At 32.5% G+C, this 57,671-nt stretch carries 45 protein-coding genes (2 of these 45 cut by a window edge); 16 read left to right on the top strand and 29 right to left on the bottom strand.

Annotation, left to right across the window (positions count from 1 at the left end; all coding sequences use genetic code 11):
* The 9 genes from lepB to udk all read right to left on the bottom strand — a co-directional run.
* A protein-coding gene (gene lepB, locus BFJ87_RS00800) for a signal peptidase I (protein WP_077398675.1) crosses the window boundary here: on the bottom strand, window positions 1-1,409 show its 5' portion. It extends 286 nt beyond the left edge of the window; 1,409 of the gene's 1,695 nt are visible here — the first part of the coding sequence; its start codon is at window positions 1,407-1,409; its stop codon lies beyond the left edge, outside the window.
* A gap of 102 nt (window positions 1,410-1,511) precedes the next feature.
* Entirely contained in the window at window positions 1,512-2,213 is a 702-nt protein-coding gene (dapB, locus tag BFJ87_RS00795; protein WP_077398673.1) for a 4-hydroxy-tetrahydrodipicolinate reductase, read from the bottom strand.
* Window positions 2,214-2,215: 2 nt separating this feature from the next.
* Window positions 2,216-2,863, bottom strand: a complete 648-nt coding sequence (locus BFJ87_RS00790; RefSeq protein ID WP_077398671.1) for a DUF5683 domain-containing protein — start codon at window positions 2,861-2,863, stop codon at window positions 2,216-2,218.
* Window positions 2,856-3,761: a ParB/RepB/Spo0J family partition protein gene (locus tag BFJ87_RS00785; RefSeq protein ID WP_077398669.1), complete on the bottom strand. Its 906-nt coding sequence runs from the start codon at window positions 3,759-3,761 to the stop codon at window positions 2,856-2,858. The genes BFJ87_RS00790 and BFJ87_RS00785 overlap by 8 nt, the downstream gene beginning before the upstream one ends.
* On the bottom strand, window positions 3,761-4,534 hold the full coding sequence (locus BFJ87_RS00780) for a ParA family protein (protein WP_013619830.1): 774 nt from the start codon (window positions 4,532-4,534) through the stop codon (window positions 3,761-3,763). The genes BFJ87_RS00785 and BFJ87_RS00780 overlap by 1 nt, the downstream gene beginning before the upstream one ends.
* A gap of 189 nt (window positions 4,535-4,723) precedes the next feature.
* Window positions 4,724-6,871: a methylmalonyl-CoA mutase gene (gene scpA, locus BFJ87_RS00775; protein WP_077398667.1), complete on the bottom strand. Its 2,148-nt coding sequence runs from the start codon at window positions 6,869-6,871 to the stop codon at window positions 4,724-4,726.
* Window positions 6,864-8,228: a methylmalonyl-CoA mutase subunit beta gene (locus BFJ87_RS00770; RefSeq protein WP_077398665.1), complete on the bottom strand. Its 1,365-nt coding sequence runs from the start codon at window positions 8,226-8,228 to the stop codon at window positions 6,864-6,866. Before BFJ87_RS00770 ends, scpA begins: the two co-directional genes overlap by 8 nt.
* Window positions 8,221-8,553: an FtsB family cell division protein gene (locus BFJ87_RS00765; protein ID WP_077398663.1), complete on the bottom strand. Its 333-nt coding sequence runs from the start codon at window positions 8,551-8,553 to the stop codon at window positions 8,221-8,223. Before BFJ87_RS00765 ends, BFJ87_RS00770 begins: the two co-directional genes overlap by 8 nt.
* Before the next feature lie 7 nt (window positions 8,554-8,560).
* Window positions 8,561-9,169 carry a uridine kinase gene (udk, locus tag BFJ87_RS00760; protein ID WP_077398781.1) on the bottom strand — a complete coding sequence of 203 codons (609 nt, stop codon included), beginning with the start codon at window positions 9,167-9,169 and terminating at the stop codon, window positions 8,561-8,563.
* Between the two features lie 126 nt (window positions 9,170-9,295).
* Here udk and BFJ87_RS00755 point away from each other — a divergent pair, with 126 nt between their 5' ends.
* On the top strand, window positions 9,296-10,537 hold the full coding sequence (locus BFJ87_RS00755) for a multidrug effflux MFS transporter (protein ID WP_262487727.1): 1,242 nt from the start codon (window positions 9,296-9,298) through the stop codon (window positions 10,535-10,537).
* Window positions 10,538-10,540: 3 nt separating this feature from the next.
* Here BFJ87_RS00755 and BFJ87_RS00750 read toward each other — a convergent pair whose 3' ends face one another.
* On the bottom strand, window positions 10,541-11,617 hold the full coding sequence (locus BFJ87_RS00750) for an anhydro-N-acetylmuramic acid kinase (protein WP_077398659.1): 1,077 nt from the start codon (window positions 11,615-11,617) through the stop codon (window positions 10,541-10,543).
* Between the two features lie 3 nt (window positions 11,618-11,620).
* Window positions 11,621-13,360: a glycoside hydrolase family 3 protein gene (locus tag BFJ87_RS00745; protein ID WP_139344192.1), complete on the bottom strand. Its 1,740-nt coding sequence runs from the start codon at window positions 13,358-13,360 to the stop codon at window positions 11,621-11,623.
* Window positions 13,361-13,495: 135 nt separating this feature from the next.
* Between BFJ87_RS00745 and murQ the strand changes: the two genes are divergently transcribed.
* From murQ to trhA, 3 genes are all read left to right on the top strand, one after another.
* Window positions 13,496-14,311: an N-acetylmuramic acid 6-phosphate etherase gene (gene murQ / locus BFJ87_RS00740; protein ID WP_077398657.1), complete on the top strand. Its 816-nt coding sequence runs from the start codon at window positions 13,496-13,498 to the stop codon at window positions 14,309-14,311.
* 454 nt (window positions 14,312-14,765) lie between these two features.
* Window positions 14,766-23,189 carry a T9SS type B sorting domain-containing protein gene (locus tag BFJ87_RS00735; RefSeq protein WP_077398655.1) on the top strand — a complete coding sequence of 2,808 codons (8,424 nt, stop codon included), beginning with the start codon at window positions 14,766-14,768 and terminating at the stop codon, window positions 23,187-23,189.
* 87 nt (window positions 23,190-23,276) lie between these two features.
* A complete protein-coding gene (gene trhA / locus BFJ87_RS00730; protein ID WP_077398653.1) occupies window positions 23,277-23,885 on the top strand; it encodes a PAQR family membrane homeostasis protein TrhA in 609 nt (202 codons plus the stop codon).
* A gap of 6 nt (window positions 23,886-23,891) precedes the next feature.
* On the opposite strand, the gene BFJ87_RS00725 is transcribed toward trhA, so the two are convergent.
* Both BFJ87_RS00725 and BFJ87_RS00720 read right to left on the bottom strand, forming a co-directional pair.
* Window positions 23,892-24,320 carry a DUF4268 domain-containing protein gene (locus tag BFJ87_RS00725; RefSeq protein WP_077398651.1) on the bottom strand — a complete coding sequence of 143 codons (429 nt, stop codon included), beginning with the start codon at window positions 24,318-24,320 and terminating at the stop codon, window positions 23,892-23,894.
* 1 nt (window position 24,321) lies between these two features.
* Window positions 24,322-24,999, bottom strand: a complete 678-nt coding sequence (locus tag BFJ87_RS00720) for a ZIP family metal transporter (RefSeq protein WP_077398649.1) — start codon at window positions 24,997-24,999, stop codon at window positions 24,322-24,324.
* 86 nt (window positions 25,000-25,085) lie between these two features.
* Here BFJ87_RS00720 and BFJ87_RS00715 point away from each other — a divergent pair, with 86 nt between their 5' ends.
* Window positions 25,086-26,249 (top strand): THUMP domain-containing class I SAM-dependent RNA methyltransferase, encoded by a 1,164-nt coding sequence (locus BFJ87_RS00715; protein WP_245799567.1) that lies wholly within the window; start codon window positions 25,086-25,088, stop codon window positions 26,247-26,249.
* 101 nt (window positions 26,250-26,350) lie between these two features.
* On the opposite strand, the gene BFJ87_RS00710 is transcribed toward BFJ87_RS00715, so the two are convergent.
* From BFJ87_RS00710 to rlmD, 3 genes are read right to left on the bottom strand one after another with little or no spacing between them, the layout of a single operon-like run.
* On the bottom strand, window positions 26,351-27,136 hold the full coding sequence (locus BFJ87_RS00710) for a DUF6048 family protein (protein WP_077398646.1): 786 nt from the start codon (window positions 27,134-27,136) through the stop codon (window positions 26,351-26,353).
* Window positions 27,117-27,629 (bottom strand): DUF6452 family protein, encoded by a 513-nt coding sequence (locus BFJ87_RS00705; protein WP_077398644.1) that lies wholly within the window; start codon window positions 27,627-27,629, stop codon window positions 27,117-27,119. The genes BFJ87_RS00710 and BFJ87_RS00705 overlap by 20 nt, the downstream gene beginning before the upstream one ends.
* Window positions 27,630-27,668: 39 nt before the next feature.
* Complete coding sequence (gene rlmD / locus BFJ87_RS00700) at window positions 27,669-29,081, bottom strand: 23S rRNA (uracil(1939)-C(5))-methyltransferase RlmD (protein WP_077398642.1); 1,413 nt, start codon at window positions 29,079-29,081, stop codon at window positions 27,669-27,671.
* A 256-nt stretch (window positions 29,082-29,337) separates the two neighbouring features.
* Here rlmD and rocD point away from each other — a divergent pair, with 256 nt between their 5' ends.
* Window positions 29,338-30,618, top strand: a complete 1,281-nt coding sequence (gene rocD, locus BFJ87_RS00695; protein WP_077398640.1) for an ornithine--oxo-acid transaminase — start codon at window positions 29,338-29,340, stop codon at window positions 30,616-30,618.
* Between the two features lie 28 nt (window positions 30,619-30,646).
* Here the strand turns inward: rocD and BFJ87_RS00690 are convergent, their stop codons facing one another.
* Together BFJ87_RS00690 and BFJ87_RS00685 are read right to left on the bottom strand one after the other, a co-directional pair.
* Window positions 30,647-31,699, bottom strand: coding sequence for a S66 peptidase family protein (locus BFJ87_RS00690; protein WP_077398638.1), 1,053 nt, complete (start codon window positions 31,697-31,699; stop codon window positions 30,647-30,649).
* 39 nt (window positions 31,700-31,738) lie between these two features.
* The gene (locus tag BFJ87_RS00685) at window positions 31,739-33,046 is read right to left on the bottom strand and encodes a carboxypeptidase-like regulatory domain-containing protein (RefSeq protein ID WP_077398636.1); all 1,308 of its coding nucleotides are present in this window, start codon (window positions 33,044-33,046) and stop codon (window positions 31,739-31,741) included.
* Between the two features lie 223 nt (window positions 33,047-33,269).
* Here BFJ87_RS00685 and bshC point away from each other — a divergent pair, with 223 nt between their 5' ends.
* From bshC to BFJ87_RS00660, 5 genes are read left to right on the top strand one after another with little or no spacing between them, the layout of a single operon-like run.
* A complete protein-coding gene (gene bshC / locus BFJ87_RS00680; protein ID WP_077398634.1) occupies window positions 33,270-34,871 on the top strand; it encodes a bacillithiol biosynthesis cysteine-adding enzyme BshC in 1,602 nt (533 codons plus the stop codon).
* A 5-nt stretch (window positions 34,872-34,876) separates the two neighbouring features.
* Complete coding sequence (locus BFJ87_RS00675) at window positions 34,877-36,247, top strand: pyridoxal phosphate-dependent decarboxylase family protein (RefSeq protein ID WP_077398632.1); 1,371 nt, start codon at window positions 34,877-34,879, stop codon at window positions 36,245-36,247.
* A 51-nt stretch (window positions 36,248-36,298) separates the two neighbouring features.
* Window positions 36,299-37,834: a glutamine-hydrolyzing GMP synthase gene (gene guaA, locus BFJ87_RS00670; protein WP_077398630.1), complete on the top strand. Its 1,536-nt coding sequence runs from the start codon at window positions 36,299-36,301 to the stop codon at window positions 37,832-37,834.
* Between the two features lie 2 nt (window positions 37,835-37,836).
* Entirely contained in the window at window positions 37,837-40,254 is a 2,418-nt protein-coding gene (locus tag BFJ87_RS00665) for a LysM peptidoglycan-binding domain-containing protein (protein WP_171974444.1), read from the top strand.
* 3 nt (window positions 40,255-40,257) lie between these two features.
* Window positions 40,258-40,794: a DUF922 domain-containing protein gene (locus tag BFJ87_RS00660; RefSeq protein ID WP_077398626.1), complete on the top strand. Its 537-nt coding sequence runs from the start codon at window positions 40,258-40,260 to the stop codon at window positions 40,792-40,794.
* A 61-nt stretch (window positions 40,795-40,855) separates the two neighbouring features.
* On the opposite strand, the gene BFJ87_RS00655 is transcribed toward BFJ87_RS00660, so the two are convergent.
* Window positions 40,856-41,680 (bottom strand): lipocalin family protein, encoded by an 825-nt coding sequence (locus BFJ87_RS00655; RefSeq protein WP_077398624.1) that lies wholly within the window; start codon window positions 41,678-41,680, stop codon window positions 40,856-40,858.
* A gap of 99 nt (window positions 41,681-41,779) precedes the next feature.
* Here BFJ87_RS00655 and BFJ87_RS00650 point away from each other — a divergent pair, with 99 nt between their 5' ends.
* From BFJ87_RS00650 to BFJ87_RS00630, 5 genes are all read left to right on the top strand, one after another.
* Complete coding sequence (locus tag BFJ87_RS00650; RefSeq protein WP_077398777.1) at window positions 41,780-42,013, top strand: DUF3820 family protein; 234 nt, start codon at window positions 41,780-41,782, stop codon at window positions 42,011-42,013.
* 61 nt (window positions 42,014-42,074) lie between these two features.
* The gene (locus tag BFJ87_RS00645; RefSeq protein ID WP_077398622.1) at window positions 42,075-43,697 is read left to right on the top strand and encodes a CTP synthase; all 1,623 of its coding nucleotides are present in this window, start codon (window positions 42,075-42,077) and stop codon (window positions 43,695-43,697) included.
* Between the two features lie 113 nt (window positions 43,698-43,810).
* Entirely contained in the window at window positions 43,811-45,658 is a 1,848-nt protein-coding gene (yidC, locus tag BFJ87_RS00640; protein WP_077398620.1) for a membrane protein insertase YidC, read from the top strand.
* A 376-nt stretch (window positions 45,659-46,034) separates the two neighbouring features.
* Window positions 46,035-47,225 (top strand): tRNA 2-thiouridine(34) synthase MnmA, encoded by a 1,191-nt coding sequence (gene mnmA / locus BFJ87_RS00635; protein WP_077398618.1) that lies wholly within the window; start codon window positions 46,035-46,037, stop codon window positions 47,223-47,225.
* A gap of 28 nt (window positions 47,226-47,253) precedes the next feature.
* Complete coding sequence (locus BFJ87_RS00630) at window positions 47,254-48,195, top strand: NAD(P)H-dependent flavin oxidoreductase (RefSeq protein ID WP_077398616.1); 942 nt, start codon at window positions 47,254-47,256, stop codon at window positions 48,193-48,195.
* Here the strand turns inward: BFJ87_RS00630 and BFJ87_RS00625 are convergent, their stop codons facing one another.
* From BFJ87_RS00625 to BFJ87_RS00580, 10 genes are all read right to left on the bottom strand, one after another.
* Window positions 48,196-48,981, bottom strand: a complete 786-nt coding sequence (locus tag BFJ87_RS00625; protein ID WP_077398614.1) for an ABC transporter substrate-binding protein — start codon at window positions 48,979-48,981, stop codon at window positions 48,196-48,198.
* A gap of 35 nt (window positions 48,982-49,016) precedes the next feature.
* Window positions 49,017-49,436: a response regulator gene (locus BFJ87_RS00620; RefSeq protein WP_077398613.1), complete on the bottom strand. Its 420-nt coding sequence runs from the start codon at window positions 49,434-49,436 to the stop codon at window positions 49,017-49,019.
* Window positions 49,433-51,049, bottom strand: a complete 1,617-nt coding sequence (locus BFJ87_RS00615) for an ATP-binding protein (RefSeq protein WP_077398611.1) — start codon at window positions 51,047-51,049, stop codon at window positions 49,433-49,435. Before BFJ87_RS00615 ends, BFJ87_RS00620 begins: the two co-directional genes overlap by 4 nt.
* 92 nt (window positions 51,050-51,141) lie before the next feature.
* A complete protein-coding gene (locus BFJ87_RS00610) occupies window positions 51,142-51,372 on the bottom strand; it encodes a putative signal transducing protein (RefSeq protein ID WP_077398609.1) in 231 nt (76 codons plus the stop codon).
* Window positions 51,373-51,579: 207 nt separating this feature from the next.
* Entirely contained in the window at window positions 51,580-52,911 is a 1,332-nt protein-coding gene (locus BFJ87_RS00605; RefSeq protein WP_077398607.1) for a DUF58 domain-containing protein, read from the bottom strand.
* A 6-nt stretch (window positions 52,912-52,917) separates the two neighbouring features.
* On the bottom strand, window positions 52,918-53,904 hold the full coding sequence (locus tag BFJ87_RS00600) for an AAA family ATPase (protein WP_077398605.1): 987 nt from the start codon (window positions 53,902-53,904) through the stop codon (window positions 52,918-52,920).
* Complete coding sequence (locus tag BFJ87_RS00595; RefSeq protein WP_077398603.1) at window positions 53,891-55,102, bottom strand: DUF4350 domain-containing protein; 1,212 nt, start codon at window positions 55,100-55,102, stop codon at window positions 53,891-53,893. The genes BFJ87_RS00600 and BFJ87_RS00595 overlap by 14 nt, the downstream gene beginning before the upstream one ends.
* Entirely contained in the window at window positions 55,099-55,836 is a 738-nt protein-coding gene (locus BFJ87_RS00590) for a DUF4129 domain-containing protein (RefSeq protein WP_077398601.1), read from the bottom strand. Before BFJ87_RS00590 ends, BFJ87_RS00595 begins: the two co-directional genes overlap by 4 nt.
* A gap of 1 nt (window position 55,837) precedes the next feature.
* Window positions 55,838-56,722, bottom strand: coding sequence for a YciC family protein (locus BFJ87_RS00585; RefSeq protein WP_077398599.1), 885 nt, complete (start codon window positions 56,720-56,722; stop codon window positions 55,838-55,840).
* Window positions 56,709-57,671, bottom strand: partial view of a stage II sporulation protein M gene (locus BFJ87_RS00580; protein WP_077398597.1) — the 3' portion only. The gene runs 6 nt beyond the window's last position; 963 of the gene's 969 nt are visible here — the last part of the coding sequence; its start codon lies off the right edge, out of view — the gene reads right to left on this strand; the stop codon is at window positions 56,709-56,711. Before BFJ87_RS00580 ends, BFJ87_RS00585 begins: the two co-directional genes overlap by 14 nt.

Raw genomic sequence — 57,671 nt, 5'->3', positions numbered from 1 at the left:
TTAAAAGTATACTTGTCTGCTACACTACCGTTTATAGTGATTTGGTTGCCAGCTTGTGCAAGAGTATTGCCTTCATACTCAGTTATTATTTTTTTGTAAAGCGGCAAGTTTTTAGCGTTCAAGTTAATTGTGGCACCAGCTTTAGGAATGTAAATAGGGCCTAAGTTATCTTCTGTTCCTGCTAAATTAGCATTTTGAGGAAATATTTTTGTAGACGGTTTTTTAAAGCTAAATTTAGTAACACTTTCTACAGCTGTTAATTTCTGAATCTTTTTAGCTTCTGCCTCAGTAAGGTTAAAAAGGTTCATATTTCTTACGTCTTCAGCTTTTAAATAGTTTTTTATTTTATCACTGGCAAAACTTCCTGTGTAATAAACATAAGCAGAATCTTGTTTTATTTCATCTAAACTAGTGCCTTTTTCCATTAGTTCTGGCACATTGTTTTTTTGTAAAACCTCTTTAGGTATGCGTGTAGTATAGCCAGTAAAGTTTTTTCTTCCTAAAACGTTAAGTACATTATTGTCTAAAGGGTTTTTAGTAGTTACTACGTGAAAAAACATCGGTTTAGCTCTATCTGGTAAAATTGTTTTTTTCTCGTTAATGTGTACATAGCCATCTATAACAGAGATGGTATCACCAGGTACGCCAACACAACGTTTAACGTAGTTAGATTTTTTGTCTATTGGTTTTTTAACGCCTTTTTCTTTTACAAAAAATTGTCTTACTGTATCTGCTGGCCAGCTAAAAACAACAATATCATTTCTTTTTATTTTTTGAAAACCAGGAAGCCTAAAATAAGGTAATTGAGGTTTGTTTAAGTACGATTTTAGTCCTACAACAGGTAATGTATCATGTACCATAGGAGCGGCAACTGTAGTCATAGGTGTGCGTGCTCCGTAATGAAACTTACTTACAAACAGAAAATCACCAACTAAAAGCGTTTTTTCTAATGATGAAGTAGGAATAACATATGGCTGTATAAAGTATGTGTGCACAAAAGTTGCAGCAACAATAGCAAAAACAATAGAACTTACCCATTCTCCCAATCCTGTAGTAGGGTGTAGGCTTCTGTCTTCTATATATTTAACATCTAATGCGTAGTTTACATAATAAATGTAAAACCCAAGTGTTAGTATCACTAACCAAGTGTCTGCTAGGCTGTTTTTACCATAACTTCTTATGGTTTCTACCCATATAACAGGAAACATTAAAAGGTTTATTATAGGTATAAATAAAAGAATTACCCACCATTTTGGTCTTCTAATAATTTGCATTAAAACAATAGCATTGTAAACAGGTACTGCTGCTTCCCAAGCTTTTCTACCAGCTTTTACATATAATTTCCACGTTCCTAAAAAGTGTATTACTTGTATAATTAGGATAAAAATGATCCACTGAGTTATATTCATTTTCTAAATTTATAATTTAAATCTACTGTTGTCTTAAATAGTAATTATTTAAAACTAAATTATTTTTTGCAAAACCCTGTATTTACAGTTGTTTTTTAACTTTTAATTAAGCTCCAGAACATCTTTCATAGAAAAAACACCAGTTTTACCTGCAATCCACTCAGCAGCTATAACTGCACCTAAAGCAAAGCCTTCTCTGTTGTGTGCAGTATGTGTAATGTCTATACTATCTACTTTGCTATTGTAGCTTACAGTATGTGTACCTGGTACTTCTGGTATTCTTTTAGCTACTATAGGTATGTGGTTTTCGTCAGCGTTATTAAGTTGCCAGCCTTTGTATTTAGAGTGTTCTAATACGCCCTCAGCAAGTGTAATTGCCGTTCCGCTAGGGGCATCTAATTTTTTTGTGTGATGAATTTCTTCCATAGTAACATTGTATTGCTCTAAAGACTTCATCATTTTAGCCAAGTAGCTATTTAACTCAAAAAAGATATTAACGCCTAAGCTAAAGTTAGATGCATAAATAAAAGCACCTTGCTTTTGCTTGCATAACGTAACAGCTTCATCGTATCTGTTTAACCAACCAGTAGTGCCAGAAATAATAGGAGTGTTGTTGTGTATACATTTTTCAATATTGCTAAAAGCAGCATCTGGTAAGCTAAAGTCTATAGCAACATCTATATTAGAAAAGTCTATTTCTGTAGTGTCTGCATCAATTTTAGCAACAATAGTATGGTTTCTGTTAATGGCTATTTGTTCTATCATTTTGCCCATTCTTCCGTAACCGAACAAAGCTATATTCATACTTAAAATTTTATTTGTAGTGCAAAACCATAATTAGGATCTGCTGTAATAGTGTTGTATTCTAAATAAGGTTTAATGTTAAAGCTAAGGTTGTCATCAACATTAAATTGTCTTAAATGAGCTTTTACATTGGCTTCAATAATATTTAAAGCATAAAGTCCAATTGTAATTAGTAGTGATAAATCTCTGTCTTCTTGGTAGCGTTCTTGTGCTCTTTGTAAGTCATCATCATCTAATCTAGGGTTTCCAGGATCTATTTCTTGTCCATTAAAGGCATAAAACTCATCATCCATAAAACCAGCTTTTCTTCTTTTAAAGGCATCTCTTGTTCTATTGTATTGCTTATTGTTAAAACTGTATGCATATACACCAGTACCTATTGCAGCGTAGACCAAAGGAACTTTCCAAACGTCTCCGTTATAAACTTGTCCTAAACCTGGTAATACTGCAGAATAAAAAGCTGCTTTACTTGGTTCTAAAGGGTCTATTCTTTCGTTTTTACTAATAAAAGCATCGTTTACAAGTACACCTTTTCCTTTTAAGTCTTCAGCAATAGAATCTTTTTCTTGTTTAGGCTTTTCTAGTTCTTGAGACCAGCATAAAGCAACAAAAAAACCAAAAAATAGTATAGTAGTTAGGTTTTTAAGCACCAGTAATTAATTTTTTTAGTCTGTCAAAATCCTCTGCAGAAGTAAACGAAATTGTAATTTTTCCTTTTCCTTTTTCTGAAGCTGTAACCGCTACTTTAGCAGCCAAATGCTTTTCTATTTTGGCAGAACCTTCTTTTACAAAATCTGGAGATTTAGCAGCTTTTTTTGCCGTAGGTTTTGCAGGCTTACCACCTTCTTGGTGCTCTTTTACAGCTTTTTCAGTTTCTCTTACAGATAAATTATTAGCTACAATTTTCTCGTACAAATCTATCTGATCAGATTTTTTTTCAATATTTATTAATGCTCTACCGTGCCCCATACTAACAAAACCGTCTCTAATACCAGTTTGTATAATAGGATCTAATTTTAAAAGACGTAAATAGTTTGTTATGGTAGATCTTTTTTTACCAACACGCTCGCTCATTTTTTCTTGAGTAAGTTGTATTTCGTCTATTAATCTTTGGTAGGATAATGCTATTTCTATAGGATCTAAGTCTTGCCTTTGGATGTTTTCTACCAAAGCCATTTCTAAAGACTCTTGGTCGTTAGCAATTCTTATGTATGCAGGTATAGTTTCTAAGCCCAGTAATTTAGATGCTCTAAATCTACGTTCTCCAGAAACAAGTTGGTACTTGTTAAATTCTAATTTACGTACAGTAATAGGCTGTATAACACCTAGTTCTTTTATAGATGTAGAAAGTTCTACTAAAGCTTCTTCGTTAAAATGAGATCTTGGCTGAAAAGGGTTAACTTCTATTAGATCTAAATCTAATTCAATTATATTACCAACAACCTTGTCTGCATTTTTATCATCAGCAGAATTAATATCATTTTCAGGATCTTTAAGTAAGGCAGATAAACCTCTACCAAGAGCCTGTTTTTTTGTTGCTTTCGCCATTATACTTTCTCCTTATTTTTTTTCATTATTTCGTTCGCCAAATTTAAGTAATTGGCAGCACCTTTACTACTGGCATCGTACTTAATAATGCTTTCTCCGTAACTAGGAGCTTCGCTTAGTCTAACGTTTCGTTGTATAATAGTATCAAAAACCATTTCCGAAAAATGTTTTTTAACTTCTTCTACTACTTGGTTAGATAGTCTTAATCTAGAATCAAACATAGTAAGTAATAAGCCTTCAATGTCTAACTCTGGATTATGAATTTTCTGTACACTTTTAATTGTGTTTAACAATTTGCCAAGTCCTTCTAACGCAAAATATTCGCATTGTATAGGTATTACAACAGAGTCTGATGCTGTTAGGGCATTTAGTGTTAAAAGTCCTAAGGAAGGAGCACAATCTATAAGAATATAGTCGTACTTATCTTTAAGTTCACCAATTGCTTTACGCATCATATACTCCCGTTGTTCCTTGTCTACCAATTCTATCTCAATTGCAACTAAGTCAATATGAGACGGAATTAAATCTACATTTGGAGAAGTGGTAGACATAATTGTTTCAGAAGCAGATTTGGTGTGCTCTAACAATTCATACGTACCAACTTCAACACTCTCAACATCTATACCTAAGCCAGAAGTTGCGTTTGCTTGGGGGTCTGCATCTATAAGCAATACTTTTTTCTCTAGTACGCCTAAAGAAGCTGCAAGATTAACAGAGGTGGTTGTTTTTCCAACTCCACCTTTTTGGTTAGCTATGGCTATTATTTTGCCCATTGTCATAGTAAGTTTAGTGAGGCTAAAAATACACTTTTTTACGACTATATAAAACCGAAGTTGTTAATAGTTTGTAAATAAAAAGCAGCTGTGGGCAGCTGCTTTTGTTTTTATAGTGCCAAAATTACAGTTAAATTTTAATTTTTTAACTCATTTTCAGCACATTTTATTTTAAATGTATTGTAAAATTTATGCCATTAAAATTTCTAAAATTTGAATAGCTGCATCACTAATTTTTGTTCCAGGTCCAAAAACTGCAACTGCACCAGCGTCAAACAAAAATTGATAGTCCTGTTTAGGCACTACACCACCAACAATTACCATTATATCTTCTCTACCGTGTTTTTTGAGCTCTTTAATTACAGCAGGTACAAGAGTTTTATGACCAGCAGCTAATGAGGAAACACCTAATATATGTACATCATTTTCTACGGCTTGTTTGGCAGCTTCTTCTGGTGTTTGAAAAAGTGGACCTATATCTACATCAAAACCTAAGTCTGCGTAACCAGTTGCAACTACTTTTGCACCACGATCATGACCATCTTGTCCCATTTTAGCAACCATTATTCTTGGTCTTCTTCCTTCGGTTTCTGCAAACGCATCTGCCATTGCTAAAGCTTTTTTAAAGCTTTCATCATTTTTAATTTCTTTAGAGTACACGCCTGTAAATGATTGTATTTTTGCTTTATGTCTGCCAAAAACAGTTTCTAAAGCGTCACTAATTTCGCCTAATGTAGCTCTGTGTTTGGCAGCTTCTACAGCTAAAGCTAATAAATTTTTAGAAGCATTGTTATTTTCGCTGTTATTTTTACTCTCCTGCGCTGCTTTTGTTAAGTTGGCTAATGCAGTATTAACTAACTTAGTATTTCTAGTGGCTTTAATATGCTCAAGCCTTTCTACTTGTTGTTTGCGTACTTGCTCATTGTCAACCTCTAAAATATGTAAGTCATCTTCATTCTCTAGTTGGTATTTATTTACACCAACAATTACATCTTCATTACTATCTATACGAGCTTGTTTTTTTGCAGCGGCTTCTTCTATTCTCATTTTTGGTATACCAGCTTCAATAGCCTTGGTCATACCACCTAATTCTTCTACTTCTTCAATTAATTTCCAAGCTTTTTGCGCTATTTCTTCGGTTAATTTTTCTACATAATAGCTACCCGCCCAAGGATCTACCGTTTTTGTAATCTTGGTTTCTTCTTGCAAATAAATTTGTGTATTACGGGCAATTCTTGCCGAAAAATCTGTTGGTAACGCAATTGCTTCGTCTAATGCATTGGTATGTAAACTTTGTGTGCCACCAAATGCAGCAGCAGCTGCTTCTATTGTGGTTCGGGCTACATTGTTAAACGGGTCTTGTTCTGTTAAGCTCCAACCACTAGTTTGGCAATGTGTACGCAGGGCTAAAGATTTTGCATTTTTAGGATTAAATTGTTTTACCAATTTGGCCCATAACATACGACCAGCACGTAGTTTTGCAATTTCCATAAAATGGTTCATGCCAATAGCCCAGAAAAAAGATAGGCGAGGAGCAAAACTATCTATATCCATCCCAGTTTTTAGTCCGGTTTTTATATATTCTAAACCATCTGCTAAGGTATAAGCTAGCTCTATATCTGCTGTTGCGCCAGCTTCTTGCATATGGTAACCAGATATACTTATGCTATTAAATTTTGGCATAAACTTACTGGTATACTCAAAAATATCTGCTATAATTTGCATAGATGGTGTAGGCGGGTAAATATATGTATTACGCACCATAAACTCTTTTAAGATATCGTTTTGGATAGTACCAGCCAACTGCTCTAGACCAACACCTTGCTCCTGAGCCGCAACAATATAAAACGCTAAAATGGGTAAAACAGCACCATTCATAGTCATAGAAACCGACATTTTATCTAGCGGAATACCACCAAATAAAATTTTCATATCCTCAACAGAGTCAATTGCAACACCAGCTTTACCAACATCTCCAACAACACGTTTATGGTCACTGTCATACCCTCTGTGTGTAGGTAAATCAAAAGCTACAGACAATCCTTTTTGTCCTGCAGCTAAATTACGCCTGTAAAAAGCATTACTTTCTTCTGCAGTAGAAAAACCAGCATATTGTCTTATTGTCCATGGTCTGCGCACGTACATAGTAGAGTATGGACCGCGTAAGTTTGGAGCCAAACCAGCAGCAAAGTTTACATGTTCTACATCATCTATATCTTGTTTAGTATATGTTTTTTTTACAGGAATACCTTCTGCAGTGTTAAAAATAGAAGTATCAGATTTTTTAGCACTGTCATCTGTATTTAGTTTTAAGTGTTGTAAATCTTTTCTACTCATCTTTTAATCTGTTTTGTTCTAAGGTTTCTGCCAATCTTTTTTCAATAATTGGCTCTATAAGTGTTTTACGGGCATTTGTTTTTACAAAAGGGTATAACTCTAAGTCTTCCTTAATTTTATCTTCTTTGTTCTGATATTTGTTTGTGCCAACCAAAACTTCTTTTTCTTCATTAAAAAGTGCTTGTTCTTTAGCTGCACTTTCTTTTATTTTTTTCTGTATTTGATGAGATTTTAAATTTGATAAAAACCCGCCTGTTGTTTCTATAGATTTAAAAAGTTCTAATGCCTTTTCTGCTAATTGTTGGGTAATAGACTCTATATAGTACGCACCATCTGCTGGGTTATTTACCACATCTAAATAGCTTTCTTTTTTTAAAATAAGTAATTGATTGCGTGCAATACGCTCTCCAAACTCATTGTCTTTATGGTAAATAGCATCATAAGCTAAGTTGTAAATTGTATTTGCACCTCCTATACTGGCAGCCATACATTCTGTAGTTGTACGTAGCATATTAACGTTATAGTCGTACAAAGTTTTATTACGTTTACTTGGTACTGCTAAAATAGTACAGTCTGTATTTGTGTTGTATTCTGCAGCTAATGTTTTCCATAATAAACGTAAAGCTCTAAGCTTTGCAATTTCAAAAAAGTAGTTACCAGAAATACTTACGGTAAATGTAAAGTTAGGAATGGTGCAACTTTTAAAATGATTTAAATACTCATTAGCATGTGCTATAGCGTAAGCTAACTGTTGTACCATTGTTGCACCTGCATTTTGGTATGTGCTAACGTTTACACCTATAGTATTTTTGGCATTGGTGATTTCTGTAATTTTGTCTAATTCTTGGTGGTCTGCTGCAAGATTATGATACCAATTACCAGAACTTACTAAGTTACCAATTATGTCTACATTATAATGTACGTTAACTGTTTTGTCTTTGGTAAAATCTTCAACTTGTTTAATATATTCTGAAGATAAAAACTGAAAGAAAAAATAAACTGTTTTATTCTCAAGATTGATGTTTTTTAAAAGTAAGTCAATCTTAATTTTATCATTTGGAATTGTAAAAATTAAATCTTCTGCACCTCTTTCTAAAGCATTTAATGCTTTCTGGTTAGAAGCAATTTCGTTTTGCACAAATATAGCCTGACCAATATTCCAGTCCGGACTTGCGATATTTATGGTTTTTCTATCTAAATCATCAGTGTTGTAAAATGGTTTAACCTTTATATTTTCTGGAGACTCCCAAACTAATGTGTCATTATAATCTGCACCCTTTAAATCTACCTGAATTTTTTGTTTCCATTCTTTGGTAGTCACTTCAGAAAAATCATTAAATAATTTAGTTTTACTCATCTTCTTTAGTTTTTAGGCTGTCTTGGTATTCTATTAAATAAATTTCTTCGTCTTTCTTTTTAAGAAAGTATTGTTCACGTGCAAATTTTTCTAACTCTTTGGGGTCGCTTAGCTTTTCAATAATTTTTTTGTCTCTAGCTATCTCATCTTTTAAGTATTCTTTTTGCTTTTCTAAACTTTCAATTTGGTTTTGCAATTCGTTGTGAATAAAGAGCGAGTTTGTATCAAAAAAAATCATCCAAATAACAAAAACGGTGAGTACTAGCACATACATATTTGTAGCTATACCAAACCATTTTTTATTTCTAAGCTTTTTAAATATCATCTAAAAGTTACACTAATTTTTCGTTTATAATGGTACGTACAATATCTATAGCTACTGTATTGTGCTTGTTGTTAGGTATAATAATATCTGCATACTCTTTACTAGGTTCTATAAACTCTGCATGCATTGGTTTAATAGTGCTTTGGTATTTTTCTAGGGTTTCATCTAAATTCCAACCACGCTCGTTAACATCTCTTTTTATACGTCTAATTAAGCGTTCATCAGAATCTGCGTGTACAAAAATTTTAATATCCATCATTTTTCTAATTTCAGGATCTGTCATAATTAGAATACCTTCTACAATTACCACTTTTCTTGGTTCTGTAGGTACGGTTTCATCTGTTCTGTTACACTCTAAAAAAGAATATACAGGTTGTTGTATTGTGTTTCCCTTTTTTAATTCTTCTAAATGCTGCTTTAGCAATTTAAAATCAATAGAAAGAGGGTGGTCAAAATTTGTTTTTCTTCTTTCTTCTAAAGGTAAATGAGAAAGATCATTGTAGTAAGAGTCTTGAGAAATTACGCATACTTCATCATCTGGTAATTCATTAATAATCTGGTTTACAACAGTTGTTTTTCCGCAACCAGTACCACCAGCTATCCCAATTATTAACATAAATTTAATTTTTTTTGTCAAAAATACAATTTTGCTATTATATATTTTTGATTATTACGTTTAGTGTTGATTTTATTACGTTAAATGCACTTACTTTAACTTAAAATTAAATGCTCTTAGCCTGTTATTTTAAAGCAAGTAAGTTACTTTTGCAGGATGCAAAAAAACTCTTCAAAAAAACAATTTGAATTTGTAGCCCTTATGGCATCTTTAATGTCTATAGTTGCTTTAACAATAGATGCTTTATTGCCTGCAATTTCTCATATAGGAGAAGCTATAAATAGTGTAGATCCAACAAAAAATCAGATGTTAATTACAATGATATTTTTAGGGTTGGGAGTAGGGCAATTGTTTTTTGGACCATTATCAGACAGTTACGGTAGAAAACCAATTGTGTATACCGGTTTTGCAATTTTTACTTTAGCTAGTATTGTTTGTGTAAATGCAACTTCTTTAGAGGTAATGGTTGTTGGTCGTATTTTTCAGGGTATTGGGTTGTCTGCACCCAGAACCATTACCATTTCTATAATTAGAGATATGTATAAAGGAGATTATATGGCAAAAATTATGTCTTTTGTAACCGCCTTTTTTATTTTGGTACCTGTTATAGCTCCAGCGGTTGGTAAAACCGTATTAAATATGTACAATTGGCAAGCTATATTTTATGTGCAATTATTTTTTGCTTTAGTAGTGTCTATTTGGTTTTGGAAACGACAAAAAGAAACATTAAAACCGGAGTTTAAAATTCCTTTTAAGGCTTCTATATTTTTAGACGGATTAAAAGAGTTTGTTAAGCATAAAGAAACGATAGCCTTTACCTTAATATCTGGTTTAATTACAGGTGCATTTTTAGTTTATTTAAGTGCAGCACAACATATTTTTGAAGATCAGTTTAATTTGGTAAATGAGTTTCCATACATTTTTGCAGGTTTGGCGGTATCTATAGGTTCTGCAACTTTTTTAAACGGAACATTGGTTTTGCGTTTTGGTATGCGTAAACTAATATTTATAGCACTAAGTTTATTTTGTGCAATTAGTATAACATATTCACTCTTATTTTTTGGAAGTGCAAATCCACCTTTACCCGTTTTAATAGGTTTTTTAGCCATACAATTCTTTTGCTTAGGTTTTATTTGGGGTAATTCTAGATCTGTAGCTATGGAGCCCATTGGCCATATTGCTGGTGTTGGTGCTGCAATTAATGGTTTTGTGTCTACGGTAATATCTATACCAATTGCAACATTAATTGGTAGTTATGTAAATGATACAGTACTCCCATTATTTATAGGCTTAGCCGTTTGTGGTAGCTTGTCTCTTTTTATATTTATGTTAATTAAAAAAACGAGAACAGCAGCTTTGTCTAAATAAGTTTTATTGTGGAATGTAAATTACACCGCAACTAGAATCCTTTTTTGCACCAGTAACTGATGCCAATACATTAGGTTGTTCTAAGTGACGTAGTACACCCATAAATGCAAATATTAATGCTTCTTTAAATTCTATAACTGTTTTAGATGTGGTATCTATTGTAAAACTAGTACCTAACTTACTTGTTAAAGTACTCATTAAAAAGCCATTTAAAGCGCCTCCACCAGTAACTAAGAGTATGTTTTCTGCTTTATTTGATGCATTTAATAAATCATTAGAAATAGTATCGCAAATATGAACTGCAGAAGTATGTAAAATGTTCTCAATAGTATCTGCTGTCTTTTCTATAATTGGAATAATTTCTTTTTTAAACCATTCATAGCCTGTGGATTTTGGATAGGGGAGTTTGTAATATTCTAAACTGTTTAATTTATGAAGTAATTCTTTGTTTAAAACACCACTTTTAGCTAGCTCTCCGTTTTTATCGTACGCTAAATTAATGGTGTTAGTTACATAGTTTAGCAGCATATTAGCTATGCCTATATCATAAGCTACTCTTTTGTTGTTTTGTTTAAAAGATACATTACTTATACCGCCAAGATTTAGGCAAAAATCGTATTCAGAAAACAAATGCATATCACCAATTGGCACTAACGGAGCACCTTGTCCGCCAAGGGCAACATCATTACTTCTAAAATCGCAAATAGTTTGTATGCCACTAGCGTTAGCTAAATGTTGTCCAGAACCAATTTGTAAAGTGAAGCCTTTTTCTGGTTTATGGTGTGTAGTATGTCCGTGACTGGCAATAAAATTAACCCTTAAGTTATGCTCATTTACAAACAGCTTTACTTGTTCTCCTAACCAAGTCCCGTAGGAATTATGCAGCTCTGTAAACTCTGGGACAGCTAAATTTATAGCATTTTTTAGTTGAGCTTTAAATTGAGGCGTATAATCTACACTTTTTGTGTTTAGTATTTTAAAATCCCAAGTCTCATTTTTTCTTGTGAACTGACAATACGCAAGATCTAAACCATCTAAAGATGTACCAGACATTAACCCTATTACGTTGTATGTTTGCATATGTTAATTTATTGAAACTGATAATTTACCTTTAGCATCTACCTTATTTAAAAAGTGTTCTGCAGCATTTTCCTGAAAAACAGGAAAGTTTTGGTATGCTACAATTACATTTTTAGCATTACTGGTGTCTAATTTTGTTAATACATATGGGTTACCAAACACATATAATATTACATTTTTAGTAGTCATTAAATTGGTTAATAATTCTAATTCATTATTAGAAATACCAAAGTTATTTTTTGGTTTTATACTTGGCGGATATAAAGCTATAACCACATTTTCTTCAGTCTTTACAGCTTCTTTTATTTTAGATATTGTAGTTTTAGTTGTGTTGTAACTTGTAAATTTTAATTCTTCTTTTACCGTATAAAAAAAAGGATTCTCTTTATTATTGGTTATTTCAATACCAACAAACCCATCAGACTTAAAATTAGAAATGGTATTGTTATTACCTTTAACAACGGTTAAACTTTCTGTGGCTAATTTTGTGTTTAAGCTTTTTGCAGTGTAATAGCTTTTAGACGGGCTAATAACAATATTCATTGCTTTTTCTTTAAGTTGCCAAACTCGTTTAAAACTTTCTTCAATTTGTTGCTTTGTAGCATTTTTTAAAATAGTAGCTATACCTTCTTTAGGGTTTTCTGCAAAACATAATACATCATTACCAGCATCAAAAGCAATCCACTCTAACTCTCCTTTAACAGGGTATAACTTAGAAACACTTTTCATATTTAAGGCATCAGAAATAACAACATTATTAAAATTCATTTCACCTCTTAAAAGTCCTTTTATTGTTTTTTTAGATAGGGTAGTGGGTGTGTTTTTTTCTTCGGTTAGCGCAGGTACAGCCAAATGACCTATCATAACACTTTCTACTCCGTTATTTATAAGTTGCTGAAAAGGGTATAACTCATTTGCTAATAAAGCTTCTTTGGATTTATTTATTACAGGTAAGCCAATGTGCGAGTCAGTAGCTGTGTCTCCGTGACCCGGAAAATGTTTAAGACAACTAATTATTCCTTGATTTTGCATACCGTTAACAAAAGCAATGGCATTTTTAGTTACAAGTTCTTTGTTTTCTCCATAAGACCTATAACCAATAACAGGATTATTTGGGTTGTTGTTAATATCTACAACCGGAGCCAAGTTCCAATGTATACCTGCTTCTCTACAATCCTTAGCAATGTTTTTACCAACTTCATAAATAAGAGCATCTTTATTCTGCATTGCACCAAGTGTAATAGCATAAGGGTATTGCGGAGTGTTGTCTACACGCATTGCTAATCCCCATTCTGCATCAATAGCAATTAACAGTGGATATTTTGCAGCCTTTTGGTATCTTTTAATTAAAGATTTTAGTTTACTTAAACTAAGTGTGTCGTTTTTATTTTTTGCGTCATAATTAGCAGCTGCACTAATCCTGCTTTTAAAAAAGCAAAGTGCACCAATGTTTTGTTCTCTTATAAGTTGTTCTAGCTTAACAATTTCTTCTTCAGTATCATTTATATATGCAGCAGGCATAAATAGCTGACCAATTTTTTCTGTCGTACTTAATTTTTGTGTAGCCTCTGCGTAAGAGCTTATTTTATTTAAATTTTTTGGTTTGGCCTCTTTTGTAGTAGCTGTTTTAATATTAGCAACTTCCTTAGGCTTGTTATGGCAGCTGGCACATACAATTGCCATAACAATAAGTATTATATATAATGGGCTAAAAGAAGCTCTTAATTTAGTACAAGTTTGCATATCTAATTTAAATAAGTTGTTGTGCTAAAATAGGTTTTTTATTGCGTGATTTAGAATGGTGTACTTAAAAAAAAGATACTCAAAGAAGATTAAAAAACTTAAATTTGATTAATTTTTGATAAAACACTTCTATAAATGTTAGACTATACTAAAGTTACCGAATCCTCATCAAACTATACAGATTTAGAATTAATGAATACTAGTACTATTTTAACTAGTATGAATAATGAAGATAAAAAAATTGCAGATGCAGTTGCATTATGTATTCCTGAGATTACAAAATTGGTTGATGCTTTAACAGAACGCTTTAACAAAGGAGGAAGATTGTTTTATGTAGGTGCGGGTACAAGTGGCAGATTAGGTATTTTAGATGCTTCTGAAATACCGCCTACTTTTGGCTTGCCGCATACTAAAGTTATTGGTATTATAGCCGGTGGCGATACAGCAATAAGGTTACCCGTAGAAAATGCTGAGGATAATAAAGAACAAGCTTGGAAAGATTTAGAAGCTTATGATATTAACCAGAATGATACTGTTGTTGGTATAGCTGCATCTGGTACAACACCTTATGTAATAGGAGGGGTAACAAAGGCTAAGAAAAACGGATTGCTAACAGCTTGTATTACTAATAATCCCGGTTCACCATTAACTAAAGCAGTAGAAATTGCAATTGCAGTTTTAGTAGGCCCTGAGTTTGTAACAGGTAGTACACGTATGAAAAGTGGAACATCACAAAAATTAGTGCTTAATATGATTTCTACAGCACTAATGATAAAAATTGGTAGAGTTAAAGGAAACAAAATGGTAAATATGCAGCTTAGTAATGATAAGTTGGTAGACCGTGGAGCACGTTATGTGGTTGAAGAGTTAAATATTCCTTATTCAGAAGCTGAAGCTTTATTAATTAAACACGGATCTGTAAAAAAAGCGGTAGAATCTTATAAAAAATAATTTTTAAAAGTATTTTATAGAGATTTAAATGTGTTATGTATAGTAAGCTCGATTTCCTTTTTTGATAACATATTATTTTTGACACATAAAGTTTAAAAACACGGTAATTTATATATTTTTAATGGGTTACTGTGTTTTTTATTACAACATAGTTATAAATGTAACTTTAAATTATGCGTGACGTTCATCGAATTTTAAGTGATGATGTTAAAAATAGTTGTTATTTTTGTAGTAAAATACGCACTATGTAAAGTTGTTAAATGTGGCGTTAACTGTTGTATAATGTACTTTTATAGATTAAATACATAAGTACAGACACTATTTTACATTTTTTGACGTTTATATAGACCTAAGAGTTATAATAATTAAAAAAATAAAGTTTTTATAAAATTACTCTAAGAGTTTATTGCAATTCCCCAAGTTGCCATACTCTTTACAAAAATTGACTTAACCTATGCAACCAAGTAAAAGAAAACTTGCGTTATGTGCTATGCTATTAGTTTTTGGCTCTATAGTATGCACTACCGCTATTGCTAACCCTAAAGTATACGGCTTTTTAACAGACGTAATTACTTTTGATGATGCTTTATTTAAAGCATTAACATTGGAGGAGAAAAAAGAAGCTCCTACCAAAGAAAAAGTTAACTTTCTAAAAACATCAAGGAAAAAAACGGAAAGGACTAGCACTTTGGCTGCTCCGGTAATGTTTGCAACCATTATAAATGGAGCAAACGAAGAAAGTACTTGTCCGGATGATGGTAGTACTTTAGCTAAATTTTTCTTGTGTGGTACTGGTGATGATAGAACGGTGTCTTTAAGCACATCTGGTAGTTCATATGTCTGGCAAAAATTGGGGGCTGGTTGTTCTTTTGTTGGTTCAGATGATTGCCCTACATACAATAGTGCTTGTAGCGGAGATTGGGTAACAGTGGGTAACGATCCTACTTTTTTGTTAGATGCTAGCAACTCTAATGTAGAGGGTGAATATAGAGTACGGGTAGATTCTGGTGTTTACTATCATTTTAGAGTGTCATCAAACCCTTTGGATCCTCAAATTACATCAAAAAATATTATTTGTGGTAACCCAGGTAATATAGAAGTTACTAACGTGCCAGCTGGCTATGAGTATAGTTTAAATTCTGCTTCAGGGCCTTTTCAAGATAGTCCTTCTTTTGATATTACAACACCTGGTAACTACCAAGTGTTTGCGCAGTTAAAAAATGCACCAGCTACTTCTTGTATTTTTCCATCAGAAATAGTAACAATTTCAGAAGAGTCTATGACTGTAGATGTTACAAAAACAGATATAGTTTGTAGCGGTGAAAAAGGGAATGTAGGAGTATCTGTTTCTGGAGCAACAGGTTTTTATAGTTATAGACTTTTAAAAAATGGTGTAACATTAGATACCTTTGGCCCTAGTGCAAATACAAATCATACGTTTAATAATTTAGGCCCTGGTACATACTCTGTACAAGTAGAAACTAATGATTGTGATGTTACAGTTACAGAAATTGCAGGAGATCCAATTACAATTGGTAATGGTTTAGCACCTATAGATGCAACTGCTTTTGCAACAGATAGTTTTGGTTGTGGCGCAACAAGTGTAGATGTAACTTTAGAGGTGTCTGGAGGAACGTCACCTTACCGTTATAGTTTAGATGCAGGAGCAACCTACAGTTCTACTTTTGCAAGTTCGATTGTTTTTGCTGTTAGCTCTGCAGGAACATATAATATTTTAGTTGAAGATGTAAACGGTTGTACAAAACAAGCGGCCGTTGAAGTACAAAATATACCACCTCCAGTTTTTAATATAACTGCAGAAGATGCCAATTGTGGTGGGGCTAATAATGGTAGGTTAACGGTTAATGTAACAAACAGTAATGGTTATGCTTTAGAATATAGTAATGATAATGGTGTAACTTTTCAAAATAGTAATGTATTTTCTAGTTTAGCACCTGGTGCATACGATGTTGTTGTAAGGTACCAACAAGATACTTTTGTTTGTACAACTACACCAGTATCAGAAAGCATAGGAACTCCTTCTTCAATATCATCATCGGCATCTGCTACAGCAGACCCAAGCTGTACTAATGAAAACGGAGGAGAAATAACCTTTACACCAGCAAGTGGAGGTACAGGTCCTTATGAATATAGTATAGGCTCTGGTTTTGTAACTGGTACTACAGTTTTTCCTGGTTTATCACAAGGAAGTACTTATACACCACAAATTAGAGATGCTAATGGTTGTGTAGAGACCTTGCCAGATATAACTTTTGCTTCTTTAAATAAACCAACTGATATAGATTTTACTGTTTCTAGTATTGATTGTGTAACAGGTACAGCTACTGTAACTTTAGCTGTTACTGGCGGAGGAACAATAGCTAATTATGACATTGTTGCTCCAAGTCCAGTTTCTAACGGAACAAGTAATATTTTTACAGGCTTAGGCATAGGAAGTTACACGTTTAGAGTAACAGATGATGGCGGATGTTCTTACACAGAAAGTTTTGCAATAAATGATATAAGCTCAATAAAAGTTACTGCGCAATTACAAGACAATGTAACTTGTGTTGGAGATACAGATGGGCGTGGCCGTTTTGTTGTAGATGGGTTTGCATCTACATATGCGTACCAAATAGATTCAAATCCTACAGTAACAGGTCATTCAGATAATTTTATTAATGTTAGTGGATTAGGGGCAGGTAGTTATACAATAACAGTTACTGATGAGGATACTAATTGTGTAGAAACGGCAACATTAACTATTAACGAACCAACGTCTGCATTAACAATGGCACCAACTCTAACACCAATGAGTTGTGCTAATAATAACAGAGGTTCTATTACAGCAAATGCTTCCGGTGGTTGGGGAGGCTATAGTTATACTCTAGAAAGACCAGGTACTTTATCTGATATTGGTCCAAGGAGTAACTCTAACTTTACAGGCTTAAGTTACCCAGGAGATTATGTTTTAATAGTAGAAGATAGTGAAGGCTGTTCAACAAGTTTTAATTTTACACTTACGCCGTTAAGTTCGCCAACATTAGTTATAAACAATGGCGCATCAGATTTTTGTTTTGATAGTACAGATGCGGCAACAATAAATGTAACAGCTTCAGGTGGTGATGGCAATTATGAATATAGGGTAAATGGTGGTGCTTGGTTTGCAGGAACAGCAAATGAATCTATTGCTGCACCTGGTCCTGGTAGTTACCAAATACAGGTTAGAGACGGTAATGGTTGTACAGACACTGTAGGTAGAAATATTAGACCAGAAATGACAACTACAGTGGCTATACAAAAAGAGTTAACGTGTAGTTTAGTTCCAGGAGATGGAGATGCAGAGATAAGAGTAAATGTATCTAGCGGAAACACACCATATCAAACTTATGAGGTAAGCTTTAATGGATCAGCATATAGTCCTTCTGTAGGCTTTACAGGCTCTTCATTTGTATATACTACAGCTCTAGATGGTACATATCAATTTAGAATAACAGATAATGAAACGTGTACTGTAGAAACCAATGTTATTACACTAAGTCCAACAGAGACCATAGCAGCAACTGCTAATGTTACAGATCCTACTTGTGGAGATGATACAACTGGTAGTGTAGAGTTAGTTCCAGATACCACTGTTGGTGTGCCTCCATATCAGTATAGTTCAGACAATGTAACCTATACAAATCAGCCTGTATTTAGTAATTTATCTCCAGGTAATTATACTTATTTTGTTAGAGATAGCAGAGGTTGTGATGTTGCAGTTCCTTTTACTGTTGGCCCTGCGGCACCTGGTGTAGATGCTACCGTAGATTTTGTAGGTCCTACTTGCGGTGTAACACCAGCAGACGGACAAATAAATGTAACAGCAGTGTCTAACGGTACAGCTCCTTACACTTATACTTTATTAGACACAGCAGGTAATGTTATAGCAACGGTTGGCCCTACAGCAGCAACAACAGCTAATTTTCCTGGTTTAGCAGAGGGAGATTATGTTGTAGAAACTACAGATGCTAGTACTTGTGAAGACAGAGATGTAATTAATTTAAGACAAAATAACTTAACAATAACTCCAGTTCCAACACCTGGCCCAGATTGTTCTACGGCTTTTACTTTTCTTGTAGATATTGCAGGGGGTACAGCACCTTATTTAATTGGTTTGGTAGGAGAAACGTTAGTATCACCAAATGTAGACGCAGATACACACGATTTTACGGGACAAGTGGAGTACGGAATAACTTATTTTGTTGAGGTTTTAGATGCAGCTGGTTGTACTTATATTCAGCAAATAGATCCAATTCCTACATTAAATCCATTAACTGTAGACGCAACATCTTCAGCAGCTTCTTGTGCTACTCCAGATGATGCCGATATAGATTACACAGTAGACGGTTTACCTAATGGTTCTGATATTATTATCTCTTTAACAGATACAGATACGGGCGCAATAATAAGTGGTCCAACTACAGTTACCAATGTAACCTTTCCTTACACAGGTTCTTTTACAAACTTACCAATAGGAAATTACCAGGTAATAGTTACAGAAGATACTGGGGCAGCAAATTATTGTAATGCAAGTGATTTAGTCTCTATTACCAATGATAATCCAAGACCTGTGGTAGAGCGTAATACAAATGCCAACTGTTTAAATCCAAACGGACAATTAGTATTGCGTGGCGTGGGTGGTTCACCAGCATATACCTTTGGTGTAGTACCTACAGGAGATCCAGCACCAGCATTAACAAGCAATAATATATACGATTTGTCTCCTGGCACATACGATGTGTATATAGAAGATAGCAAAGGCTGTTCTTCTTTATTAACCGGTGTGGTAATAGATATGGATCCTACCTTAGCAAGTCCAACAGTAGATGTAACTAACCAATGTTTTGCGGTTGCCAATTATACTATAGATGTGACTTCTCCAATTTCAACAGGTAGTGCTCCAGAAACTACTTTTCAGTATGATATTGGTAATGGTTTTCAGGACAGTCCAAACTTTACTGTACCAAATGCAGGTACATATACTGTAACGGTTCGTGATGGTAATGGTTGTACAAGTAGTACGGTTGTAGAAGTATTTGATTTCTTTTCTATATCTGCAAGTGCATCATCACAACCATCTTGTAATAATGCAGACGGTATTGTAGAAGTAGAAACTACAGGTGGTAGTGGGAGGTTTAGATATGAACTAGATGATGGCACAACAGTAATTACACACGAGCCAACAGATACAGATCCAGAAATTTTTACAGGTTTGGCTCCTGGTAGCTATACCATAACAGTAACAGATTTAGATTCTAATACAAGTCCGTTATGTTCAGATATAACTACTGTAGACATAATTACAGTAAATACACCAGTAATTGATAATACTGTTGTAGAAAATGTTTCTTGTAACGGAGCAGACGATGGTAGTATAACTGTAGAGCTAGACCCAGCTTCTGCTACAGATGCACCATTTACATATAATATTTATGTAGGTACTAGCACAACACCTTTACAATCTATTGAAGATGCAACTTTTGAAAATTTAGCACCTGGAACTTACCAAGTTGAGGTAGTTTCGGATAGAGGTTGTGCTGTTAGATCTGGAAATATTAATGTTATAGAGCCAACCATATTAGAGGTTACTCCTGTAGCACCAGATTTTACTTGTAACCCTTCTGCTAACTCATTTAGTACAACAACTATTACTATTTATACAGATGATAACGGAGATGGTACAGGTACAAATACGGGTAATGGTAATTACAGCTACAGCTTAAATGATGGAACTCCTTTTTATGATGGTACTAACTTTCAAACCTCTAATACGTTTGAAATTATAGATAGAGGAGTAGACCAAACTATAGATGTTATTGTAAGAGACGATAAAGGTTGTGAAACAACAGAAACAATTACCATACTAACACCAACAGATTTAACTTTTAATTTTAATATGTTAAATCCTATTACTTGTGATGCCACAGGTTCTGGAGCATCGGCAGGTCAATTAGAAATTATTGTAGACCAAGGTCCAGGTAATTATGAAGTACAAGTATTACCACTTGGGTCGCAACCAGCTCAGCTTTCTGGAGGATCGGATCGTGTTGTTTGGGATGTTACTGTACCAGGAGATTATATTTTTGCAGTAAGAGATATAGATAGTGGTACCTGTTTGTTTGTAACACCAACAGCTACAGTTCCTGATTTTAACGTTATAAATGCCGTAATTAATGAAGTAAAACCTGTTTCTTGCTTTGGAGCAAGCGATGGTGAAATAAGTATAGAGGTAAACGATTATAATGGAGCTTATAATTATGAGGTGTTTTTAGTAGATAATACAGGAACCGAGATTACAACTGGTGTTACAGGATCTTTTGATACTACAGCGCCAATTGCAACCCCAGAAATTATTACAGGCTTGCCAGCGGGTAACTTAATAGTTAGGGTAGAGGCTTTAGCATCACCGTTTTGTGATACAACAAGTAATACAGCCCCAGTTAGGTCTCCAGACAGAGCGTTAACTACCTTAGCAGAACAAACAGCTTATGTTACGTGCCAGGTTCCAGGATTAGGAGAAATTACAGCAACATCAGACGGTGGTTGGGGTACTTATGAGTATCAGTTAGAAAAAGAAACAGCAACAACAGGTACGTATACAGTAGAGGTTGCTTATGGGGCTTCTCCAATATTTAGTGACTTATCTGAAGGGAACTACAGAGTAAGTAGCAGAGATGCTGGTGGATGTATTGTTTTTGATGATATAACACTTAGTTTACCAGTTGCTATTAATGCAGATATAGAAATTGTACAACCATTACTTTGTCCTGGAGCAAATGATGGTGTTATTAGAGCATTTAATGTAACAGGTGGTGAAGATTTAGATGGAAATGGAGAAGAGTATTTATTCCAGTTAAACAGATTAGATGCTTCTGGTGCAATTACAAACACCAGTGGATTACAAGAATCTGCTACTTTCCCTAATTTACCTTCTGGGTATTATACAATTACTGTTTTTGATGGTTGGGATTGTAGCTTTACTACACCACAAATATATATTGTAGATCCAGAACCTGTAGAGGCAGAATTAGTAGAAATTACACCTCCTGGTTGTGGAGATTTAGGAAGAATTGGCCTTAGTGTTACAAACCCAGTGGCTGGTATGGAATATTTTTACAGAAGATCAGGAACAACAGATGCTTTTGTGAGCTTTGGAGGACCAGATGTAACTTCTGTTACTATTACTATTCCAGACATTGATGCAGACCCAGGACCATTTCAATATGATGTTCAAAACGGTAATGGTTGTCCAGAGCAACAATCTAATGAGGTTGGTTTAGATAAAGCACTTCCTTTAGTTGTGGCATTAGATTTAGTAGATGCAGAAATTAAATGTCAGGGTGAAGCAACTGCCATAGTAAGGTCAGAAGCATTTGGAGGAATAGGAAATTACAGGTACACATTAGTGAATAATAATTTAGGAGGTGTACCAACGGCTCCTACTGCAGCAGATATAGTAAGACCAGAGCAGGCTTCAGGTGTATTTAGAAACTTAAGCCCAGGAACATATTATGTATATGCAACCAGTGGAGGATGTTCTGCAATATCTGATATTATTGAAATTGAACCAAAAGTACCACTAGAGGTTGTTATGTCTGAGGCAAACCCAGTAAGTTGTACAGGAGATTTTGATGGTAGTATTAGAATTGAAGCAAGAGGAGGTACAGGCCAAATTAAGTTCTCTATATCAGATACGTTAAGTGAGTTTTTTGTAGGTGACGAAAATCCAAACACAATTACTTTTGAAGATTTAGCACCAGGTACATACTCTGTATTAATACAGGATGAGGTTGGTTGTAGTATTTTAAGAGAAATTACAGTTACAGAACCAGAAGTGTTAGTTGTTGCAGATGTAGATACCACACCGGAGTTGTGTATTAATGCAGCAGATGGTACAGCTACACTGTCTATAACAGGTGGTACACCTTTTGTAGATCCAGTTACTGGAGATGAGTATTATGAGACTAGTTTAAATTCCTCAGACCCTGCAGATTTTGTTAGAAATGATGATCTATTCTTTGATAATTTAGCAGGTGGAGAAACTTATGTTGTATTTATTAGAGATGCTAATTTATGTGATACTAACGCTATTATTAATGTAGATTATGGAGTAGATTTATCTGCAACACCAATAATAGAATATGGATGTAGAGGTATATTCCCTTTTAGTACCGTAACTATAGATATGACAGATAGTAGTTTAATGTCTGACCTTATGTTTTCTTTAGACGTAGATGATATTAATGTGGCTACAACACAACATGTTTTTGGAGATTTAGAGCCAGATACAATGCATACGGTGTACATATACCATAGTAACGGATGTTCTACTTCTGTAGATTTTACATTAGATGCTTATGATCCGTTAACTCTTTCAGCAATAAAAACAGGACCTAATGAAATAACTGCTTTAGCGCAAGGAGGATATGGAGGTTATACTTACTTTTTTCAAGGAAACTCACAAGGTAGTAATACAATTTTTGAGTTAAATGAAGATGAAACAGTTACCGTGCGTGTAGAAGACGCACAAGGTTGTGTTGCTGAGGTTAAATTAGAATTTGAATTTACAGGTAAAATAGATATTCCTAATTTCTTTACTCCTAACGGAGATAATGAAAATGATAGATGGGCACCTAAAAACAGAGAGTTTTTCCCAGACATAGAGATTATTATTTATGATAGATATGGTAGAGTAGTAGCACGATTAGATGATGTTACCTCTTGGGATGGTACTTATGAAGGTAACGAAGTGCCTACTGGAGATTATTGGTATGTAGTTAATGCTAATGATAAAGAGAAACAACGATACGTTGGTCACTTTACGTTGTACAGATAATTAAAAATTAAAAAGGCGCTTTTAGCGCCTTTTTTAGTTAAAAGAGTCAAAAGTATTGGGTAATTTTGTGCCAAAGCTATTATTGCTATGAATGAGGAAAGATTAAATACAGCATCGCACGCTATTGGATCTGTTTTAGGAGTAGTCGGATTTTTTGTATTAGTCTATTTTAATACCAATAAAACATCTTTTGCACTATTTAGTTTGGTTGTTTATGCAGCTTCAATAATAATGTTATACACGGCATCTACCTTATATCATGCAGCTACAACAAAAGTTTTAAAAGAAAAATATAGGATATTAGACCACAGTAGTATCTATGTTCTAATAGCAGGTACTTATACACCAGTGGCACTAATAACGTTAGAAAATGGTAATGGTTGGCTTATTTTTTGGGTGGTTTGGGGTATAGCCATTGTGGGTATTATTCTAAAACTGTTTTTTACAGGTAGATTTGAGGCTTTGTCATTATTACTTTACTTAGTAATGGGTTGGCTTATTGTTTTAGATTATTCTAGTTTAGTTGCAAACGTAAGTCCCACGGCATTAAACCTATTGTTTTTAGGTGGTGCATTTTATACTGTAGGCATTGTATTTTACGCAATACGCAAAATACCTTACAACCATTTTATTTGGCACTTGTTTGTTTTGGCGGGTAGTGTAGCACACTTTTTCTTTATACTAATGTTAATATAAATAGCATTAAGATTTAATTATATCACTATAATCTTCAAAAAAGGCTTCAAACTTTTGCATATTTTCATTTAAAAAAACCATAGTTTCTTGCCAAGTGTTTTTATTGTGTATGCTAACATTTTCTTTAATCACATAAATTCTAGAAATTTCTTTTTTGTTATCTAAAATGTAAGCGTCAGTAAAAATAGCATCTGGCAAAAAATCTGTAGTAATAATAGATTTTAGGGAAGATAATTTTTCCCAAGTATCTATTTGCTTTTCTAAGTCATTATGCTCTAAATCTAAAGTTACCATTGCAGTTTTTTTATCAAAATAAAACTTAAAAGATAAATTTTTAATTCCTGTATTGTAAAGTATCCACTTTCTTGGAAACGATTTTCCAAAAGAAATCCAGAACTCTTCACGCAATTTTTTAGATTCTTCTTTACTAAACATATTATATAAAGTAAGCTATAATTATACCTAAAGTAATAACTAGTAATTTTCTTAAGTTAAATTTATGCCCTTCAGAACTTTCAAACAAAATAACTGTAGAAATATGTAGCAAAACTCCAATTACCAATGCTGTAATTTGTATATGGTACGTTTTTAAAAAAGTTAAATTGGAACTTAATAAACTACCTAATGGTGTCATAAAAGCAAATAGCGTAATAAATAATACTGCTTGTGTTAGTTTAATTTTAGAGTTAAGTAAAAAAATACTTAAAATTATAGCAATAGGAATTTTATGAACCAATATACCATAAACAAAATTGTGGTTGTGTTGGTGAGCAAGTGGCATACCTTCTAATAAAGAGTGTACAGACAAGCTTATAAAAAGCATTACAGGTAAATTAACACTATCTGCGCTAATATGCACGTGGCCGTGTTCTGCTCCTTTAGAGAAAAATTCTAAAAATATTTGTAGCAAAATACCCAACATTATAAACACGCCAACTTGTTTTGGGTCTCCGTGTTCATAAACTTCCGGAAAAAGTTCAAAAAAAGTAATGGCCAATAAAAAAGCACCACTAAAAGCTAATAGTAGTTTAAATATTTCTTTATTTTTTGGTTTGGTAACGTAAACAAAAATAAAACTAAGTAATACCCCAAGAATAGGTAATATATAAATCATAAATAAAATTGGTGTTACACAATTTTGCAGACAAAATGCAATAAGGGGCAAAATTAATGTATTTTTGCGTATTCTTTAAGATACCTATGGATAATTATAAAATGATAGCCAAAACCTTATTTGGTTTTGAAGAGATTTTAGCAAAAGAATTGCGCAATTTAGGCGCGGTAAATGTAAAAGAAGGCGTGCGTTGTGTCTTTTTTGAAGGAGATAAAGGTTTTATGTACAAAGCAAATTTATGCCTGCGTACAGCTATTAAAATTATAAAACCTGTAACTTCTTTTAAGGTGTATAATGAGCAAGATTTATACAGGAAAATGTATGCTATAGATTGGGGAGAATTTTTAACTACAGATACTACTTTTGCTATAGATACTACTATTAAGTCTGATATGTTTACGCACTCTTTATATGTGTCGCAAAAAGTAAAAGATGCTATTGTAGATAAATTTAGGGATACTGAAGGTGAAAGACCTAATGTAGATGTTAAATTCCCAGATGTGCGTTTTAATATACACATACAAAATGATACTTGTAATGTTGCGTTAGATTCCTCTGGTAGATCTTTACACCAACGTGGTTACAGAACAGCAACCAATATTGCACCAATAAATGAGGTATTAGCAGCTGGTTGTTTGTTATTAAGTGGTTGGGATGGTCAGTGCGATTTTATTGACCCTATGTGTGGTAGTGGTACATTTTTAACCGAGGCAGCTATGATTGCGTGTAATATACCAGCTAACATAAATAGAAAAGAGTTTGCTTTTGAGAAATGGGCAGATTTTGATGAAGATTTATTTGACAAAATTGTAGACAGTAGTTTAAATAAAACCAGGGATTTTAAATTTAAAATAAAAGGTTTTGATAAAGCACCTTCTGCTGTACGTAAAGCTCAAGATAACGTAGAAAATGCTAATTTAGATGATTATATAACTGTTGAGCGTAAAAACTTTTTTGATACAGAAAAAGAGGTAGATGGTCATTTACATATGGTGTTTAACCCGCCATACGGTGAACGATTAAATATTGAAATGGAAGAATTTTATGCTAGTATAGGAGATACATTAAAGCAAAAATACCCAGGAACAGATGCTTGGTTTATAACATCTAACTTAGAGGCATTAAAACACGTAGGTTTACGTCCGTCTAGGAAAATAAAAGTATTTAACAGTCATTTAGAGTCTAGGCTTGTGAAATATGTAATGTATGAAGGGAGTAAAAAAGCTAAGTTTAATAAAGATAGAGAGTAAACTACTAAAAAATATTAGTAGTAAAAAGGGGCAATAAACAGTGTTTATTGCCCCTTTTTCTATTTAAAAGCTCACTTTAATTAGTGTTTTATTGTGTATTATTATCTTTTGGGTCTTGAGCCTTCTTCAGGTTTAGGCTTTTCCTGCTCCTCTATAGGTTCTTTTTTCTTCTTTTTAGCTCTTTTGTATAAAGGTACTAAATAACTTAAGCTGTAATTATAACCTGTTCCAAAATTACTGCCTTCGGTAGTTTTATTAAAGCCAGGAATCCAAATATTAGCAAAGCCATCATCAGCTTTATTACTAATTAAGTAACCCAAACGTACGCTGGCACCTAAATATAAGTTTTTAAATATTTCTACTTTTGTGCCTAAAACAAACTCTAGCCAAGATGCATTTAAACCATCAAACTCAGATAAATTTTCTGTGCCAGGTAAAAAATCATCTTGCCAATACCTATTACTATCATAAATTTGGTAACTGTTTATTTTGTGTTTAAATGTGCTATAAGCATATCTACCTCCAATATAAATAGAGTTGTTCATACCATACCAATTGTCATATACATTTAAATCTACACCTAATTTTAAGTAGCTTCCTGTAGTTGTAAAATTAAAAGTATCTTCATCTCTAGTATTTTCTTCGTTGCCAAGTTCTGCTGCAACGTATAGGTTTTGTGATAGTCTATAATCTCCTGTAATTTCTAAACCTTTGTAATCTTCTCTGTAGAAATTTTGGGCAAGCCTATTTATGTCAACACCCAAACGTATACCGTATGGTTGCTCATAAACAAGCGTATCCTTTTTGTTTAAGTCAATGGTTTTACTCTGCGCAAAGCCATTAAAAACAAAACTAAAAATACAAATACTAGTGATAAATTTTAACATGTGTTACGGCTATGTTTTCTACTGTGGTTTCTACTACTTCTACGTTTTTAATCCAATTTTCTGCATCTTCATTAAGTGTGCTAGCTAATTCATTGTAATGAATAACATAACCGCAGGCTCTAGAAATATAAACTTCATTGGTTGCATAATTAAATGTTACGGTATCTGTATTACCAGTTTCGTCTCCATCTTCATTATCAGCAGAGTTAGAGATTAAATTATAGGTTGTAGAGGTTTCATTTGCACGCAAAGGAATACTAATGGTTGTTAAATCGGTCCTGTCTATATTGTCTTCATTATCAAAAGGAGAATCTTGTGCCTCACCAACAACTCTAAGTTTAGTTACTGCTTTTTCAGTTTCTTCTTCAGCTTCAAAATCATAAAAATTTACAATTAACAAAGCGGTATCACCATCTACGCAAATATCATCTTTTTCACAAGAGGTAAAGCCAGTAAACAATAAAATTGCGGCTAATATTCCTATTTTTTTCATCAATATATAGTTTGATTTCTTTTTAATTTGGAACAATTATTATGCCCTCTTTTTCAAAAGTACAACATTTTCTACGTGATGCGTTTGCGGAAACATATCTACAGCTTGCAGTCTTGTAATCTCATACATATCATTCATTAACTCCAAATCTCTTGCTTGCGTAGCACTGTTGCAACTTACGTAAACCACTTTGTTGGGAGCAATAGCTAAAATTTGCTCAACTACATCTTTGTGCATACCTTCTCTTGGTGGATCTGTAATAATTACATCTGGTGTACCGTTTTGAGCAATAAACTCAGTATTAAAAATCTTTTTCATATCACCTGCATAAAAAACAGTATTATCTATTTTATTGTGCTTAGCATTGGCTTTAGCATCTTCAATAGCTTCTGGTACAGCTTCTATACCAACAACTTTTTTAGCTTTTTTAGATACAAACTGAGCAATAGTTCCTGTACCTGTATATAAATCATATACAAGTTCATCTCCGCTAAGCTCTGCAAAGTCTCTAGTAATTTTATACAACTCATATGCTTGTTCTGAGTTAGTTTGATAAAAAGACTTTGGGTTTATTTTAAATTGAAGACCTTCCATTTCTTCAAAAATATGATCTCTACCAGCAAAACAAACAATGTCTTGATCGTAAATGGTATCATTTTGTTTTTGATTAATTACATACAATAAAGCAGTAATTTCTGGGAACGTAGTAGCTAAGTGGTTTAAAAGTGCTTCTCTATTTTCTTTATGATCATCAAAAAACTGAATAAGTACCATAATTTCTCCCGTAGAAGAAGTACGTATCATTAAGGTACGTAATTCACCAGTGTGGTGTCTAGGGTTAAAAAATGTCATATTATTTTTGGTAGCAAATTCCTTAGTTTCTAACCTAATTGCGTTAGATGGGTCTGCTTGTAAATGACATTTTTTAATGTCTAAAATTTTATCCCACATTCCAGGAATATGAAACCCTAAAGCATTACGATCTTCAATTTCCTTATCTGATTTTACTTCATCTAATGTTAACCATCTGCTATCAGAAAAAGAAAACTCCATTTTATTGCGATAAAAATATTGTTTTTCTGACCCTAAAATAGGAGTAATGGCAGGTAATTGTAAGTGTCCAATTCTGGTTAAATTATTTTCTACCTCTTTTTGCTTGTAAAACAATTGATGCTCATAGCCCATATGTTGCCACTTGCAACCACCACAAACGCCAAAATGTTCGCACTGTGGTTCTGTTCTTTTATCAGATAAGGTATGGTAATTTATGGCAGTACCTTCAAAATAAGCCTTTCTTTTTTTTGTGGTTTGTACATCTACAACATCACCAGGCACGGCGTTGTTTAAAAAAATTACACGTCCGTCAGGAGCTTTTCCTATAGTTTTTCCTTTTGCACCAGCATCTACTACTTCTACATTCTCAAAAACTACTCTTTTTGTTTTTCTTCGCATAGCGCAAAAATAGTAGAATTATTTGTTATCTAAATACTTGCTTATTATTAATTATGAATAAAATTGAGGCTAAATTTAGTTTGATAATTTTAATGTTATTTTGATAAATTATAAATTATAGAGGAATTAATTATTAATGTCTTAAATTTTTTATGCTCCAATAGCAATTTGTAATTTGCAAAATATTAAAAAATAAGGTTGATTTCTCTCCTTTAAGCAGGAATCGTTTAAGTTTTATATTTAAAAGAATTAGATTATGTCAATTATTCAAGGATCGGCATCTGCAGACGCAATTGCATTAGAAGAAAAGCACGGAGCACACAATTACCACCCACTACCAGTTGTATTAAACAAAGGAGAAGGTGTATATGTGTGGGATGTAGAAGGTAAAAAGTATTATGATTTTTTATCTGCTTATTCTGCAGTAAATCAAGGCCATTGTCACCCAAAAATTGTAGGTGCAATGGTAAACCAAGCACAAACATTAACACTTACCTCTAGAGCATTTTATAATGATATGCTAGGTAAGTTTGAAAAGTTTGCTACAGAAACTTTTAACTACGATAAGTTATTACCTATGAATACAGGTGCAGAGGCTGTGGAAACTGCGCTAAAATTATGTAGAAAATGGGCATATGAAGTAAAAGGTATTCCTGAAAATGAAGCAGAAATTATTGTTTGTGAAAACAACTTTCACGGACGTACAACCACTATAATTTCATTTTCTAACGACCCTGTTGCTCGTAAAAACTTTGGACCATACACTAGTGGTTTTATTAAAATTGAATATGATAATTTAGTTGCTCTTGAGGCTGCTCTAGAAAACAACAAAAACGTTGCAGGCTTTTTGGTAGAACCAATACAGGGCGAAGCTGGAGTTTATGTACCAAGTGAAGGGTATTTAGCAGCTGCTAAAGCTTTGTGTAATAAGCATAATGTTTTATTTATAGCAGACGAAGTACAAACGGGTATTGCACGTACAGGACGTTTATTAGCTACATGTGGTAACTGTACTTGTGCAGATAAAAATTGCTCTGGAACACCAGAGGTTAAAGCAGATATTTTAATATTGGGGAAAGCATTGTCTGGTGGTTCTTATCCTGTTTCTGGCGTTTTAGCTAATGATGATATTATGAATGTTATAGCGCCTGGTAACCACGGTAGTACATTTGGTGGTAACCCTGTAGCAGCTGCAATTGGTATTGCTGCTTTAGAGGTTGTTAGAGATGAAAAACTGGCAGAAAACGCTCAGGTTTTAGGAGAGCTTTTTAGAGAAGAGTTAGGGAAGTTTATAGAGACTAGCGATTTAGTTACTTTGGTAAGAGGTAAAGGGTTGTTAAATGCTATTATAATTAACGATACAGAAGATAGCTCTACAGCTTGGGATATTTGTATGGCATTAAAAGAAAATGGTTTACTAGCTAAGCCAACACACGGTAACATTATTAGGTTTGCACCACCATTGGTAATGACTAAAGAACAATTGCTAGAGTGTGTTGCTATTATTAAAAAGACTTTAACCGAGTTTAAAAAGTAATAATTATTTTGTATTAATAAAACAAGAATTAAAGCACGGCTTTTTCTAGGATGGTTAACGTCATAGAGGCCGTGTTTAATTTTGCTTTAATTCCAATAGGGAACGTAAAATTTTCAGGTATATGTCCAAAAGACATTCCGTATACTGTAGGTATATTTAAGCCTTGTAGCCTCTCTGTTATTACTTCTTTTAATGTAAATGTTTTTGTTTTGTTTGTTGTTTCACAGCCAGCAAAAACGCCTAGTGCCAATCCTGCAGCATTTTTAAAAGTTTTGCCTTCTATAAGCTGTGTTAACATACGATCTATGCGGTAAGGAGATTCTTCCACATCTTCAATACACACAATTTTATTAGTAAAATCTATTTCATGTGGTGTACCAATTAAAGCATTAATTAATGTTAAGCTACCACCAACCAAAACACCTTTAGCATTGCCTGGTGTAATAACATATCTATTGTATTCTGTATTTTCTTTTTGTTCTTCAGTTAAGTCAGAATTATGAATTACAACACTTTCTTTAGGGTTAATAACCAGTTGTTTTAGCATAGAAATTCCGTATTCATTGTCTAGTGTAGTGCCAACAGGTCCGTGAAAGCTAACCAAGCCAGTTTCTGTATAAAAACCGTTTAATAGGGTTGTAATATCGCTAAAACCAATAAAAACCTTAGGGTTATTTTTAATTATTTCATAATCTATCAATTGCATAATGCGTGTGCATCCATAACCGCCACGAGCGCATAATATACCATCTACATTTGGGTTTGCAAACATATGATTAAGGTCTGCGGCTCTTTCGGCATCTGTGTTACTAAAATATCCGTAATTACCAATAATACGTTCTGTGTGGTATGGTATAAACCCTATTTTACGTAGTGTTACTTTAATTTGTTCTAATGCTTCTAAAGAAACGGCATACCCAGGAGCAACCAAACCAATAGTATCTCCTTGTTTTAATTGCCTACCTTTTAGCAATGTATGTTTTTTAGTACTGCAACTTATAGTATTACTAAGGGTAATTGGTAAAAAACTAGCTGCTGTTGTGCTTAATGTATTTTTTATAAATTTTCTTCTTTTAAGCATAGTAATACAAAGTAATAGAACATCTAAAATATGACGACATTAAGGATTAACGGCAGAGCCATTACCTTTTGTTCTTTTTAACTGGCGTTTAATTTTTTTAATTGCAGACTCAATAGATTTTTCTGGTTCAATAATATTGTACTCGCCCCAAAAGTTTGGGTCTGAAAAGCCTACGGCTTCATCTCCTAAAATAATAGACATTTTTACTTTATCTTTTCCTTTAGGTAAAACTTGGTTTTCATTTTTTTCCCAATCTGTAATAGCCATTTCACAACTCATACTATAAACCGAGTTAAATAAGCGACTGTCCCAATCAATTTTAAATTCTAATATAGCACTACTGTAACTATAATACCATTTGTTGTTTTTTTCTCTGTAATCTACACGGTAAGCTACATCTGTAGGCCAAACATTAGCTTTGTTTGGTTTTTTACGCACAAAAAGCTTAGCTGCTTTTTGTTTATCTATAATATTTAAAGAGTAAATGGCACTAGTAAGTATTTTTTTGTCTGCATCTATATATAGTTTACCCTTGTAGAGTGGCTGTTCAGTTTTATTGTTTTGTTTAAAACTAATAACATAAATTAATTTATTGTTGATGCGCGTAGAGTGGTCAAAACTAAATTCATAAAAAGGTAAAACATCTAAACCAAAAATGTATTGTGGATATTTCATAACATCTACATACAAAGCATTAAATGGGCCGCCTTGTAGTTTTAGAGCAAGAGTATCCATTTTAGAGTAGTTGGTGCTTTTTCTTGTTTTATAAAGTTCAACCACATCTTTACGTGAGTTAGAGTATGGAGCTTTGTAAATGTTAACTACAGCTTCGGATAGTGATATGTTTTTTCTTCTTTTTTTTATGCTTTCTCTATAAAAAGCGGTCATTAATGTTGGGTCTTCAAAATAATTGTCACCTCTTTTTTTAAGCGTTTCTAAAACTAATGCTTTTGGGTCCTTTGGAGCAGAAATATTTATTTCACTTAGAGCGGTAACAGTTATATCTAAATATATTTTATTGTTCCCAGATTTTTTTAATGATTCTAGTGCTACTTTTTTTGTTTTATATCCTAAAAAAGACACAACCAAATCTCCTGTAGATACCTCATTAGGCACTTTTAAAGAAAACTTACCTTCTGCATTACTAATGCTGCTAATATTAGATCCGGCAATAGATAATGTAGCAAAAACAAGAGGTTTTTTAGAATCACTATCTAATATTTCTCCTTTAAATTGATGAAATTCTTGTGCACTGGCAGTTGTTGTTCCAAAAAATAATAAAATGAAACTGAAAAGAAAAGAGTGTAATACCGACAATTGTTGAGGTTTAGTTTGTGAGAGTATCATAGCAAATTTATTTAAGTGTGTTAGTTATATACAAGCCGAGCCTTTTAAAGATACGTTTTTTTAACATATATTAAGGTTTTTTTAGCAATGATTTATAATAATCTAAGTCTTAATTTAGAGGTAAACTTACAAATGAATGCTTAGTTTTATAGTTTTTTTACACAGTTTTTATTTAGAATAGATTGGTAAAGAATTTTATCTTTGCCTTTATATAATCGTATTTATGAAAGTCAGCAATATTCCGTACCACAAAACAGGTTACTTCTCTAGTTTAATGTGCGATTATTTAGAAGAGAAGAAAGAATTACAATCTTTTTACAACAGATTTCCCAACTTAAATAATTTTAAATTACAGATAGTAGAAAAGACTAAAAATTTTCCTGTAGAAAACAGGTTAGTATTAGCTAATGCTTTGGTAAACCAATATGCAAGCATTACAGCATCAGAAAAAACTAAAACAAATATATCTTTATTAAAAGAACCCAATACATTTACCGTAGTAACTGGTCACCAGCTTAATTTGTTTACTGGTCCCTTGTATTTTTTATATAAAATAATATCTACTATTAATTTAACAGAGGAGTTAAAAAGGACCTATCCAGAGCAAAATTTTATTCCTATTTATTGGATGGCTACGGAGGATCATGATTTTGATGAAATTAATTATTTTAATTTTAAAGGGAAAAAAATACAGTGGAATAAAAATGCATCTGGCGGAGTAGGTAGGTTAAATACAGAAGGTCTGGGCCAAGTGTTTAATGCTTTTTCTAGCACTATTGGTGGAGGTAAAACAGCAGAGGAATTAAAAACTTTATTTACACAGGCTTATTTAGAGCATTCAAATTTAACAGCAGCAACACGGTATTTAGCAAATGAACTTTTTACTAACTACGGTTTAGTTATTGTAGATGGAGATGACAAAGAGTTAAAGAAATTACAAATTCCGTATGTAAAAGAAGATCTATTAAACCATACAGGATTTTCTAAGGTAGAAGAAACAAATGTAAAACTTAGTGCTGTTTCTGATGGCTATAAAATACAGGTAAACCCAAGAGAAATTAATTATTTTTATTTGGTTGATGGTGTAAGAGAACGAATTATTAAAAAAGATGATTTATACCTTATTAATAATACAGAAATAACATTTACTGAAGAAGCTATTTTAAAAGAGCTTAATGAGTTTCCGGAGCGTTTTTCTCCAAATGTTGTTGGCAGGCCACTTTACCAAGAAATTATATTACCAAACCTTTGTTACATAGGTGGTGGCGGTGAATTGGCATATTGGTTAGAACTTAAATCATATTTTGAGAGTCAAAATGTAACTTTTCCAATGTTATTACTACGCAATTCTGCGTTGCTAATAACCGAAAAACAATCGGAAAAATTAAAGAAACTAAACGTAAGTATTGAAGACTTGTTTTTAAAACAAAATAGTTTAGTAAATAAAAAAATAAGAGAAATATCTAACATAGATATAGATTTTACGCCTCAAAAAAAACACTTAGAAGAGCAATTTAAAAATCTGTATACATTAGCAGAACAAACAGATAAAACTTTTTTAGGAGCAGTAAAAGCACAAGAGGTAAAACAAAAAAAAGGACTACAAGCATTAGAAGATAGGTTGTTGCAAGCACAAAAGCGCAAGTTAAAAGACCACGTTATACGCTTAACAGAAATACAAAACCAACTTTTTCCTAACAAGTCTTTGCAAGAAAGAAATCAAAATTTTTCTGAACCATACTTAGAGTTTGGTCCAAGTTTAATTCCTAATTTAATTGCAAGTTTAAAGCCTTTAGACGGCAATTTTTTAATACTAGAATTATAATTTAAATGCATAAAATAGATTTAGGTTTAGTAGAAATGACAATGGATGTTATGAAATATGCCATTGATAGAATATCTGCTACTGAAAGAGAAATAGGAAAACCAATTAAAGCCGAAGAATTGAAGAATTTAGTTGGAGAAACTATAACCAATAAAGGAATTGGAGGAGAAAATGCATTTAATTTATGGAAGAAACATTTGGCTAATGCAAATGTGCAAATAGACCATCCAAGGCATTTAGCATTTGTACCAGCTTCACCAACTAGAGCTGCCATTATGTTTGATTTAGTTACCTCTGCATCTAGCATACACGGAGCTTATTGGATGGAAGGTGCAGGTGGTATTTTTTGTGAAAACGAAGCAATGAAATGGATTGTTTCTTTAACAGGATTACCTAAAGGTGCTTTTGGTGTTTTTACTAGCGGTGGTACTGCAGCTAACTTATCTGCATTGGTTACAGCAAGAGAACACTTTAGAGAAAAAGAAGAAAACAGAGGGAAAAAAGGCTTAATTATAGCATCAATTGGTGCGCATTCTTCTGTAAAGGCAATGGCCAAAGTTATAGATGTAGATATTCTTTTAGTAGATTCAGAAGAGAGTTTGCATCAATCAGAATTAGAAGAAACAATTGCTAGTTTATCTTTAGAACAGCGTAACAGACTATTTGCAGTAGTTGCAACTGGTGGCACAACAAATGCGGGTATTATAGATGATTTAAACGGTATTGCTGCGGTATGTAAGCAACAAAATTTATGGTTTCATGTAGATGCAGCATACGGCGGAGGTGCTTTAGTTGCAGATTCTGTTAGGCACTTGTTCAATGGTATAGAGCAAGCAGATAGTATTACTATAGATCCTCATAAATGGATGTTTTCTCCGTATGATTGTGGAGCGGTACTTTATAAGGATATGCAATTGGCAAAAAACGCACACTCCCAACAGGGATCTTACTTAGATATTTTTAAGGATGAAGGTGCACATGGGTTTAATCCAACAGACTACCAAATACAGTTAACACGTAGAGTAAGAGGACTTCCTTTGTGGTTTTCATTAGCAATGCACGGAACAGATAGGTATAAAGAAGCTGTAGAACGCGGATTGGAACTTGCGCAAATTGCGGGTAAAATGATAGAAGAACATCCAAATTTAGAGTTGGTAAGAGAGCCAAGCTTGTCTTGTGTGTTGTATAGGAGAAAAGGTTGGAAACCAGAAGATTATACACATTGGACTTATGAGAATCATAAAAAAGGATTTGCTTTGGTAACACCAACCAAATACAAATTAGGTAATACTTATGAAACTGTTTCTAGGTTTTGTTTTATTAATCCGGATACTACAGAAAAAGATATTGAGCAAATATTGAAAACAATGGAGTAAAATTTCAATACTTTCGTTTAGCTTTTTTATAATTAAATATTACTTTTGCGCATGCAACATGACAAGGTATTAATTTTAGACTTCGGATCGCAGTACACACAACTTATTGCGCGTAGAGTTAGAGAGCTTAACATCTATTCCGAGATTCATCCATTCAACAAAATTCCAACAAACTTAGAAGAGTACAAGGCAGTTATCTTATCAGGTAGCCCAATGTCTGTACGTTCAGATGATGCTTTTCATCCTGATTTAAAAGGTATTAGAGGAGAAAAACCAATGCTAGCCGTATGTTATGGCGCACAGTATTTGGCACACTTTTCTGGCGGTGAGGTAGCCCCTTCTAATACCAGAGAGTACGGTAGAGCAAACTTAAGTTATGTAAAAGAAAATGAAACTTTTCTTAAAAACATAAGTGCAGGTAGCCAAGTTTGGATGAGTCATAGTGATACTATAAAGTCATTACCAACTAACGGAACTTTACTTGCAAGTACACATGATGTACAAAATGCAGCATATAAAATAGAAGGTGAAACAACATATGCAATACAATTTCACCCAGAGGTTTACCACTCTACAGATGGTAAACAATTATTAGAAAACTTTTTAGTAGATATAGCCAATGTAAATCCAGATTGGACGCCTAATGCATTTGTAGAAGAAACTGTAGAAGCATTAAAACAAAAAATTGGTAATGATAAAGTTGTTTTAGGTTTATCTGGAGGAGTAGATTCATCGGTAGCAGCAATGTTATTGCATAAAGCCATAGGAGAAAACTTATACTGTATATTTGTAAATAACGGTTTATTACGTAAAAATGAATTTACAGATGTGCTAGAGCAATACAAAGGTATGGGCTTAAACGTTAAAGGTGTAGATGCTTCGGCACGCTTTTTGGACGCATTAGCTGGGTTAAGTGATCCAGAACAAAAGCGTAAAGCCATTGGTCGTGTATTTATAGAGGTTTTTGATGATGAAGCTCATCAAATACAAGGAGTAAGCTGGTTAGCACAAGGTACAATTTATCCAGATGTTATAGAAAGTGTTTCTGCAACAGGAGGGCCAAGTGCAACAATAAAAAGTCACCATAATGTAGGAGGCTTGCCAGATTTTATGAAATTAAAAATAGTAGAGCCATTAAAAGCTTTATTTAAAGACGAAGTTAGGCGTGTAGGAGCCTCTATGGGTATGGCAAAAGACCTTTTAGGGCGCCATCCTTTTCCAGGACCTGGACTTGCAATACGTATTTTGGGAGATATTACACCAGAAAAAGTAGCTATTTTACAAGAAGTAGATGCTGTATTTATAGGAGAACTAAAAAAAAGTGGCTTATATGATAAGGTTTGGCAGGCCGGAGCCATACTTTTACCCGTAAATAGTGTAGGTGTAATGGGGGATGAACGTACGTACGAGAAATGTGTAGCTTTACGTGCAGTAGAAAGCACAGACGGAATGACAGCAGATTGGGTAAACTTACCATACGAGTTTTTACAAAAGGTGTCTAATAATATTATAAATAAAGTAAAAGGCGTTAATAGAGTAGTTTACGATATTAGTTCTAAACCGCCTGCAACAATAGAATGGGAATAATTATGAATAGTAAATTTTTTAAAACAGTTCTTTCTTTTTTGTTAATTCTTTTGGTTACAGCCAACTCTTATGCACAAAAGTATAAGACACACCCTGTAAAAAGAGGAGAGTCCTTAGAGAGTATTTCTAAAACATATAATGTATCTATAGAGGATATTTTAGTTTACAATAAGGAGATTAAGAAAGGCCAAAAACTGACTCCAAATACTATCTTGATTGTTCCGTTGGATAAAAAAATGGCAGCTGTAACGGCTTCCTTGGCAGGCGATAAGCCTGTAAAGGTTACTCAGGTTAAGCAAGAGAAGCCAATTCGTTTTATAGAGCATAAAGCAAAAAAAAGAGAAACCTTATACAGTCTTGCTAAACAATACAATGTTACAGAAGATGATATTAAAAGATACAATACACAATTGTATGCAGAGCAATTAAAAAAGGGAACTGTTTTAAAAATTCCTGTTTATAAAAAAGTAGTTATAGATACTTCTGAGGCTCCAGCTTCTACTACCAATAACAATGTTTCTGTTAGTTATGAAGATACACCATATAAATTTACAAACTATAAGGTTAAAAAAAGAGAAACACTTTATGGTATTTCTAAGCAGTTTAAAGTTTCTCAGGATCAAATAAAAAAATACAATACAATTTTGTATTCTGATGATGTAAAGAAAGGAATGATATTAAGAATTCCTCACTTTAAAAAAGTTGAAGTAAAAGAGGTTGTTTTAAAATCTTATATTGTAAAGGCAAAAGAAACACGCTGGAGTATAGCAAACAAATATGGCATTACTGTAGATAGTTTACTTCTTTTAAATCCAGATTTGCCAAAATCTTCTAATTATTTGGCAGAAGGTCAGGAACTTAAAATACCAGAACGTAATATACTAGTTAGAGATAGCTTGGTTAAAACTGGTTCAGAAAAAGTGCCAAATTTTATAACTTATACTGTACCTGCAAAAATGACTTTTTATAGGTTAGAAAAGGCATATGGAGTTTCTGAAGAGCAAATAAAACAGGCAAATCCTTTAGTTAAAGAAAAAGGACTACAAGAAGGAATGAATATAAAAATTCCTACTTTAAAAGGTCAGTCTGCGTCAGATGCACAGGTAGTAAATTCAGAAAACTATATATTTTATGTAGTTCGTCAGGGGCAAGGAGAAATGTCTTTGTCTAGAGATTTGGGGGTGTCATTTGCAGAGTTAACAGCATTTAATCCTGCTTTAAAAGAAGGTATTAAAGCTGGAATGGTTTTAAAATTACCAAAAGCTAGAAGCAGTAATTTTACCGTTAAAAACTCATTAATTCTTCCAAAAATTAATTTAGTAGATAGCGTAAATGTTGCAATTAGACCAAAAGTAATGGTGTTATTACCGTTTAGGTTAGATAAAATTGATATTAATAATACATCTGAAGCTAAAAGGGATATAGAAAAAAGACTGGATACAAAAATTAGTTTAGGTTTTTATTCTGGTATGCAATTAGCGTTAGACGCTATTAAGAAAAAAGGTGTTTCTGTAGATGTAACAGCTTATGATACACAGTCTACAAAAAGTGTTGAAAAGGTAAAGGAGATTTTAGAAAAAGAAAATATTGGTGATTATAGAGCAATTATTGGTCCTTTAGATCCACAATCTATACAAGAAGTAGCTAAAAAAACTGCAGGACTTCAAATACCTGTTATTTCTCCTAACTTAACAGAGCAAGAAATAGGTTTTGGTAATACATTTTACTCATTACCATCTAATGAGGTTTTAAGAACAAAAATATTAGATTACGTTTCTAGTATTTATACAAATCAAAATATTGTAATTATTGCAGACTCTAAGCATAAGGCAGAGTCTGATGCTATAACAGAAAGGTTTCCTAAAGCTAAAAAGGTTAGTTTAATTAAAGATTTAACAATAAATATTAATAAACTAAAATATTTATTGTCAAGAAACGTAGATAATTTTGTTTTTGTAGAGACAAGTAATTTGGCTTTGTCTAAGCATGCAACATCTGTTGTAAACTCTTTAAATGCCAAGGATACAAAAATTAGAATGTTTACAACAGACCTTAATAAAGCTTTTGATAGAGATGAAGTAGATAATATGCTTTTATCTAATTTAAACTTTACATATCCATCAGTAAATAAAGAAATTACAGATGAAGGCTTTAATAAATTGTATAGATCAAAATTTGGTGCTAACCCAGATAAATACGCAGCTAGAGGTTTTGATATTATGTATGACATATTATTAAAACTAGCTTATAAAAACGATTTATTTGAAGTTTCTAAAATAGTAGGAGAAACAGAATACACTGCTAATAAATTTAACTACGTTAATAAGCAAAATGCCGGATTTACTAATACTGCAGTTTACATTATGCAATATAATGATATGAAAATAGAAGAAGTGGAGAAGGTGGTACCTAAAAAATAAGGTATGCTAATCTTTAAAAAAACGTTTTTTTTATTGTCTGTATTGCTTGTTATAAGTAGTAATGCGCAAACAGAAGAAACAATTGTATGGAAGCCCAATTTAGTTTTAAATTGGGCTAATTTTAAGGGTAAAACACCAAAAAATAATAGAGCTGCAGCTGTAACAGCTAGTGGTATAACATATAAGTATACTACTTATTTTAACAGGGAAAAGGGCAATAAATTCACTTATGAAGTTATTGCTCTTTTTTATCCTAATAAATCATGGTATAGGCCTAGTATATCTACAAATGTTACATTAGCTCATGAACAATTACATTTTGATATAGCTGAAATTTATGCACGAAAAATGAGAAATCGTTTAAGTAAAATTAAGCCTTCAAAAAATACTAGAAAAGAAGTTAAAGAAATTTATAGCGCCATAAATAAAGAGTTAAATGCGTATCAAGATTTGTATGACGCAGAAACAAATTACTCTAGAAATTTAGAAAAGCAGCTTTTATGGCAAACCAAGGTTAAAAAACAACTAAAATTAAAATAATTGTATAGGTTAAAAAAAGCGACATCAAGTGTCGCTTTTTTTAACTTCAATTTTATTTATCTTATTCTTTATTTAGTGTAATTACTAACGTTCCTTTTGTGTCTAAATCTACACCTCCTGTAGTTACAATTCTATTTACTTCAGTTTGCAAAACAAGTGTTTCATCAGTTAAGCTAATTACTTTGTATGTACCATTAACGGTATCATTAGCGTCAAGTTTTAGTGTGTCATTATCTAATGACCAATCACCAGAACTCAGCGGACTTTCAGATGTTATGGTTTCTGTATAATCAGTTCCTAAAAACGAGAAATTAATTACAGTGATATATTCTCCTGTGCTAATAATTTTATTAGGGTTTTCAGTAAATGTAGCAGTAGAGTTTTCGTTTGTAGAATTTGCTGTATATTCTAACGGATAGGTTTGGTTGTTAACTACAGTAGTAGCTGTTCCATTATCTATTTTAGCACTAACTAATGCCCATGTCCCAAGCAAAGGAGATTTTACTTCTACTTCATCTGCAATTAATGGGTTTGTACCAGCATTTACTTCATCAATATTAATTATCCCGTCAGCATCACAATCTAAATTTTTCCAAGTAGCATTTGTGCTTACTGTTTGGCTGTCTAATTTAAAAGAACAGTTTTTTAGAGGGTCTGTATTGTCTTCAATTTCTTTTCCATCTATAACACCATCACCGTCTGTGTCCTCATTATTTGGATCTGTACCATTTTCTATTTCTTCTTCATCAGTAATTCCGTCGTTATCTGTATCTAAAGTTATATTATCTTCAGCTTGTTCTACTAGTTTATAAAGTTGTTCACTATCATTGTTATTACAAGCTATAAGCATTACTAAAAAAACACAAAAGACAAATACTTTTTTCATAGTTTTACGGCATTAAAGTTGTTTTATAATCTAAAAAAGGATGTATGTAGTTGTTACTGTTCTATTTACGGTGTAAAGTTACTTTTAGACTTTTTAATTATGTTAAAAAACGATAACCAAAAACTTATAGAATTGGCTCATTACAGAATGCCATTTGGTAAATACAAAGGAAGGTATTTGGTAAACCTACCAGAACCATATTTGGTATGGTTTAATCAAAAGGGTTTTCCTGAGGGTAAACTAGGTGTTTTGTTAAAATCTATGTTAGAAATTAAAATAAACGGATTGGAAGATATCATTCTAAAAATTCAGAAAGATTTTCCTAAAGAATAGACTGCTTTTGTAATAGCAATTTGCTATTTTTGCTTGCGTTAAGAAAACAACCTAACGCTACATGGCAAACACTAAGTACATATTTGTAACCGGAGGGGTTACATCATCTCTAGGAAAAGGAATTATAGCTGCATCTTTGGCTAAACTATTACAAGCTAGAGGTTACAGAACTACCATTCAAAAATTGGATCCTTATATTAATGTAGATCCAGGAACATTAAACCCTTATGAACACGGAGAATGCTACGTTACTGACGATGGTGCAGAAACGGATTTAGACCTTGGGCATTATGAGCGTTTTTTAAACGTAAGAACTTCGCAAGCTAATAATGTTACTACAGGTAGAATTTACCAAAGTGTTATAGAAAAAGAACGTAGAGGAGAGTTTTTAGGAAAAACAGTACAAGTAGTCCCTCATATTACCAATGAAATTAAAGAACGTATACAAATACTTGGAAAAAGTGGTGATTATGATATTGTAATTACAGAAATTGGTGGTACTGTTGGTGATATAGAATCTTTACCATATATAGAAGCAGTTAGGCAGTTATTATGGGAGTTAGGAGATAACAATGGTATTGTTATACACTTAACTCTAGTACCTTATTTGTCTGCTGCTGGGGAGTTAAAAACAAAACCAACTCAGCACTCTGTTAAAACATTAATGGAAAGTGGTATTAAGGCAGATATTTTAGTTTGTAGAACAGAACACCAAATCTCTGATGAAATAAAGCATAAGTTAGCATTGTTTTGTAACGTAAAAAGAGAAGCAGTAATACAATCTATAGATGCATCTACAATTTATGATGTTCCTTTATTAATGCAACAAGAAGGTTTAGATACTGTTGTTTTAGAAAGGTTGGCTTTGTCTGATACTGAGAAACCAGATTTAACCACGTGGAATCAATTTCTAGAACGTCATAAAAACCCTAAAAATCAAGTTACAATTGGTTTAATTGGTAAGTATGTAGAATTGCAAGATTCTTATAAATCTATTTTAGAAGCCTTTATACATGCAGGAGCAGAAAACGAGGTAAAAGTTGAAGTAAAATCTATACACTCTGAACATATTTTGGGTAAAAGTATGGCAGAAGAATTAAAAGGATTAGACGGTATACTTGTTGCTCCTGGTTTTGGAGAAAGAGGTATTGAAGGTAAAATTAAAGCTGTGCAATACGCTAGAGAAAATAATATACCATTTTTGGGTATATGTCTAGGTATGCAAATGGCAGTTATAGAGTTTTCTAGAAATGTTTTAGGTTTAGCAAATGCAAACTCTAAAGAAATGGACGAGGAAACTCCTAATCCTGTTATTAATTTAATGGAAGAACAAAAAACTGTAGTAAACAAAGGTGGTACTATGCGTTTAGGTACTTGGGCCTGTCATTTAGAAGATAACAGTTTAGTTAAAGATGTTTACAACGGAAAATCAGATATATCTGAACGCCATAGGCATAGGTACGAGTTTAATAACAAGTACAAAGAACAAATTACGGCTGCAGGTTTACAAGCCTCTGGTATTAATAAAGATACAGGTTTGGTAGAGATTGTAGAATTGCCAAAAGAAGTACATCCTTGGTTTATAGGTGTGCAATATCACCCAGAATATAAAAGTACAGTAGCTAATCCACACCCACTATTTGTAGGATTTGTAAAAGCAGCTCTAGAACATAAAAAACAATAAAAAAGTGCCAGTTTGGCATAAAGTGTACATTTGGGCATATATTTGCAAACTGTAATTTATTATTAACATAAATAGATTTATAGTGGTTACTATAAAATCTTTGACATATTAGAATGGAAGAAAAGAAATTTGATGCAAAAACCTTAATTGGGTTTTTACTAATTTTTGGATTGTTTGTTTTATGGTTTAATACCACACAACCAACTGCCGAGGAACTTGAAGCACAGAAAAAAGAAAAACAAAAAACTGAAGCTGCGGCAGCAGATAACAAACAAGAGAAAGAGACTATTTCTCAAGAACCAGTTTTAAATTTATCAGACTCTACTGCGGTTGCTAATTACAAAAGTAAAATTGGTGCTTTCGGTTACACGCCAGCATCAGACGGAACTACAGTTTTAGAAAATAACGTACTATATTTAAGAGTTAGTAACAAAGGTGGGCAAATTGTAGAAGCAAAAATGAAGAATTTTGTTACCTATGATTCTCTTCCTGTACATTTGGTAAAAGACAATAATGCTAGTTTTGGTTTAACTTTTACCACATCAGATAATAGAGTTTTAGATACTAAAAATTTATATTTTGAGCCAACAGTCTCTAAAAATGGTAAAAACACAGTGCTTTCTATGAAAGCTAAAGTTTCTGCTACAGACTTTTTAGAATACAGATATGAGATTAAACCAGATGAATATTTATTGGACTTTAATATTCGCTCACAAGGCTTAAATGGAGTAATAAATAGTGCTGCACCAATTGCTTTGGTTTGGAAGCAAAAAGGAATTAGGCACAGTAAAAGTGCTACCTATGAAAATAGATACACACGTTTAACATACAATCATGATGATGGTAATATTAGTAAGTTATCTGAGGGAAGTGATGATGAAGAGGAAGAGGAAGATGTTAAATGGTTATCATACAGACAACATTTCTTTAGCTCTATTTTGGCAACAGATAAGCATTTTAAAACTGCTAAATTAAGTTCTGTAAATTTGGTAGAGGATGATACACCAGAAACAAAGTTTACAAAAGAAAATACAGCTGTTTTACCTTTACAAACAGAAGCGGGTGAGTTAGCCTATAATATGAATCTTTATTATGGACCAACAGATATTAAAGAGCTATCTAAATATGAAGATTTAGGTCTAGAAGACTCTATACCTTATGGTTGGGGAATATTTGGTTTTATAAATAGATATGTTTTTACACCAGCTTATACATTTTTAAGTAGCTTTTTACCATATGGTATAGCTATTATTGTAATGACAATTTTGGTACGTTTATTAATGTCGCCGGTAACTTATAAGTCATACTTATCACAAGCAAAAATGAAGGTTTTAAAGCCAGAAATTGCTGAAATAGGGGAGAAGTATAAGGACAACCCAATGAAAAAACAGCAAGAAACTATGAAGCTTTATAATAAAGCAGGAGCAAGCCCAATGAGTGGTTGTTTGCCAGCTTTATTACAATTGCCAGTTTTTTATGCATTGTTTATGTTTTTTCCAACGTCTTTTGCGTTGCGTCAAAAACCATTTTTATGGGCAGACGATTTATCGTCTTATGATATTATAGCAGAATTACCTTTTCATATTCCATTGTACGGAGATCACGTTAGTTTATTTCCAATATTAGCTTCTATTGCTATTTTCTTTTATATGATGATGACATCTGGTCAAAATATGCAACAGCAACCAGGAATGCCTAATATGAAGTTTATACTTTACCTATCTCCATTAATGATGTTGGTATTCTTTAATAGTTACGCTAGTGGACTTAGTTTGTACTACTTTGTATCTAACTTAATTACAATATTTATAATGTTGGCAATTAAGAAGTTTATTATTGATGAAGATAAAATACACGCTAAAATTCAGGAAAATAAAAAGAAACCTAAGAAGGAAAACAAGTTTCAGAAGAAGATGCGTGAAATGATGGAGCAAGCAGAAGAGCATAAAAAGAATAGATAATTATCTTTTTAATAGATTATAAAAAAATCCTGCTTCTTGTATATGAAGCAGGATTTTTTTTATTACGGCACAAAAAAAAAGCTCCTATTTCTAGGAGCTTTAAGCACTAAGTAGGTTAAGCTTAGTAACATTTGGGACTCCAAAGATGCAACCTATTAAGAGGTTAAAAAATGTTTAGTTGTAAAAGTCCCTATTTTGTATGTTAAGCAGAGTCATTTTGTTGTTTAATTTTCGACTAAGATTTTAGTCTGTTTTTAATCGATTTTAAATATCGATAAACGGTGCGTTTTTTTATAAAAAATTGAAGATTTATGGGTAATAATAGAAATACAAAGCATTTTAGATTTTTGTATTTTTGCAATTCAGATTTTAAAAAATGAAAAAAGTAGTAGTAGGACTTTCAGGTGGTGTAGATTCTAGCGTTACAGCCTATCTTTTAAAAGAGCAAGGTTATGATGTAATTGGGCTTTTTATGAAAAATTGGCACGATGATTCTGTTACCATTTCTAATGAATGTCCGTGGTTAGAAGATAGTAATGATGCACTAATAGTTGCTGAGAAATTAGGTATTCCTTTTCAAACAGTAGATTTAAGCGTAGAATATAAAGAACGCATTGTAGACTATATGTTTAATGAGTATGAAAAAGGTAGAACACCTAACCCAGATGTACTTTGTAACAGAGAAATTAAGTTTGATGTGTTTATGAAGATTGCAATGCAATTAGGAGCAGACTTTGTAGCAACAGGTCATTACTGCAGAAAAACATCTTTTATAAATGAAGAAGGTAAAGAAATACACCAACTTTTGGCTGGTAAAGATGGTAATAAAGATCAATCTTATTTTTTATGTCAACTTTCACAAGAGCAGTTATCCAAAACATTGTTCCCTATAGGTAATTTGTTAAAACCAGAAGTACGTAAAATTGCTGCAGAAAATGATTTAATTACTGCAGATAAAAAAGATTCTCAAGGTCTATGTTTTATAGGTAAAGTTCGCTTGCCAGATTTTCTTCAGCAAAAATTGAAACCAAAACAAGGTGTAATTGTAGAGGTTTCTTCTAACTTAGAACAATACAACACTATAATACCAAAGTTTGCTACCAAGGAAGAAGAGCTGTCTTACAATGCTGCAAAACCTGTTTATAATTTAAATGATGGTAAAGTTGTAGGAGAACACCAAGGAGCTCATTATTTTACAAAGGGACAGCGTAAAGGTTTAGCTGTTGGTGGTACTAAAGAACCGCTGTTTGTTATAGAGACAGATGTTAATGAGAATGTAATATACACTGGTCAAGGTAAAAATCACCCAGGTTTATACCGTAAAACACTATTTGTGGCTAACGATGAGTTACATTGGGTGCGTACAGATATGGCTTTAAAGGTTGATGAAACAATGGAAGTTATGGCACGTATACGCTACAGGCAGGCTTTACAAAAAGCTACATTATACAAGGTTGATGCTGGTTTGTATGTAGATTTTGAAGAAGAACAATCTGCAATGACAGAAGGGCAATTTGTTGCTTGGTATATTGGAGATGAGCTTATAGGTTCTGGAGTTATATCATAATAATTTTTAAGTTTGATAAAATAAAAATATGCAAAATAGAATAACATCATTATTTAATATTGAATATCCAATTATACAAGCCGGAATGATCTGGGCTAGTGGCTGGAAGCTAGCGTCTGCTGTTTCTAATGCAGGCGGATTAGGAATAATTGGTGCTGGATCTATGTATCCGGATGTTTTAAAAGAGCATATTTTAAAATGCCAGAAAGCTACAGATAAACCTTTTGCAGTTAATGTACCAATGTTGTACCCTAATGTAGAAGAAATAATGAAAATTATTGTAGACTTAGGCGTTAAAATTGTATTTACATCTGCAGGTAATCCAAAAACTTGGACTAGTTATTTAAAAGAAAACGGAATTACAGTAGTGCACGTTGTTAGTAGTTTAAAATTTGCATTAAAGTCTGAGACAGCTGGTGTAGATGCTGTTGTTGCTGAAGGTTTTGAAGCTGGCGGGCATAACGGACGTGATGAAACTACTACTTTAACTCTTATACCAGCCGTTAAAGAGCAATTAAAAATACCATTAATTGCAGCAGGCGGTATTGCAACAGGTAAAGCTATGTTGGCTGTTATGATTTTAGGTGCAGATGCTGTGCAAATTGGTAGTAGGTTTGTTGCAAGTGAAGAAGCTTCTTCACATCAGTTATTTAAAGAAAAAGTAATAGAGGCTAAAGAAGGAGACACGCAATTAACGCTTAAAGAACTAGCACCAGTACGTTTATTAAAAAACAAATTTTACAACCAAGTGCAAGATGCTTATGCAAAAGGTGCAACACCTGAAGATTTGAAGTTATTACTTGGTAGAGCACGTGCAAAACGTGGTATGTTTGAAGGAGATATGGAAGACGGTGAGCTAGAAATTGGACAAGTAGCAGCTATTATACACAAAATTATGCCTGCAGCAGATATTGTTAAAGAAATAGTAACTGAATTTGAGTTGGCAAAAAATGCAGCCACCAATTTATAATTAATAGTGTAGAGATTTAAAATAGATAAAAGCATCTAACAGTCTACTACCATACCAAGAAAAATATTCGCCATCTACGAGCTCAACAGTTGTAGATGGCATTATTTTTTTAATTTCATCTATATGTGTTCTTTTAAACGGGTATGGTTCTGAAGATAATAATATGCAATCTGGCTTTAATTTTTGTATTGCCTTTAAAGTTGTCTCTGGGTAGCGTAAATAATCAGCAAAAACATTAGTATAATTATTAAGTGTTAGCATATGGTTTATAAAAGTATCACGACCAACAGTCATATATGGGTCTTTCCATATTAAATAAACTACCTTCTTATTTGCTTTGTTTTTTATAAAATCTTTAAATGCATTAGCTTCATTCCTTATGGTGTTAACAATTTTGGTGGCGCTAAACATTTTATTAAAAATAGAACCATATTGCATTATCAGCTCTAAAGAGTCCTCTAAATCATTAATATTAGATACGTGTACAGGGTAAAGTTTTTCTAGCGTATCTACAATTTCTTTTGTGTTTTCTTCTTTATTACACAAAATTATGTCTGGTTTAGCAGCTTCAATTTTGGCTAATGAAATTTTTTTTGTCCCGCCAACTACTTTTTTAGACATGCGTAAGTGTTTAGGGTGTACACAAAATTTAGTTACCCCAACAATATATTCTTCTAATCCTAGGTCTACTAATAATTCTGTTTGCGAAGGAACTAAAGAAATAATACGTAATGGTTTTTTAGGGCATTTAATTTGCCTTCCCATTTGGTCTATAATTTGCTGCATAAAAGCAAATATACCTTAAATATTAGCGCATAACATTAAATGTTATCCGGAAACAAGAAAAAGCTTTTTAATATATCTTTTAATCCATCTGGAGTTAGTGGTTTACTCTTAAAATCGTTAATTTGAGTAAAGCTTAAAGCACGTTCTTTATCATCTGGGTTTAAAGATGTTGTTAGCATAACTATAACTGTTTCTGCCATTTGATTTTTTTCAAGCTTTTTGTACTCTTGTAAAAACTCCCAACCGTTCATTATAGGCATATTTATGTCTAATAAAATTAGGCTTGGTTGTGGGTACTTACCATTAGACTCAGTTTTAAGATAATTTATTGCTTCTTCTCCGTTGGTTTTAACAATTACATTATCTGTACAGTTAACCTTTTTAATGACCATTTTGTGCAAAAAATTTGTTGCATCATCATCATCTATTAACAATATACTTTTTAGCTTGTTCATTTTTGTTTTTTAATAGTAAATTTAAATTCGGTTCCCTTGTCTGGTTCAGATATTACCCATATTCTTCCTTCATGCATTAATACAATTTTTAAGCAATGGGTTAGTCCTATTCCTATACCATCATAAACGTCTTTAGAATGTAAGCGTTGAAACATAGAAAATATTTTATCTTGGTGCTTTTTTTCTATACCAATACCGTTATCTTTTACGCTAAACTCCCAGTAATCGCCTGTATCTTTACCTTTAATTTCTACTATTGGAGTATTTCCTTTTTTTTGAAATTTAATTGCGTTTGCTATTAAATTTTGGAAAAGAATACGTAATTCTGTTTTTTGACCATATATTTTTGGTAGTTTTTTATATTCTATAATGGCGTTTGTATCTTTTAAATGAGGCTGCATTTCTGCAACTATGTTTTTTAAAAGTTTATTGGTTTTAACTTTTACAATTTCATTTTTTGCTCCAATTCTAGAGTAATCAAAAACAGCTTTAATAAGCAAACTCATTCTTGTTGTTGCTTGTTTAATAAAACTAAGATAGGTTTTGCCATTTTCATCTAGCTTGTCTCCATATTCTTCTTTAAACAATTGGGTAAAGTTTAAAAGTGTACGTAAGGGCTCTTGTAGGTCATGAGATGCTATAAAAGCAAATTGCTCTAGTTCTTTATTTTTTTGACTAACTACATAATGAGCATTTTTTAGAGCTTTTACTCTTATTTGCTCTTTTTTATGAGCAGAGATATAGTCTAGTATAATGCCAATAAAAGGTATGGTGTAAGATATTGCTTTTAAAACGTGTGCTATGTTAAAATTAGAGTCGTGTAAATTTTCTGATCCAAAAGCCATATACATTTGTGTTGCAATGGCGGGTATCATACTCCATAATAGTGTGTTAGAGAATACATTATTCTCTTTTTTAATAAGTTTTGGAAATAAGTATATTGCCATAAGTAAGAACAGTACAAGTGATATTAAATCATAAGGTCTTGTTACAATACTATTATGGAACGTTGTTGTAGGTAAAGTTGGGCTTAAGGCAGATAGGTATACAGTTGAAAGAACTATTACTGCAAAAATTAGGGTAACAATTAAAACTAAACGCCTACCGTTTTTTGGTAACATTCGTTTTTTCTGCAATAAAATTATACTTACCCCTAATATTAAAATTACGCTATTAAATATTCTTGATAATGCCCAAGTAAAGGGTAAAAAATTTTCATTGTCTGTTGCAGGATTAATTATTTTTATTGCTGCTAGAGCATGAAATCCGTCTATAAAGCCAGCACATAGCAATGCACCTCCAATAATTGGTGTGGTAGGGTTATTTGTAATTCTATATTGTATAAAGGCTAATACTGCAGTAGCAATAGCGATACAAATAGCTGTCCATTCTAAAATTAGGTGAGTAAATGTACCTCTTAAATGCGTAAAGGCTAAATCTTGCGTAGTATGGTTTAGGTTAACCATATCTCCGTTAGCATTTAAAATTACGTTTACACTTCCAAAGTTAACTCCTGCTAACTGAAGAAGAAAAGGAGAAATACATATAACCAGTAAAGTAACAACTAAAGTTTTAGATAACTGTAGTTCTTTTGTTAAGGGGGGAGTTTTCATATGTAAATAAATACCTACTTTAAAAATAAGTAATTTTTGTAAGGTATTAAGTATTTTATCAACTTATTTTAGTTAAAAAATAAGTGTAGCGGTTATAATTCTTTAAAATGGTTGTTTACTATTTCTAAAGCTTTTTTTACTTCATCATTATGTACATACAAATCTTGTTCCCCAGGAATGGCAGATGCAAAACCAGCTAGTCTTCCAGACTCGGACTCGTCTTTTACAACGCCTTCTATATTAATTTGTAATAACTTTTCTAAAATAGACTTTACATTAAATTGGTTTCCGCTATATATTTTTTGGTAGTTAGTTTGTAGCATAAATTTTAATTCAGGTTTAAAATATATAATATACGGAAAAATAAAGAATTTTTATTTTAAAACCTGTTTTTGTAGTATTTTTTTTAACACAAACATGTAAGTGGTTCTTTTACAGTAACTCTATATTGCATTTTAAATATAAGTAGACTTTAATTAAGTAAAATTTGACTGTTTTTTTAACCAGAAAAAATAATATTCGCTAGTTTTTTACAACAAACCTCTTGCCTTAATTTCTAAATATTTATTTATAGTATTAATTGTTAGTTCTTCCGGCTTGGTAAGTATAGTTTGTATACCGTATTGCTGCAGTTCTTTTTGCATTAATTTTTTATCCATACTAAATTTTTCTGCAATAGTTTTGTGGTAAATACCTTGTAAGTCATTGGCACTAGTATTTATGAGTTCTTCTAGCTCAGTATTTTCAAAAAACACAACAACTAAAACGTGCTTTTTGGCAATGGCAAGTAAAAAAGGTAGTTGCCTACGCATAGCTGTAATGTGCTCAAAATTTGTGTATAGCAGTAATAAACTTCTGTGATTTACTTTTCTTTTAATATGCGCGTAAAGCAATCCAAAATCTGAGTCTGTGTACTCTGTAGAAATATTGTAAAGCTTTTCTAGGATAGAGTTTAAATAAGTTGGTTTTTGTACAGCAGGTAAAAAAGTCTCTATGTTTTTAGAGAATGATATCATCCCGGTTTTATCATTTTTTTTTAGCGCTACATTAGAAAATGCAAGTGTGCTATTTATTGCATAATCTAACAGTTTTAGACCATTAAAAGGCATTTTCATTACCCTACCAGTATCTATAACAGAATAAATAGGTTGCGATTTTTCATCTTGGTATTGGTTTACCATTAATTGGTTGCTTTTGGCAGTTGCTTTCCAATTTATTGTTCTAAAATCGTCTCCTGCAACGTACTCTTTAATTTGCTCAAACTCTTGAGTATGACCAATGCGTCTAATTTTTTTCATTCCAAATTCAGATAATTTATTGCTAATAGCTAAAAAATCATATTTCTGCATTTGTATAATAGACGGGTAAACAGGTACCACTTGGTTCTTTAAATACAAGAACCTACGTTTTACTATGCGTAGGGGAGAAGAGGCATAAATATTTAAATTACCAAAGTAATATTCTCCACGTTCTACGGGTCTAACTGTATACTCAAAAATTTTAGGTTCCTTTTTAGTAAGTATGGTGTTGTATTTAAAATCTCTTTTTTGAAATTGAATAGGTAATTCCTCTACTACAGTAATACCCGTTTTAAAATCGTATGTGCTAATAAATTCCATAACAATAGGGTTATGGTCACTGTTTGATAATTTTTGAGGTAAGCTTCTGCTTGCCTTTACACTGTTTTTTGTGGCGTAAAGTAAAACAACATCAAACAAAAACATTGCTAATAAAACCATAGTACAAATCCACGCAATAGGGTATAGCCATTTGTACCAGTATGATGTCATAAACATTGCTGATAGTATGGCTAGGTACCAGAAAAAGGTATTGTGTATGTAAAACGATTTTAAAAAGCGCATGTAGTATTATCTAGGTATTTCTACAGATTCAATTATCATATGCACAACACTTTCTGTTGTCATACCTTCCATTTCGCGTTCTGGAGTTAAAATTACTCTGTGGTTTAGCACAGGCTCTAACGCCTTTTTTACATCTTCTGGAGTAACAAAATCTCTACCATTAATAGCAGCAAAAGCCTTAGCGGCGTTTAAGGTAGCTAAAGAGGCTCTAGGAGAACCACCAAGGTATAAGTGTGGATGATTACGAGTTTTAGATATTATTTCTGCTATGTAACGTAAAATTTTAGCTTCTACAATTACATCTTGTATATTTTTTTTATACTCTTTTAATTTAGCTGGTGAGAGTATATCATTAATTAATGTTTGTGGTTTAGCTCCTTTACGTTCATGATGAGTTGTAATTATTTTTATTTCTTCTTCTAAGGTTGGGTACTCTACTTTTATTTTAAATAAAAAACGGTCTAATTGTGCCTCTGGTAATGCGTATGTGCCTTCTTGTTCTATAGGGTTTTGGGTGGCTAAAACCATAAACGGAGCTTCCATTTTGTATGTTTTGCCATCCATAGTAACTTGTGTTTCTTCCATAATTTCAAACAAAGCGGCTTGTGTTTTAGCAGGAGCTCTGTTTATTTCATCAATTAAAATAATGTTAGAGAAAATGGGCCCTTTTTTAAATTCAAACTCAGAAGATTTAACGTTAAAAATAGAAGTACCCAAAATATCACTAGGCATAAGATCTGGAGTAAACTGTATGCGACTAAAATCGGTTTTTAAAGTTTTAGCAAATAATTTAGCAGTAACGGTTTTTGCAATTCCAGGAACACCTTCAATTAACACGTGGCCATCTACTAAAAGCGAAACAATTAATAACTCTACAAAACGGTCTTGACCAATAATTACTTTAGCCAGCTCTTGTTTAATACCTGTTACAGCATTTTTTAAATCCTCTAGAGGTATTCTATTATCAAAATTGATATCGTTATTTGCTTCCATTTGCTTTGTCTTTAAATTGTTCTATTTTTTTATCTAATGCTAACAGCTCGTCATTAGTTATGCTGTGTTTATTCATAAGATTATCTAAAAAAAGAAATAAATTTTTAATTTCTTCTTTTGTATGAAAACTTCTTGCGGAGACTGTATTGTAAAAATCATCATTCTTTTCTAAAGTATTTACATGAAATTTAGATCGTACAAAATCCATAAAAAAGTTAATCTTATGTTCTGCAATTTCTTTTTGCCTGTTTTTTTGATAATACATATCTGCTATGGTACGTGTAAATGCCAAAGTCTGATTTTTTAAAGGGGTAACCACAGGTATAGCTCGTTGTTTTCTTTTTCCTTCAAAAAACACATAAAATAAAGCACCAATTAGGGCTATGTAATAGGCCCATTTTAATTCTTTAGCACTTAAAAATATGCGCATTGGTGAAGTGTAAAATGTTTTGCCTGTTTTATGATGATTATCTATATACACATTTTTAGTAGTATCTATATAAGCCAATAAAGAAGATGTAAAATCTGTATTATTTTTATTTTCTAAAATAAAATAATTGGTAAATGCATAAGGGAAATGATTTAAAATAATAGTTCCGTCTCCGTAATTCTGTTTTATAATATTTGCATTTTTTATAGATATGGTTTCAAAATTATCTATAACTCCTAATACTTTGGTATTTAATGTATCTATTTTAGAAAAATAAGTTACATCAGATTTTTTACTAAACACTATAGGTTTACCACTTTTTAAAAAAGGATTAACCAACTGCATATAAAAGTGATGATTTATATCATTTGTATAAAGTGTTTTTGTGCTAAAATTAAGCTCATCTTTTAAAGCTTGACTAAAACTAGAGCCAGCTAAGTATAGTGTATTTCCTTTGGCGGTCCACTCTAAAAGTTTTTTAACTTCACTTTTGTCTATATCTAGGGTATTGTTTATTAAAACATAAGTGCCAGAAATATTGTTGTTTTTATTTAAAAAAATATAAGGAGGTTCTTGTACTGCGGTTATTTTATCACCTAATCTTTTTTCTAAAATATCATTAAAAACCTTTGTTCCAAATGGTATTTTATGGTGTGTAGTAAAAGAGGGGAACCAATTAACTTCTTTTGGTTTGTTGTATTCCAAAGCTAAGTAAGCAACAAATGTTACTACTAAAATTATTATGTATGATTTTCCTTTTTTTATCACTTTTTGGTAATACTATTTTGTAGTTTAATAAACTCCGCAGCTGCTTTATTGTATTTTGGTTCGTCTATGGCAAAATCTCCATACCAAATATAATCATATAACCTAGTTATAGTTACAAAAGGTTTGGCGTAAGTAGAGTTGCTTAATTCTTTTTGGTAATCATCATTAGTTTTTTGTAATTGCCAGTCTATAAGATCTTTTTCACTCATTATTTTTAAAATATACAAGTAGTAATATCTAATGGCTAACCTGTAGTTTTTATCTTCTAATGCATTTTTTATTAACTGCTGAATATCTTCATTTTTTATAATGTTTTCTTCTTCAGATAATGTAACGGCACTCTTGTTCTTTTTAGATAAGCTTATGCTGTTCATATTTGTTTTTAAAAAGAAGAGTACAGCAACTACAATTAAAATAACCAGCAGCAAATATGGTAATAGTCCTAAAAAAACAGACAAATAGCCAACAGCTTTTTCACCTCCAAATAGCCATTGAAAAAAGCGCAACCAGTAAGAGTATAACCAAGTTTTAAATTTTTCCCACCAAGAGTTATCTGCTTTTTCTAAGGTGTAATTATAACTAGAGTCATCTTTATAGGATTGTAAATCTTCTTCTGTAATTTTCTGTACAGGGATAGAAGCATCATCATAATCTACCTTGGTAGAGTCTTGAAAACTGTACGCAGATAAGGAAAACGTAATGCAAATAAGTAAAGAAAAAAGAAGCTTTTGCATATTAAAGATTGGTAGAATTACCCAAATTTTGAATACGCTCCATAGTACCCGTTAAATTTTTTCTTTCGTTTAAATCAAAATATATAAAAGCGCCAGCAACAACAGTTATAATACTTAATAGATATTGAAATAAAGCCGTTATAGTATTTATTGCTATTCCTATTGGGTCTAATAAAGTGCCTCCCATATTACTAGGGTCTATTTCTGCAGAAAATACGCCCATTTTTGCATACATATAAATTGCAGAAGGTACACTAAATGCGTAACCTGCTACGGCAACAACAATACCAACAACAAGCATAGTGGCAAATGTTATCCACCAATAATCTTTAATTAGTGTAAAACTATAGCTAAAAGCATCACCAACAGGTTTTTTATTAAAAATTAAAATACTAAAAGATAAGGTTAGAGGTACATACAAATATATTCCTGGTATTAAACAAAGCATAAATCCAATAATAATACATATACCAACTAAAAAAGCTAATCCAATAAATTTCCAGAATGTGCTGTAAACCTCAGATTTAATTTTGTCAAAATTTATTACTCCATTATTTTCTACATAATTTTTTATATAATGTAAGGTAACAGACTGTGCCATTGCATAAGCTGCTCCCATAGATAAAATAAATACCAATGCAGCAACAAAAATCATTAAAACATTAGTTACTTCGTTAGAGCTTTCAATATTAAAATTCATTAGCCCTCCTACCGTATAAGCATAAAAGGCATTGCAAATTAAAAATATTACTAAATAGGGTCCGGCAATTTTAAAGAAAGTATTAAAAAAAGGTTTTAACTGAGTTCTTAAAAAAGCAAAAGTATCTCCTAAAATCTCACCTAAGTCTCTTTTCTTTTTAAACTCTACATAATTATTGTTCTGCATGGTTGGTTTTTTTGTGTAATAAATAAGGGTAAATAACGTAATAATATAAAATTAAAGCTAACGAGCTTGTTATAATTAATATTGCAAGCCAGTCTGGCATTTCTGTATGTCTGGTTACAAAGCCTTCTAAAAATCCAGCAATGATAAAGAAAGGTACTGTGGATAGCATTATTTTTAGGCCGTTTACAGTTCCTCGTTTAAAAGATTCTAACCTTGTATATGTCCCTGGGAAAAGAATTCCTTTAGCTAAAACAAGTCCGGCACAGCCAGCAATTATAATTACAGATATTTCTATAGTACCATGAATCCAAATTGTACGTGCAGACTCCCAAAGCAGGCCTTTTTCATAAAACATATACTGAAAACTACCTAGCATAATACCATTTTGCATCATAATAAATAGAGATCCAATGCCAAGTAAAATTCCATAAATAAAAGCCATAATTGCAACTTTTATATTATTGATGGTTATACCTAAAAACATTTTAAATTCACTCTGTTGTTTGTACACAGCCATAGGGTCATCATTAGCAATATTTTCTAAGGTCATATTTACATATGAATCACCTAAAAAAGATCTAACAAAATCTCCATCATTAGCAGCAGAGAAAACTCCTACTGCAGAAAAAAAAGTGAAAACAAGAAATGCAATTAGTAATTCACGACGATTGTGATAAAATAGTGTAGGAAATTCTGTTTTCCAAAAGCTGATTATTCTGTTTTTTGGCTCTTTTTTTGTTTTATAAATCTTTTGATGTGCCTCTGAAGCCAAAGAATTTAAAAAAAAAGCAGTGTTGCTGCCAGGGTAAAAAGTCTTAGCATAGCTAAGGTGATCGGTAATTTCTATATACAAATCAGACAATTTGTTTGGGTCAATTTCCGTTTTCTTTGCCAGGACACTTTCAAAAGTAGTCCATTTGTCTTTATTTTGCTTTACAAAGGCAGCTTC

The organism is Cellulophaga omnivescoria (assembly GCF_001999725.1).
GTDB classification, from domain to species: Bacteria; Bacteroidota; Bacteroidia; order Flavobacteriales; family Flavobacteriaceae; genus Cellulophaga; species Cellulophaga omnivescoria.
This window is presented reverse-complemented; position numbering and strand designations above follow the sequence as displayed.

Bases quoted from the DNA above. Each gene is read 5' to 3' on its own strand.
- dapB (WP_077398673.1), bottom strand. From the start codon at position 2,213: ATGAATATAGCTTTGTTCGGTTACGGAAGAATGGGCAAAATGATAGAA.
- BFJ87_RS00785 (WP_077398669.1), bottom strand. From the start codon at position 3,761: ATGGCGAAAGCAACAAAAAAACAGGCTCTTGGTAGAGGTTTATCTGCC.
- BFJ87_RS00780 (WP_013619830.1), bottom strand. From the start codon at position 4,534: ATGGGCAAAATAATAGCCATAGCTAACCAAAAAGGTGGAGTTGGAAAA.
- scpA (WP_077398667.1), bottom strand. From the start codon at position 6,871: ATGAGTAGAAAAGATTTACAACACTTAAAACTAAATACAGATGACAGT.
- BFJ87_RS00770 (WP_077398665.1), bottom strand. From the start codon at position 8,228: ATGAGTAAAACTAAATTATTTAATGATTTTTCTGAAGTGACTACCAAA.
- BFJ87_RS00765 (WP_077398663.1), bottom strand. From the start codon at position 8,553: ATGATATTTAAAAAGCTTAGAAATAAAAAATGGTTTGGTATAGCTACA.
- udk (WP_077398781.1), bottom strand. From the start codon at position 9,169: ATGTTAATAATTGGGATAGCTGGTGGTACTGGTTGCGGAAAAACAACT.
- BFJ87_RS00750 (WP_077398659.1), bottom strand. From the start codon at position 11,617: ATGCAAACATACAACGTAATAGGGTTAATGTCTGGTACATCTTTAGAT.
- BFJ87_RS00745 (WP_139344192.1), bottom strand. From the start codon at position 13,360: ATGCAAACTTGTACTAAATTAAGAGCTTCTTTTAGCCCATTATATATA.
- murQ (WP_077398657.1), top strand. From the start codon at position 13,496: ATGTTAGACTATACTAAAGTTACCGAATCCTCATCAAACTATACAGAT.
- BFJ87_RS00735 (WP_077398655.1), top strand. From the start codon at position 14,766: ATGCAACCAAGTAAAAGAAAACTTGCGTTATGTGCTATGCTATTAGTT.
- trhA (WP_077398653.1), top strand. From the start codon at position 23,277: ATGAATGAGGAAAGATTAAATACAGCATCGCACGCTATTGGATCTGTT.
- BFJ87_RS00725 (WP_077398651.1), bottom strand. From the start codon at position 24,320: ATGTTTAGTAAAGAAGAATCTAAAAAATTGCGTGAAGAGTTCTGGATT.
- BFJ87_RS00720 (WP_077398649.1), bottom strand. From the start codon at position 24,999: ATGATTTATATATTACCTATTCTTGGGGTATTACTTAGTTTTATTTTT.
- BFJ87_RS00715 (WP_245799567.1), top strand. From the start codon at position 25,086: ATGGATAATTATAAAATGATAGCCAAAACCTTATTTGGTTTTGAAGAG.
- BFJ87_RS00710 (WP_077398646.1), bottom strand. From the start codon at position 27,136: ATGTTAAAATTTATCACTAGTATTTGTATTTTTAGTTTTGTTTTTAAT.
- BFJ87_RS00705 (WP_077398644.1), bottom strand. From the start codon at position 27,629: ATGAAAAAAATAGGAATATTAGCCGCAATTTTATTGTTTACTGGCTTT.
- rlmD (WP_077398642.1), bottom strand. From the start codon at position 29,081: ATGCGAAGAAAAACAAAAAGAGTAGTTTTTGAGAATGTAGAAGTAGTA.
- rocD (WP_077398640.1), top strand. From the start codon at position 29,338: ATGTCAATTATTCAAGGATCGGCATCTGCAGACGCAATTGCATTAGAA.
- BFJ87_RS00690 (WP_077398638.1), bottom strand. From the start codon at position 31,699: ATGCTTAAAAGAAGAAAATTTATAAAAAATACATTAAGCACAACAGCA.
- BFJ87_RS00685 (WP_077398636.1), bottom strand. From the start codon at position 33,046: ATGATACTCTCACAAACTAAACCTCAACAATTGTCGGTATTACACTCT.
- bshC (WP_077398634.1), top strand. From the start codon at position 33,270: ATGAAAGTCAGCAATATTCCGTACCACAAAACAGGTTACTTCTCTAGT.
- BFJ87_RS00675 (WP_077398632.1), top strand. From the start codon at position 34,877: ATGCATAAAATAGATTTAGGTTTAGTAGAAATGACAATGGATGTTATG.
- guaA (WP_077398630.1), top strand. From the start codon at position 36,299: ATGCAACATGACAAGGTATTAATTTTAGACTTCGGATCGCAGTACACA.
- BFJ87_RS00665 (WP_171974444.1), top strand. From the start codon at position 37,837: ATGAATAGTAAATTTTTTAAAACAGTTCTTTCTTTTTTGTTAATTCTT.
- BFJ87_RS00660 (WP_077398626.1), top strand. From the start codon at position 40,258: ATGCTAATCTTTAAAAAAACGTTTTTTTTATTGTCTGTATTGCTTGTT.
- BFJ87_RS00655 (WP_077398624.1), bottom strand. From the start codon at position 41,680: ATGAAAAAAGTATTTGTCTTTTGTGTTTTTTTAGTAATGCTTATAGCT.
- BFJ87_RS00650 (WP_077398777.1), top strand. From the start codon at position 41,780: ATGTTAAAAAACGATAACCAAAAACTTATAGAATTGGCTCATTACAGA.
- BFJ87_RS00645 (WP_077398622.1), top strand. From the start codon at position 42,075: ATGGCAAACACTAAGTACATATTTGTAACCGGAGGGGTTACATCATCT.
- yidC (WP_077398620.1), top strand. From the start codon at position 43,811: ATGGAAGAAAAGAAATTTGATGCAAAAACCTTAATTGGGTTTTTACTA.
- mnmA (WP_077398618.1), top strand. From the start codon at position 46,035: ATGAAAAAAGTAGTAGTAGGACTTTCAGGTGGTGTAGATTCTAGCGTT.
- BFJ87_RS00630 (WP_077398616.1), top strand. From the start codon at position 47,254: ATGCAAAATAGAATAACATCATTATTTAATATTGAATATCCAATTATA.
- BFJ87_RS00625 (WP_077398614.1), bottom strand. From the start codon at position 48,981: ATGCAGCAAATTATAGACCAAATGGGAAGGCAAATTAAATGCCCTAAA.
- BFJ87_RS00620 (WP_077398613.1), bottom strand. From the start codon at position 49,436: ATGAACAAGCTAAAAAGTATATTGTTAATAGATGATGATGATGCAACA.
- BFJ87_RS00615 (WP_077398611.1), bottom strand. From the start codon at position 51,049: ATGAAAACTCCCCCCTTAACAAAAGAACTACAGTTATCTAAAACTTTA.
- BFJ87_RS00610 (WP_077398609.1), bottom strand. From the start codon at position 51,372: ATGCTACAAACTAACTACCAAAAAATATATAGCGGAAACCAATTTAAT.
- BFJ87_RS00605 (WP_077398607.1), bottom strand. From the start codon at position 52,911: ATGCGCTTTTTAAAATCGTTTTACATACACAATACCTTTTTCTGGTAC.
- BFJ87_RS00600 (WP_077398605.1), bottom strand. From the start codon at position 53,904: ATGGAAGCAAATAACGATATCAATTTTGATAATAGAATACCTCTAGAG.
- BFJ87_RS00590 (WP_077398601.1), bottom strand. From the start codon at position 55,836: ATGCAAAAGCTTCTTTTTTCTTTACTTATTTGCATTACGTTTTCCTTA.
- BFJ87_RS00585 (WP_077398599.1), bottom strand. From the start codon at position 56,722: ATGCAGAACAATAATTATGTAGAGTTTAAAAAGAAAAGAGACTTAGGT.